The following is a 57,671-nucleotide window of genomic DNA, read 5'->3' as shown; positions in this document are numbered from 1 at the left end:
CTTTTCTCCCTCTTTCGCAAACAGCTTAATGGTCTGCCCGGATACTAATGGATTAGTATCAAAGGAGAACGAGCCATCATTCTGTACTTGCGCTGAACCATAGACTTCGTTGTTCTCATTCACAAGAAAAACTGTTGTAGGAACATAATTACTCACTACTACCCCGGAGTAAGTACCTTGAATTTTCGTGGCTCCTGCACTAACAATGCTGGTAACTACAGGCATATCTGCTCTGGGGACTGCTTGAATAGTAATATATAATGGATCACTTGGTAGCTTGCCTGCTTCATCAGCAACGATATAGATTCGGTCTCCACCGTGCAACATGGTAAACCATATTCCCATCTGCCATTGTCCGGTATTCATATCTGCGGATACACCTGTTAAGATTTGACGGCCATCTTCATGAAATAATCTGACAACCGCGCTTTTAGCAGCCGTGCCACTTAACATTCTAGTATTTCCATACACCTGGTTATTGGTGAGCACTGGTGGGCTGGACTTACCATCGGGAGCTAATGCCGTGAGCACAAAAGCATCACTTATAAGCTTACCTCTTGAGTCGGCTCTAATGATCAGTTTCTCTCCAGGTGCAACTGGTCTTGGATAGGAGGGCATGGATAAGGAAAACTCTCCCAGATCATTCGCTTCATTGTTGGAGATGAGGGTGCCGTCTCCATAATAAAGGTACACCGTGGCATGTGGCTCCGCGATCCCATAGAATATGGAATCAATATCTGCATATACCGCTGTAGTAACCTGTGGGATAGAAGTCGCAACGGTAGGCTCCATTACTGTAAATATTAAAGGCTTACTTTCCTTCAATCCTGAAGCGACTGCCGTTAATTGGTATTGCCCATTTGGTGCGAGCTTCAAATCTCGGAAAGTAACCTTCCCATTAAAAGTAGGGAATTCTGCAATAATGTTGCCGTTTATGTCTTTTAGATATAACCATGACGATTGAGAATACGGGAACTGGAGATACGCATCAATAAAAGTATAATCACTGTAAACTTCCCCAACGACCGTCGGTGTCATGGTAACGGGTCTATTGGCTACGAGAACTGAAATGGGCTTACTGATAAGCCTTTCGTACCCCTTAGCCGTTAGATATAAAGTCTCTCCGGCAACAGGACGAGGGGCTAACTGAATATCAAATTTACCCCCATACTCCTGACCACTCGTTTTTCCCTGGCCAATTACTGTTCCATCGGACCGTTTGACAACAATAATAGAATTCCCTTCAGCCTTGCCGACTACATGCCAGTCATCCTCATAGACTGTTCCTTCTACCTCAGGCTGCGTAGTTACAGCAGTGGGAGCTACGACTTGAATATAGGTAGGATCGCTTTTTCTCTTACCCATAGCTTGCGCATAGACTAATAGTTTCTCACCTGCAGTGAAAGTGAGTTTATCCGATAAATAAATCTCAAAAAGATAGCCAGAATTGCTATACGATGCTCCAACGAAGGTTCCATCCGCCCGGGTTATTGTAATATCATTTGAGTACTCCTGCTCAATTGAACCTCTGATAATCTTAGTATCTTCATATACAACACTGGTTACGACAGGTGCCTTGGTCTTCGGTCTTTCCACCACATTAACCTCAAACCGTTCGGTAGTCCATCCGCTGTCAGTATACAGAGTAACAAACAATTTGTCTTTGTCTTTCAGGATTAATCCCGGATTATAATCATACAGGTTAATACTGAAAAAAGTACCATACTTGCCATTGGAACTCTTCAGTTCCGTTCCGTTCTCAAGCTCTATCTTAACTCTGAACGGCTCCTTTAAATTCATAACACTGCCATTAAGATAAGCATTATCGGTGTAGGTTGTTTTATCAACCTTTGCCTCAGGCGCTTTATCTTTAATAATTATATCCGGAAGGATCAGATCTTTGCCTGCTTCTACCGTGAATTCATCTGTAGAATATCTATATGGGTAAATATAAATGTTAACAATATAAGTTCCGGGAATCACATTATTAAAAGCAAACTCACCACTTTTATTTGTTGTGCCGGTGTAGCTTCCTTTAGTCTCATTCACTCCCGTTAAGTAAACAGGCATGTCGGAGATAGGAAGCGTTGTGGTCCCGTCATAGTTCTGATGAAATAACACTCCTGTTACATTGATGCTAGATTTCGATACTGTGATAGCTTCAGATAACACAGCGTTTGCATTCTTAAATGACAGAGAATATACGGCTACTTGATCCACCTTATCGCTGCCAATAGAGGGGATGGTCAATCTCACTGTTGTTTTATTTTCCAGCAAGTTAACTTGTGAAACAGCCACCTTTTTGAAGTCTTCATTATTAATTTTTGCAAGAACCGTGAAATCTGCAGCTTCCGGCATAGTGGTCAGGCTTTGGTTAAACAAAACATCAATTGTTCCGTTGGCCGCCGTAATTCGGGTTACTGCCAAGGCCGGATTCACAGGGACGGTTCCGCCTCCTGTTCCAGGGCCAGAAGTGCCTCCACCTCCAGTAACACCGCCTCCTCCGCCCGAAGGAACAACCAGTTGCTCTCCCTTTGGCAATACGGAGTCTTTTGCCTCTTCGGACAGTATGATCCCCTTAACTTTACCTTCACCCGAAACAGCCAACTTGCTCTTTAATTCCAGCTTCTGTATGATTACATCCTTATTTAAAATAAAGTTTGGAATCACTAAGTTTTCTTTTATGAATAGGCTGGTTACCTTGCCTGAACGAACATTGAATTCGTTGACACTGGCATTAACCGATACATTATTAAAGTCACCGGAGATTAATATCTTTCTCTCTTTGGTAGCTTTAGTTTCGGGAAGCACCGTTAAATTCACAAAGCCGTCTCCAGAAATACCATTTTCCTCAATAATGGCACTGGATAAAATTTGTGTATCTTGGATAACGGTTGTACCCTCTGTAACAATTCGGACAGCCTGGTTCAGTCTATTTACAGACACTATTCCAAGTTGACTATTTTTAATATGAATACTGTTCGTACCGCCACCTTCAATCCTGGTTACACCATCTACCTGGATCTGTTCAAGGAAGGCATCCCCGTCTGCAACCTCTTTAGAAATAATTAAATCGCCCAAGATATGCATATTCTTAAGGGTGATATTTGAAGATTGAATAATTACATCACCATGTACTGTACTCGCCTTAGACTCCCCAAAGATACCAGCTTTGTCATAAATGACAGTGCTCAAAGCCAACGCTTTCTTAATCACAACTACAGATTCAGCACGGGTCAGTTCACGCTGAGGCTGAAACGTTCCATCTGGACTATTACTCATAATGCCTTTATCCAGAAGGTAGCTGATTGCCGACTTGCTCCAGGCAGGTATGAGATTTGAATCTTTTGCAGAAATCGGAGAGGATGTCCCTTTATTATCGAGCTTTAACAATCTCGATATAATAACCGCTGTTTCTTGTCTTGTTATTTGTTTTTCAGGACGAAAGGTATTATCATCGAAGCCGCTAATATAACCTTGGGCTATAGCTTTCTGTACTTCTATGTAAGCCCAGTTCGTTTGCTTGAGATCTTTAAAACGGATATCACTCGTATCAGAGTACTTGAATACCCTGTTCACAAGAGCTACAAACTCACTTCTTGAAATCACAGCCTCAGGCCGGAAGGTATGATCGGGATATCCAGTAATTAATCCTTTATCCAGCCATTCCTGAATATCTGTCTCAGCCCAATTTCCCTTGATATCTGTCATTTGCTCTGTACCAGCATAAATTCGGGAGAAAGGCAAGAGGACAAATAGCATTACAATAAAACAAGCATTTCTTAAAAACCGATTGTTAACCAATAGATTAGGTCACTCCCCATTAGAAATTAGTAAAAGTATTAGGACTAAAGCCGTGACTTCATGCAAAAATCCAATACTTAAGTTTAATTCTATAGAAGTCGTATTTTTCCTTTTTCCCTCCAAAATTTTCACAAACGCACAGGCCTCACGCCATTCCCTGAGTAATATGTAGTAAATATAACTACGAGGTGAATGACATATGGGACAGCCAACCAAGATCCGCAAGCGGGCAAAGGAGCTGAAGGGCCGGCCAGTCTGCATTACGCTTCATGACGGACGTTCGTATGTAGGATATATAACCGGACTCCAGAGGGATGTACTGATCCTCTCCAGGCCAAATACAGGTAAAATATTGAACAAAAAATCATCCTCCCGCTCGCGCAAAGCCCAAGTTTCCGCATTCATGCCGCTTCTGGGATCGTTCTTTGGAGGAGCAGGTGCAGGTGCTGCCGGGGGAGGACTAGCGGCAGGCCTCAGCAGCGGCTTACGCTTCATAGGATTTATGCAAAAGGCGATGCCAGTGATGAAGATGGGCTACGGTATGATCAAAACCATCCGGCCTTTCTTTAACGGACTTAAGGGGTTAATGGGCAACAGCAGCGAATAGGCTTGTCATGCAGATAAGCAAAACAGGAAAGACACCCCTCAAGGTGTCTTTTTGTATGTGGCCTATATTTTCGTCTGCACGAACTCCTTAATTTTCTGGAGCGTGACCTCAGGGTCCATACTCTGCAGTAAAAACTCCGATTCTCTTTTATAGGCCACTTGCTCTGTATAATTTCCCAGGTATTCATCTATGATGGCGAAGGGTACGCCTTCCCGCTCCAGCCGAAGCTGGATGTCATTCTTCGTCACGTATATAAACACTCGCACGGCATCCTCGCCGTATTTCTCCCGGAATGCCCTCGCTCCTTCATGATTCACCACAACAATGACAGCTTTGTGCTGCTCAAGGCCTTGTTCAAGCTCCTGCACTGCAATTCCGTAACGTCCCCGCTCCAAATGGACCGTCTGGAAAAATGCATTCTTCTCCGCCATCGCCTGAAACTCCCCGTCAGAGATAAAATGATAATTCTCCCCATCCTGCTCCTGCGGGCGAATCGCACGTGTCGTATAAGGGATCACATTGGGAATTCCAAGTGAAGCACTAAGCTGCCTGGCAATGCTTTTCCGCCCCGAACCGCTTGTTCCGGTGATGATAATGATCTTGGGACTAGGAGATTCTATTGCCGTCTCAGCAGGTTGGTTCTCAGTCTCCTGATTGGTCGCCGATGCTTTGGATGTTTTCAGCCAGTTCCACATTGCTTCTCCCGTGTGCCTGTGCAAGCTTACGCAGACAGCACCGGGATTCACCTCCTTCACATGCAAGCTATACTTATACTAATTCGACAGAAATCTCCAAATCCCTCTAGGACCAATTAGCTTGTTTTTCTCACAACTTCAGCTCGTCATATTGAGTTCTTTACTTGTGATTTCGACATTACTATGGATAATTTTACTTATATGTTTACTAAGAGGAGTTATTAAATCAAAGAAATGGGAGCGGTATATAAATGGTATACGAACAAGGTGCCTCAGTCGTTGAAAGACACGCTATTGTCATATCAGGAGCAAGCAAAAGTCTGAATGGCACAGAGATTATAAGAGATGTTTCATTCCACGTGCCTTATAACAGCATTTATGCCATCATTGGACCAAATGGTGCAGGCAAAACAACACTCCTTCGCTTAATGATGGGTTTGCTCACTTTGGATGAAGGAATGATCCGGTATGCTGCTAGCGAACAGGAGGTATCTGTGCTTCTTGAGAATGATTACTTATTCGAAGCCAAAACCGGGTGGGAGAATCTACGTGATTTTGGTATTTACCTTGAGATAGATTCCTCGCAGGTCTCAGCTGCCACAATGAAGTATGCCAATTTACTGCAATTAAACTCCGCTCTTGATAAAAAAGTCGCCACCTATTCTAAAGGCATGAAACGGAAACTCTCTTTACTGATTACTTTACTCAAAAATACTCCAATCTTAATGCTGGATGAATTAACCTCCGGGGTGGACCCCGAATCCAGAAAAGTCATGCGGAGCTTGTTACATCTCCTTAAGGAAGAAGGAAAGACAGTTATTATCACTTCGCATGATCTGGCAGAGGTCCAGAAAGTCAGTGACTGGATCGCCATTCTGGCAAATGGGACGATTGCAGAGATCATTAATAATCAGGATTTTAAAGGAGATTTAGAGAAAAGATTCTTTGATGTATTGGAGGAAGTAAGGTAATGCGCATTTATCCAATCAATAAACTTAATTTTAGAGATGTTCTAAAAAGCTCCTCCTATCTATGTATGGTTATTATCATATTAATCGTGCCGCTTAATTCCGTTATCCAAATTGTAAAAACGAGAGTGGGTCCAACCGAATATCTTGTAGCATATGTTCTGATGATTTTGAACGTATCTATCTTTTTCTTTCTGAATATGTTAACCATTAGTTTAATTGTCATCTCGGAAAAAACTACGGGGCGCTGCGAATATTATCTCGCTAACAAGTTAGAAATTCATAAACTCACGAAAATATATGGCTGGTCTTCCCATTTACTATGTATTGGACCCATCCTTATTTTTGATATTATGATTTTCAGTTATGCTCTTTTTACTAATCAGAAGGTATTAATAGAGTTGTATCTGAGTGCATCGTTTGGTTGGTTTGCGGTATCTTTCCTACTGTTCACCTATTGCGTGACAAGCACGCTGACTTTGCTCTCTATGTTGTCGAAATCACCGGAAAGAATTCGCACCTATCTGTCAGTCAGCTCTGTTTTATTCATTTTTGCCGCAATGCTTCCCGGTATGTTCATAAATAAGCTGGGATTCACTCCCGATAGCCGCTCCATTGTTTGGATAACTGGCTCAACCTTGCTTGTTCTCGCTTTTGTTTGTGCTCTTGTACGGTATGTACTGAAGAAAAAATTAAGTAATGAAGTTGTTATTCTATCTTTCAAACAATAATGGCAGTTCGGAACAACTCACAGCAAAAGAGGCAAGGAGAGGTCTTCTGTTCCCGGAAAAAGAAAAAGAGAGCATCCCGTAAGATACTCTCTTGTCCTGCTTGCTTACACCTGTTTGAATTCGATCCAGTCAATCTGCAGACCCGGCTTCACGAAATCCAGCTTCAGCTCATACAGACCCGCTTCCAGTTCGATCTTCACAAGCTTCTGTCTGATCCATCTGCCATCGGTGCCGTTCGTCTGAATGGTTGCCATCATCTGGCCGTTCAGGGTCACATTGCATGCGCTTTGGGCCAATTCCGTTTCCGTGGACATGATACCCACAATAATCCGGTACTCACCCGCTTGTTCCACTTTCACGAAGGTTGATCCGGCAATATCAGGCTTCACCTGTGCATTCACGGCCAAAGATTGCGCCAGCTCTGCCGAAAGGGCAGGATTCGCCTTGAAGCTCTCTACCGTCTCCTCACTTACATGCGGTCTGGAGAATACCGGCGCGTTCATAATGAACCGGCAAATGTTCATGGCAGAGCGCTGCAGCTCTCCGCGGGTAAGCGTGCCATTTTCCAAGGATTCCAGGATATTATCATCATATGCGTTGACTTCTGCACCGTAGTTGCTGACAACCATATAGAGGTCATTCTGCGCACGGACCATCCAGTTCATGTACTTGCGGTCCGCCGGTCCTCCCTCGACAACATCGTTCATAATGGCCCACCAGTCCGTCATTACGATGCCTTGGAAGCCCCATTCTCCGCGCAAAATCGTGGTGTTCAGGTCGTAGTTCGAAGCTGCCCAATGCCCGTTAACCGGGTTATACGAGGTCATAATCGAGTTGGCGCCGCCCTCTTTGACTGCAATTTCAAAGCCCTTCAGATAGATCTCCCGCAGAGCGCGTTCTGACAGGATGGCATCCACCTTGCTGCGGTGCTTCTCCTGGTTGTTGCAGGCAAAGTGCTTCAGGGTAGCGTTAGAGCCGCCTTTCATAATCCCCCGCGTACACGCTGCAGCAAAAACTCCGGAAATCAGCGGGTCCTCGGAAAAATACTCAAAGTTACGTCCATTCAGCGGACTCCGGCGGATATTCAGTCCTGGTCCAAGCAACGTGTCCACGCTGTTTCCGACCAGCTCCCGGCCTTCCATCACATACAGCTCTTCTACCAGCTCCGCATTCCAGGTCGCCGCAAGCAGGGTTCCAATCGGAACCTGAGTCGCCTTGTGCCCGCTGTCCATCCGAATCCCGGAAGGGCCGTCTGCCGTACATGCTACCGGAATACCGTAGCTGAACAGCTGGTCGCTTACTCCGCCAAAAGCCGAAGCTGTACCCGGCGTAACGAGCGGGCTGCTCATGCCTTCACCTCTGACGATGACTGCCAGATCCTGATCGCTGAGCTGGGCGATGAAGGTCTTCATCTCCACTTTTCCATCATATACATCTCTCAAGGCATGGCCTTGATTGCCGGTCTGCGTAAGCGTTTCGGGCAGATTGTTCTCAATCCGTTCTTTCATGGAAACCTTGCGTGTCGGCGCTTCGATATAGAGCAGTTCATACGAACCGTCTTCCTTGCGGGCACCCGGCTTCATTCTTGTGAAGCTCTCGGTTGGCGCCAGCGCTTCCTGAAGCTGCTCCACCACCTCAAGAGCCTCCAGCACATAACCGCTGCGGCCTTCTACCGCGATTTCCGCCACCTGCTTGATGCTGCTTCCCACATACAGACGGTAGGTTCCGGCTTCCAGCACATAAGCGGATGGATGCCCGGTCACACCGGCGTCGTCATAGGAGGCCATCGAATGAATCGGGAAGCTCAGGGTGAGCTGCTGCGACTCTCCCGGCTGAAGGACACGGGTCTTCACAAAGGCGGCAAGCGCTTTGGCCGGTTGTCCGAGCTTACCTTGCGGCGCTTCATAATAGACCTGTACGACCTCTTTTCCGGCAAAAGCATTTCCCGTATTCGTTACGGCTACAGCGATCTCGGCAAAGGTTTGTCCATCCCGGCTGACCAGCTTGGCTTCTTCCGGCTCGATAGTGAATGTGGTATAGGATATCCCGTAACCGAATTCGAAATGAACCTTATCCGGGCAAAATGTCTCAAAATACCGGTAGCCCACATAAATATCTTCCTGATATATATTTTTGAATTCATTACCATAATTGCGGGTTGAAGGGTAATCCTCAATAGAATAAGCAATCGTATCGGTCAATTTACCGCTTGGTGTCACTTCTCCGGCCAGTACGTCGGCAATGGCATTGCCGCCCTCCATACCGCCATGCCAAGAATAGATCACGCAAGGGATAGGGTGCGCATAGCTGTTATCGTCCAGCCAGCTCATATCAATAATATTGGACACATTCAGCACGACGATGGTTTGCTCAAAATAAGCCGTTACCTGCTTCAGCATCATTTGCTCATCCACTGTTAATCGGTAGCTGCCCGGCGCGTCAGCATTATCCTGATCTTCTCCCGCCGTCCGTCCGATCACGATGATCGCCTTGTCCGACCTGGCTCTCGCCTGCGACACCAGCTCATCTGTTAAAGGCATTTCCTTCTGGTGCCACGGCTCTGCCGCCCAAGCCCCGCCGCCATTGTCAAATGGATTATGTTCTATCCACTTCTCATACACTGCCGCCAGCTCTTCATTGACTGCAAGATTCTTCTTGCTGCGCAGCCCGTCCAATAAATTGGTCGTATACGAGACATGCACGCTGCCGCCCGAACCTGTGCCGCTGCGGTAGTAATTCACCTGGGTCCGGCCAAAAATCGAAACGGTTTCACCGCCACGCAGCGGCAGAACCTGTCCGTCATTTTTTAACAACACCGCACCTTCTGCGCCTACGGTCCGGCTAAACTCTGCAAATCCTTCGAGTGGAATTCCAAGACTCTGTGTACTCAACTTTGATTTCCTCCTGAATGTCATTTCCTTATCCATATCCTACTATAAAGAATCCACTTTCAAGAATCAAAGGTATTGTGGTCTATACAAACTGAACTTGAGATTTTAACAAACCGGGATTTGGCCGTGACTGCGGGGAATGTTTGGACTTCCGGCCGCTGTTATGTTTGGATTTCCTGATTTTATTCCGCTGGCCGCAGTAGAAATCCAAACATAAAGGCGGACGCTACCGCTCCTCCAGTTCCAAACTTCCCCTCCGTCACTTATCCCTTTTGTTGATTTTCAAGTTCAATTTGTATAGGAGTGGCGGGACCAGCAGTGCAGACCTGTGATTTCCTCATATATACCCGCCTCCTCTTGCCCTGGCAAATAAAGCGATATGCGGTCTTCGCTGAGCCGTACCCGGAGCAGTTGTTCCAGGTGGTAGATTCCCGGTGTGCCATTGCTGTACACAGTTCCGGCGGCAATTGCAGCTACTTGAGCTGTAATCGTAGACTCCTTAAGGCCTTGGATCACATATTCCGAGGTGACAGCAGTCCCATTCTTCAGGCCCGTCGCCTCTACCTTAATGGCATAACGTTCAGTGCCCAAGCGGATTTTGCCAAAAGAACGCACAGTAGCCTTGCGGAAACGCCTGTGCCCAAGCCATTTAAGCAGCCCCAGCTTTTGAAGCGCTGCTATGCCGGCTGTCGCGGCCCTGGAGTCGAAGCATAAGCGGGTCGAGACCGAAGGAATACCCAGCGTCTGCGGCAGGATCTGCTGGTCGGAGAACGGAAAGCGGTAGGTCCGGCGTGTCCCGAGGCCTGCGCCCCAATCCGTTCTTTTGGCATCCGTGAAGCTGTCTGCTCTGATAACCTCGCCGTTCTGCATCACCTCAAACTGCGCGGCGAGGTTATCAACGGTCCATTCGATAGCCGCCTGGCCGTGACTGTCTCCCAGCCCAAGCAGAACGGCAATGTCAAGCTGCTGTACCTTATCCATCGACAGCCTGGCTTCACCCGCAAGCAAATTGGTCAGCCCCGGCGCCAGCCCGACACTGAGCAGCGCGGTGGCTCCATACTTGTTGCCGGACTGGGCAAGCTGCGCCATTTTACCGAAAAAAACAAGGTTCGCCGTCACATCTATATAATGTATCCCCTCAATCAGGCAAGCCTCTGCGAAAGAGCTATCCCGCTGGTCCAGGCACATGACAACCAGCTTCACATGACGCATTTTGTCCGCAGAGAAGGCTTCGGCAGCATCCATTTGCAGTGGTCTGACCCTCCCTCCGGTGCTCTCGCAGAACTGCTCGGCGCGCTCCAGGCTTCTGCCTGCCGCATAGACGGCGCCCGGAAACTTATCGCTCAGCAGCGTGCAGATTTGCGCTCCCACATGACCATAGCCGCCAATCACAACAATATCTGTCCTCATTCCGCACAGCCTCCTTTAACCGCCATCCATCCGTCAATCAGATAGGAGCCGAAGTATCTGGTCACAGTAGTGAAGCCCGCTTGCCGCAGCAGCATCTCCATCTCTTCAGCCGGAAGCGGATAAGAGGTCACACCAAACGATTGTTCAAATCGTTCCCAGTCCTTCAGCTCAATCCCGTTATTCAGCATATGCAGCTTCCAGCCTGCCATCTGGAGGGACCAAGCCGGGGAAGTAACATCGCCGTTGATGGCAGAAATAAACAATGGGGAGCCAGCCTCCAAATGTCCGGCAATCGTCTGAAGGAATGCAAGCTTCTGCTCCCGCCCTTCCACAAAATGCAGCACCAGCATGCAAGTTGCAGCAGCAAACGGTCTGCTGCCGTTCCATGCAGCAAGCTCACAATGATGGAGCCGAACGCTGTTCTCCACACCTGCTTCGGTGATGCGCCTCTCTGCCGCCAGCAGCATCCGCTTAGAGGTATCTATCCCGCTGAATTTCCAGTCCCGATGTTTCCGGGCCAGCGTCAGAATCTCCTGCCCTCCCCCTGCGCCAACCACCAGCACCTCCGGGCCAATCCGCTCCTTGAATAACGCTGTCAGCAGCGTATCCATCAGATCGTACTGGAGCTGATAGCCTGGTATTTTGAGAGCTATATTATAGGAATATTGTTCAGCCGCCGCCTGCTCCCAGAGACTGTCCGTGTTATCCGTGTAATCTTTCATAGATTTCCCTCCGTTGTGATGATCGGATGCCATCATATATAATAAGAACTATTCTCAATTATCATGATTGGGCAGCAAATACACCATCCCACATTTATGGGATTTTAGAAGGGGCCGTATCATGAAAGAAGCATCTATTACGATTACTAGACTTCTTCAGGAGCTGGATCAGGAGCTATCATCCCTGATGTACAGAGAGATCATGTTAACAAGGCTAAGAACTGTTCTGCCTTTTGATGCGGCCTGCTGTACAACCGTCGATCCCTTAACCATGCTCACCACGGGCGCCATGACTGAACAGGGGCTTGAAGCCATTCATGGAAATCTTCTGGATAATGAATATCTGCACGACGATTACAACAAGTTCACAAATCTGGCAGAGGCTCCGGTTCCCGCAGCGTCCTTATGGGAGGCAACCGCCGGACAGCCGATGCGCAGTCTTCGTTACCGTGAGGTGCTTCACAAGGCAGGATTTGGTGACGAGCTGAGGGCGGCTCTTAAGGTGGGAGAGGCCTGCTGGGGGTTTCTGACTTTGTTCCGCAACAAGGACAGCGGTCCTTTTCGGCCGGAAGAGATAGCATTGATAAGCGAGATTGGCCCCTTAATAGCCAGCCAGTTAAAAGCAAAAGCTCTAAGCCGGATGCCTGTCCCTGGTTCTGAGCAGCCGCTGGAGGAAGGCATCCTAGTGCTTAACGAGCAGCTCGTTCCAGTAAGCCTTAATGCGGGCGGGAAATATTGGCTGAACAAGCTGCAGCTTATGGAACGCCAGACGCAAGAGGCTCTGCCCGGCCCGATTCGGGCGGTGGGCTTAAGAGCGCTAGCCGAGAGAAAAATTCCAGCCAGCCGTCTTCCGGCAGCCAGGCTGATCTTCCGTGCCGAGGATGGACAATTCCTGACCCTTACAGCAAGCAAGCTTGAGGGACCTTCCGGCCTTATTCAGCTTGCGGTTTCTTTTACGAAGGCCAAGCCCTCAGACCTTCTTCCTCTGATCACCGAAGCATATGGACTTACGGAACGCGAGAAAGAAATCGTTGACCATCTGCTAACGGGAAAATCCACCAAGGAGCTTGCCCAAAGCCTCCATATCTCTGCTTATACGGTACAGGATCACCTGAAATCCATCTTCGCCAAAGCCGGCGTCAGCAGCCGCAGGGAGCTTATTTCACAGCTAAACTCACAATACACACTGGCATTGCTTCAAAGCTAAAGAAGTGAACGACTAGCAGGAATCGCCAACAGATTTTTTTAAACCCCTGCGTTCAAAGCTTCAAAAAATAAATGATTTCGTAAGCATTCACCCTACTTACCGGATAACTGAGCGTTATTTCTAACCGAACCACCCTTCCTCCCTTCAACAACGGCATTTCTGCCGTTATTTCTAACCAAACCACCCTTCCTCCCTTCAACAACGGCATTTCTGCCGTTATTTCTAACCAAACCACCCTTCCTCCCGCTAACAACGGCATTTCTGCCGTTATTTCTAGCCGAACCACCTTTCCTCCCGCTAACAACGGCATTTCTGCCGTTATTTCTAACCAAACCACCCTTCCTCCCGCTAACAACGGCATTTCTGCCGTTATTTCTGGCCACCCCCATGGTTCTCCCTGTTCTTGGTTCATTTCGTCAGTGATTATCCTGGGGTACAGGCGTTATAGGGCCTCAAAACTTCTAACCATTTTCATAGTTTCAACAATAAAAACGGCTGCCTCACTAGCAGAAAAATCTGCTTGAGACAGCCGTTTCGTTGGTTTCAGCCTTTCTTATGCTCGACAGGCATACCGGTAATCCGGGTATGTTTGGATGGCTTGGACATGCCGGGTACTGTTACAGTCTCGGCATATCCGACTTCCAGCCCTGGCGAGCCGCTTATTCGGCTTGGCCCAGCAGCCGGTAGATAACAGCAGCTGCCTGCGCCCGGGTGGCTTGTCCTTCAGGGACAAAACGTCCATCCGGCATGCCGTTGATCAGTCCGCCGCTGCGCACCGCTTCTACTGCTTCTGCGGCATCCTGCGGCACTTGCTTCAGGTCGGTGAACGGAGTGGTTGCCGCTCCGGCTCCACTCTTCAATGGAACATTCACGATACCTGCGAGGCGGTAGATCATTACGGCCATTTCCTGGCGGGTAATTTGCTCATTGACCCCGAAGGAGCCGTCGGCTTTTCCTTTCACAATGCCCAGCTTTTGTGCGCTGGCAATCGGGCCGGTGTACCAGGCTCCCGATTTCACATCGCTGAATGCAGGAATGGCCGTCTCATCCAGCAGATCGAACGCATTCATCAAAATCTTGATGAATTCCGCGCGGGTCACGTTAGCCCCCGGCTTAAATGCGCCTGCTTCCGTTCCCTGGATAGCCCCTCTGGCCGCCAATGCTTCAATGCTGTCCGCTGCCCAGCCCACGTTCGCTACATCGGTAAATGCAACGTTCGGGTAGAGAACCGCATAGGTTCCGTTATGCTTCATGTTGAATTCGAGCATTCCGGTAGCGGCATTGTACTTGCCGCCTGCAACGATCTTGGCTGTTCCGGCATCATTCAGCGTGTAGGCGACCACTTGATGGCCCTTCTCGCCAGCCTTCAGCACATAAGGCAAGGCCAGCTTAATGCCCTTCGCTTGCAATGCGGTAGTCGTAAGCGCCGCTCCATCAACGCTCAGCGTAATATCGCTGACCGTGCCCGCTCCCTTGAGGGCGCCCGCTTGCGCCGGCAGGCCCGCACCGTCCACGGCTTTCACTAGCAGCGCAAGGCTGCTGTTACCCGTGTACGATTTCAGGAAGCTCTGCGGCAGAATCACATTCGCCGAGCCGGTCTCAAGCTTCAGCGTGGTCACCGCTTTCGCTGCGGCTAGCGCTTGCAGCGGAAGCTCTACCGCCACTTGCTTCACACCCGCCGCCGCTTTAACGGTGACTATCAACGTGCCGTCTTTGATGTCCTTGGCGGCAGCTTCGATATCACCGGCGGTTACCTGCACCTTAACTGTTCCGTCCGCCAGCACCACCGGCTGCACGGCGATACTGCCTTTGCTTACGGCAGCAGGCGTTGCGGTCGCACTAGGGCTTGGTTGCGGTGTAGTACTGGAACCGGACGATGGAATGTACGGTGTAGCTGTTGGTGCCGGTGATGGCGATGGTGTCGGCGTTGCTGTCGGAAGCAGCTTGAGTCCGGCAATTGCCGACTCCAGCTTGCTTAACGCCGCATCAATGTCCGCCTTCGCAGCGGACCCGCTCTCCAGCAGCAGCGAAGCTTGGCTTATAGCTTCTGCGAGAGCCTTCCAGCTCGCTTCGGTATACAGCGCCTGCTTCAAAGCTTTTGCTTCTTTAAGCTTTTCTTCCAACAGACTGGTATTGACCGGTGGGTTAACAGTTACAAGCGTCAGTGTATAGGTACGCGTTGTAGTCTGGTCTGCAGCCGTTACCTTCACTTTGTAGCCTGTCTTCAAATCCGTTGCCAAAGTGATGGCATCTGTTTCATAGACGGCAAAGGTAACTCCGGCCCGTACAGTTAATCCCTCATTCAACTGCTTCAGGGTCGTAGTCTCAGGTACAATAATCTCCTTAGCTACCTGATCCACCGAACCGCCCGGAATCGTAATGCCGCTGATGGAAGCATTGTGCTCCTCCACCGGCTTGAGTGCTTCGAAAGCGTTCTTCAACGCTTTGTAAGCCGTATCAATATCGCCTTCGGTGGATGAGTCATTCTTGTAGACCTCTGTCGCGGTCAGCAGAGCGGCATGCAACGCTTCCCATTGTTCCGGCGTTCCGCTGTAGTTGTCTTTGTTCACCGCCGGGTCGGCGGCTGTATCAATCGCTGTTTTCAGACGCGTCTTGTCATACTTGACGTAGATGCGGCAGCTTGCCCGCAGCTCGCTTCCTTCCACCTTGCCCAGAATAACAAAGTCGGTGGCAATTGTCAGCTTGTTCGCCGGCACTTCATCCCACACCACGCTTGCCTGGCCTCTTGTTTTATCCGCATAGGTCACGGTCACTTTGGCAGGCAAAACCGGCATCACATTCACGGTTGTATTGACCGAGACCGGCTCAATGGCTGTAATTGCTCCATGATCGGCCGGAATCGGCTCTTCCCCGCCGGCTTTGGACGAAATGGCGCGCCATTCCTTAAGTCCGGTATAGGAGCCGCCTTGCTTCACCATCGTCAGCCGCAGCTTGTCGGTCGTAATCTCATCAAAGGTGACTTCGTTGAAGGTATCCTTCGCCATCTTCTTCTCGCTCAGACCGCTGACCGGTACGAATTTACCGGCAGCGCTGTCCCAATATTCGAAGCTGTAGTCGGAAGGAACGATTACTCCGCCGCCATCATCGAAGAAATACAGTGAGCTTCCGGAGAGAGTCACCGGACGTTTCCACGAGTATTGCACCCAGTGGCTGCTGCCGGGGCCGCCCCAGTTTCCGTATTGGGTTTCAACTTCCTTGTCGCCAATACTATTTGAAATAAGCGGGATATATCCGTCATTCACCGCGTACACGTTCTCCCAAGCTGAAGTATACGAAGCGCTTGGCGTTGCCAGCAGGGCTGCATTTTTGTAGCGCAGATTGTCTATGGCCGACCGCAGCTGGTCCGTTGTGGTCTGTACTTCCTCCAGGGTGTATTTGTCTTTGGCCAGCAGCGCCTTGGCCGCAGTCAGCGCAGTTTGCAGCCCCTGCCACGATTCAGGCGTAAAGTCGGCCTGATTCCGCACAAGTGGTCCCTGCGCCGAATTCCGGTCTGCGAACTTCGCGATCATATCGGACAGCTCGGCGGTCGCTACGAATACGGTAACCGGAACATCGACTTTGGTAACCTGATCTCCGTCGCTGACGCTCAGCTCGAATTTGTATTCACCTACTGTCTTGAACGTCGCTTTCAACACAGCCTGATCCAGCACAGGCGCTTCGACCTGGCCTTCGCCGGAGACGAGCTTCCACTGATAGGTCAGCTTGCCGCTTGGTAGCCCGTCATCCTGAATGGTCGGCACAAGGGTCAGCGGAGCGTCCTGCTCCACCTTCACCGGTGTTTCCAGCATCACCTTCGGCGCACGGTTGGCCGCAGGCGTAACCTTCAGATTATTATTGTAAATCTGAATTTCCTTGATACCGGTTGCAAAACCTGAAGCATGGGTGAAATTGACGCGAATCGCTGCCGTATCCACCGCCTTGAACTCCACATTGTTATAGTTGGAGGTTACATAGTCCGGGTAACGGAATTGTCCCTCTACCGGTTTCCAGGTCGTACCGTCAGCATCCAGATATTCCACGCCGAAGGTCTGCGGAGCGTCATAGCCGTTAGGACGCCGGTCATTGTAGAAGTAGACCTTCACATTATCCACTGTCTGTCTGCTGTCGAACTTGAAGGTCACCGTATCGGACGGATTCGGCGAGCCGCCGAACAAAGCCGTGTTGGACGTATGATTGATGGAGGCAATCGTTGAGCCGTCCGCCAGATTCTTCACATCCGAGCCGCTCTTGATATAGCTGGATTCAATAGTCGTTCCAGCCGCGAGCGCCAGGTTCTCGCCGCTATGCACAACGTCAACGCCGGCCTTGTTGAACATATCAACCGCTTTTGCATTGCCGGCCAGCGAAGTGCCATCGGCTGCAGCCAGTTTGACAGCGCTGCCTTTTTGGAATAATACCTGCGTCTTCGAGTTGTCGCCTACAGCGCCCGGAACATCACCCGCAGGTTTTTCCACTTTGCCTGTAGCTGTATCAAAAATAATATGCGACATTTCATTGGTGGTCATCACACGCTCGCCATTAATGAAGAGTGAATAACCAGCCGGAATGCCTTTGTAGTAAGCATTGCTGTCCGTATATTTTGCCGGGTCCTGCCAGACAATCGACAGGTTGGCATCATGATAACGCACATTGTCCACTGCGAAGTGGTCATATTTGACATTGATCGGCCACAACTCGATTTTATCATCCGTTCTCGGCTGCAATCCGGCCATATCTTCCATGACCGTGTAATTCATCATGCCCAGCGTATCGTGGTGAATCCATGCCCGCACCATTTTGCCGCTTGGGTTCGGCGGGTTGTCCTTGGTCCAAGGCGTGCCGAAGAAATAATCCTCCAGCCAGAAGAACTCGTTGGAATCCAGATAATCCGTATTGCCCGGATTCACTGTGTGCAGCCATGCGCCCCAGTCGAACAACGTTTTATAAGTGTCGCTGTTGATGTTATTCACCGGGTAATAGCGCAGTGAAGCGCGAATGGTATTGATATAATTGCCGAAGTTGCACCAAGCGAACTGGTCGGTGCCGAAGGCATCCGTCTCGCCGTTCTTGAATGCCTCAACCCGCTTCATAATGCTGTTCTGGTCAGCAGTGAAGAACGGGAAGATCGGATAGTAATTCGGATCTGCATAGTCGTACAGTTGGGTCAGGTACTTGGACTGATATCCAGCTTCCCCTGCCTTTGGCACCACGCCAAAATTGAACACGAACATGTTGTTGTCACGCCACGGATCGAATACATCCTTGCTGCCGCTCACTTTTTTATGCAAAAAGCTGCCGTCTCCGTTGGTATCCGCTTTGCCGTCGCCGTCAAAGTCCTTGTTGTCATACCACATATTCGTCAAAATGGCCTGCTGGATTTTACCAGCAATGTCCTTCATCTGTGCGGCTTTTGTCTTATCGCCAAGCTGCTCATACATTTGCTGTGCGGCTACTGCATTGGCATACGCCGTGGACGATCCGTCCAGACGAGCATAGTTACCGCCGCCTTTCCAATGCATCGAGACCGTATCGCCATCGTTGCCGGTAATCGGCCCGTGGTTATAGTAGACCAGATCCGGGTCTGTGCCCTTGAAATGAGCCAGCGTGCCGGTTACATCGTTCGCCGAGAAATCAGCGAATTTCTTCAGCACCTTATCTCCGCCGCCGTAGATTTTGTAGGCTTCCCAGCCTACCTGAGACGAGTTCTGCATCATATCCCAGGTCCAGATGTTAGGCCGTCCGGGGTTGTTCTTATAGTTGGCGTTCTCGGAATATTCACCTTGGGCCAGCCATGTGCCGTAAGCATAGGATGGGTCGCGCAGCCATTTCAAATCCTGCAGCGCCCACGGCACACTGACCGTAATGCCGTTGTTGTAGCCGAGCACACCCTCCATATTCATCGGGAACTGCCAGTCATTGCCGGGAATGTTGGCCTCCAGCAGATTGTAGCGGTTGCTCCACCAGCGATAGTAGAGCACCTTCTTTACATTCTCGTCAGGAACATCGATGTACGGAATGTTTTGCGCCCACCACTCGTTGTACTGCTTAACCTGATCGGAGAAAGCCTTTTCATTATTGGCTGCCTTGAAGTCGGCATACTGTGTCTTCGAGGCCGGAATTTCCTCGGCCAGCCAGCCCATGACGACCTTCTGGTCCACTGATCCGCCAGCTGGAACGGTAATCTCTTTGACGAGATCGTTGCCCGCAGGACTCATGCCGTCCCCGCTTAAGTGAACATCGACATAGGACATCGCTTCCACATATTTTTCACCGGCCCGTCCGACCATAATTGGAGCGGCAACCCGATTGCCAATGAGCTCATCGCCTTCCGCCTTGGAGACAAATGGCGATTTGACCGTCATCGTTACCGTAATCGGCTGACTGCCCTTATTGGTAAGCTTCAGCAGGGTAACGGCGCTGTTGTAGGCGGAAATGAATTTGCGCTGGTTGATTTCCAGCCCGCCGCTGTTATAGGTCTGATCCTCATGGCTGGGATAATTTTTGCGTTTATCCTTATCCTCATCCATCCCGCCAGTCGACAGGGAGATGTTGTACATCGTATCCTTGTTGAGCGTATCCGCATAATGCACTGTACCGACAAAACCAAGCTGTGAATTGTCCTGTGTCTTCATGTACAGGGCGCTGCCGCGGCTGAACAGCATATTGGCGCTGCTGTCGTCACCGACATTATCATCGGGAATGACACCGTTGTTGACCAGCAGTGAATCGAGCCACGGCAGGTCGGCATTGTCTTTGGCGAACTTGGCAAAATCAAAATCCTGAATTTTCTTCATCATCTGGCCGATGGTCTCTTGGCTGAAATCAATCGGCTGCTTGGCGATCTTGTTGCCGTCCTTCCACTTCGCCGGACCGTAATCCGTACCTACACCCTTATGAACAAAATCCGTCGTATAGTTCGCCGATGCCGGCACAATACCGGCATTCAGGGTAACGGCCGTACACAAGGCCGCTACCCAAATCTTTCGAGTCCATTTCTTCGTTGCCATCTTTGCTTTGTCTCCTCTCTAACCTTTAATTCCCGTCAACGTAATACCTTCCACAAAATATTTGTTGCCGATCAGGAAAAACACCAGGCAGGGAGCCGTAACAACCAGTGCAAGCGCCATGACCTGTTCATAGTTCGGAATCCGCATCCCGTTGACGATGTAGAGACCCATCGGCAGGGTGTAGTCGGCTTCCGTCTTCAAATAAATCATCGTGTAGAAAAATTCGTTCCAGCAGTTAATGAAGCTGAACAGTGCAACAACAATCATCGCCGGGCGAATCAGCGGCAGCATAATGCTGGAATAGATGCGGAAATGGCCCGCGCCGTCAATTTTGGCCGCCTCGCTTAATTCGCCGGGAATGGTCATGAAGAATTGCCGCAGCAGAAAGACGAAATACGCATTACCGCCCGCGCAGAAAAAGGCGGGAATGATCAGCGCCGGCTTGCCGGCCAGTCCAAGCGAAGTGTACAGCGAGAATTGCGGCAGCAGGGTTACAGCACTCGGCAGCATCATGCTGCTGATGACAAGCACGAACCACATCCCGCGCAGCGGGAACTTCAGCTTGGCAAAGGCATAACCGGCAAAGCTTGTCGTAAGCACGGTGCCGATCACGTAAGGAACGACAATGGATACCGAGTTCCAGAGCTGCCGCCAGAACTGAATGCGCTCCAGCCCCAGCTTGAAGTTATCGGTACTCAGCTGCTCCGGGAAGAACACGGGCGGACGCGCCAGGATCTCCGAATGGCTGACGAAAGCGCCGCGCAGCAGCCAGTACAGCGGGAAAGCGAAGACGACCGCAAGCAGGCAGGACAGCATAATGAGCGCCGCGTGAATGGCTTTGCTTCTGCTTTTGGCCCGCTTGATGCTGGAATATTTCATAGTTGCCGTTGCTGTCATGATCTCACCTTCTTTCTTTTGCCCATCGAATCGTCCCGCTTAAGCGCACCCTGGAAGTAGAACAATACTACAGTAATAGCCAACGTAATCAGGAAGACAATCCAGGCCTCGGCGGACGCCAGCCCGCGCATGCCCACTTGGACAAAGGAATGGTCATAGATCATAACGTTGATGAAATAGGTCATCCGGTCAGGCGCGCCGTTTCTCGACAGCACCACGCTCTGGGTATAAATCTGGATGGAAGTCATCATGCACATGATCAGCTGGAAGAAAAGCACCGGCTTGATCGTCGGGTAAGTCACCTTCAGGAATTTATGCCACGCATTGCCGCCGTCCATTTCAATGGCCTCCAGCAGTTCGCCGGGAACATCCTGCAATGTGGCGATGAAGACAACAATCGTCCCGCCGCAGGTCCACAAGCTCATGATGAACAGGGTCTCGAAAATCCGGATCGGGTCCGTCAGAAACTCTACGGGCGCTATTCCCATCTGCAGCAAAAGCCAGTTGACAAGTCCGCCTTTGGCCTGATTTTGCAGCAGCATTTGCCACACAATCGTAGTCGCCAGCATCGGCACCACGGACGGCAGAAAGAAGATGGCCCGCAGCATATTTCTGCCGATAAACTTGCGGTTCAACAACAGTGCAACGATCAGGCAAAAGACGATAACAAGCACCACATTGACAAAAGCATAGATCAAAGTTACCGTTATCGATTTTTTGAACTCGGAGCTGGGATTGCTGAAGATATATCTGTAGTTATCCAGCCCGATCCAGTCCATTACCTGACTTCCGCTCAAAATCGTAATTTTATGAAAACTGTAAAATAAGCTGGCCAGCATCGGGTACAGCGTCAGCACCAAAAATCCGATAATGGCGGGCGCTGCAAACAAATATCCGGCAACCGCCTCCTTGGTGGCGCCTTTGGCGTGTTTCTTGACATAGACGGGTGCCACACCGGTTTTGCTCTCTGGGTTCATAAGCACAGCCCTCTTTTCAAATAAAAGCTTTATACTTTTGTAATAGTGATATCTGTTCTAGGATACCTTGCCGCTTTCCCACAGTTTCTTGATCGCAGGCATGATCGAATCGTAAATTTCCTTGACGCTCTTCTTGCCGGACAACGCCTGGTCGATGGATTTCTCATATTCCGTATTCATCTTCAGGTAAGCCGGAACATAATACGCAGGCCATTGCACGATGGCATCCTTGGTGGTGGAGTAGCTGAGAATCGTTTCTTTGGCACTTTCCGGCAGATCGGCGGTCCACTTGTCTACCAGGGCAGGATCGGTATACCAGTCCGCCTGATTCGGCAGCCATGCACCGCTCTTCAGCAGCTCCAGGCTGTTCTCAGGGTTGACCATGTACGCATAGAACTTTTTGGCCTCTTCGATATGTTTGGAGGTGTTGTACACTACCAGCGGAGCGCCAGCGTTCATTGTTACCGCTTTCTCCATTTTCGGCAGCACGCCAACCCCAATGTCCTCATTGCCTTTGATGTTGGCCAAATCCCACGAGCCGCTGATCGCCATCGCATAACCGCCGCTGAGTGCGTCTACAGCGGAGCCGATTCCTGTGCTCCAGGTGTAGGTGAATGGGGAAGCTACCTTATCCTTGTTGACCAGATCGGCCAGCTTTTGGATGCCCTCTACGCTCTTCGGTGAATCCCATTGGAACTCCTTGCCGTCCGGCGATACGATACCGCCTCCGTTCGCATTGGCTGCCCAGAAATGATGGAATTCACGGCCGGCAGTGAAGCCAAGGCCATAATTCTCGGTCAGCGAAGCATCGAACCCGGCATCGGCAGCCGTTTTGCCCTTCGAATCCTTGGTCAGCTTCTTGGCGTTGGCTACAAAAGTATCCCAATCCCAGGCGTCTTCAACTTTTGAGGGAGGATAAGGGATACCGGCTTCGTCAAATTTCGCTTTGCTGTAGAACAGCAGCTCCATCTGGTTGGAGAGGCCCACACCGATTACCTTTTGTTCGGGAGAATGGATGGTAATCGCCGGGAGCTTCTCAGGTATGCTTCCGTCCTTCAGCAGATCGGAGATATCCGCGAGAATCCCCATTTCATTGTACTTTTGAATGTCGCCTTCACCCATGTAGCTGATGTCCGGCAGCTCGCCGGATTGCAGCCGGGTCTGGATAAAGGTGTCGAAGGTACCGTCCGCCGGCAGCACCTGCGCATTGATTTTGACTCCGGTATCAGCCGTATATTTCTCTGCGGCTGCTTCGACCAGCTTCTTCTGCACATCATCCCCCCAATACAGCAGTTCCAGGGTAACATCCTTCCCGGACGCATCCTTGTTGTCCGCCGCCGCTTCCGATGCCTTCGGGGTGTCTGTTGCCGCATTCTTGGCATTGCCCGAGTTGTTCGAGTTGCCCGAACAGCCCGCCAGCGCGGAGAGCGCCATTGTCAGTGCAAGAGACAGAACCAGAGTACGTTTGCCAACCTTCATGTTTGTTTCCTCCCTTTTGTCAAAGCTATTTATTTCAAGTCAAACGAGTTTAATCGTTTAACTTAAAAGCAGCATAAAATTGCATAACCGGACGTTCCCCCGGCATGTACAGTGGTGGCTGGATTCAAGCAGCAGATCAACTTATAGACAGGCGCTAAACCGTCCGTCCTGAAGCCGGACGCGGGGCTGCAGCGTTCCTTGGGGAGCGCGGAATTCCAGCTTGTCCTCAAGCAGCAGAACTCTTGACGGATAGGCCGCATAGCTCGTCACAATCCAGCCGTTCTCGTCTTCGGTAATGAACCCGTTGACACAGCGCAACTGGCCGCTGCCGTCCCGGTACAAATAAGCTGTTGTCCCGAAGCCAAGCAGATAGGCGACCAATTCCTCGCCCATATCCCAATCATCTCCGGACACACCGGAGAACAGCGAGGCGAACAGCGGATCGCTTGCGCCTACAAACACCGATTGTCCGAACCGGTTCCGCGACAGCTCCGGCATATTCAGATTCGGTGCGGCTACACTGTAGGTCGAAGCCGCTTCTCCCGGCGCAAGGCGACGCGGCGTGGAGCGCACGTTCCAGTCATAGCAGTTGAACACCGCCATCGTGGAGCGGTAAGCCGCTTCCAGATATTCAGGATCGCCCAAATGCTCATAAGCAACCAGCGCCGACGCGGCCACAAGTCCGCCCCATAAGGAGTGGATCATGGGAGACAACGCTTCCCACCAGCGGTCCGGATTCTGCAGCCGGTAATCATTGCTGAATCCGATGTTGGCCAGAATAAGCTGGCCGTAACGTGAAGCTTCGCCGGTAATACCTAGATGGCACAAGGTTTCACAGGTCGGGCCGAAGCCGGCGTTATCGTAGAAATGCTCCGTAATTGCCCCGCTGTATTGCTGCACGCCGATCTCCATACTGCGGCCAAACCGCTCCCACAGCTTCAGCAGCCGCCCGTGCCATTCGGACAATCCCGCAGTCTCCAGATCCTTCAGCAGCTCCTGAATGTAGAGAATAAATACGCCGTTCAGGCTTGACTCGTCCTTTTCACGCTGGCCGGGATGGCAATCCGGGTCCAGCCGCATGCACATGACTTCGGCAGCCCACTGCAGGTATACCCGGGGCGGATTCAGCTTCAGCAGCCCGCCATCCATCCGCGACAGCAGGTAGAAGACATGGCCTATGTAATCGAAGTCGTAGATGCGGTAGAAGTCTCCGTATAACGGGCGCGGCCGGGAAAAATCACCGTCTGCGAACCAATGGAGCTTCATATCCAGCACCGCGGCCGCCTCGGCCTTGGCTACCTGCTCCGGCACAGGGGGGGTCATGCTATTGTTCATCAGCAGAAACGCCAGCTTCCCTAGCGATTCCCCCTGGTTGGACAGCGGCCGGAACGCGTGGGGCCGTTCCGCCGCCTCGGCGCCCTCATAGCTGTTCGCGGCCAGCCACTCCGCCCGCTTCTTGAGCAGGGTACCGACCGGCTCCAGCACGTTCCAGACCAGCACATCGCGGCGTCCATCCTCAAGCACCAGCTCCAGCTTGTGCTCACCCGGCTCGCTCCGGTGAAGGGACAGCGTGTACCCGCTGCCTCCGCCATTCTGCCCGGCCCCGCTCAGCGGCAGCGCCTGCGCCGTAACATCCTCCTCGCGGATCGCGTCCGAGCCTCCCGGCGTACTGTACAATCGCAGCTTGCGTAAGGTCTGACCATCCGGCAGGTTGAGCGAAGCCTGGAAGACCCCGCCCTTAGGCAGCACGGGCGTATAGCTCCACCGCGGATGCCCGAGAGCTTCGCCCCGGCGGTAGAAATCGTCCATATCCCGGAACGGAAGAAAGACATATTCCCACACTTTCGTCTGTTCTGGCGCAAGCTTCAATGTCTGGTAAGCGCTACCATAAATCCAATCGGCGGCGGCTGATTCGCTCATTGAAGCCCCATCCTCGACCAGCGACAGCCGATGGTACAGCAGGCCGTCCAGCGAAGGCGAAACCTGCTCAAGAAAGCGGTTGCTATAACGGCAATAGGAGCCTGTCGTTACTGTTCTGCCTTCCATGCCGTATACGCCCAGATGCGGCCCTTCATTACTGCGCCGGACGGCGGCGAACTTGGCGAAATCTCCGCCAGGATGTGTGAACACCGCGCAGGATTCGCGCATATTGCGCAGCACATTTTCGTCACGGTACATTACATAAGCCAGTGAAAACCAGATATGCAGCCCGTTGATCTCGACAGGCTTATCCGAATGATTCGACAATTTAACCGCCCACCGCAGTTGCTCACCTTCCAAAGTATACACTACCGTGAGCACAACCGGGGAGACGTTAAATTCTACAGTTACGTGGCAGGGACCCTCTTGTATAATTTTCGGCGTGAGGTCAACACTGCGCAAGGTTTCCCCGTTCAGCCGCATCGTCCATTCCCCGAACAGCTTATCTTCATCATCTGTATATCCGGCCTGCTGCAAATAACCCGGATCTATCACCCAGTTCATCTCATAGGGATCGTCCCGCATGACGAGAGACTCCATCGCTCCCCGTCCGCTTAGTTCAATTCTGTATCTTTCATTGCTCAGTATAGTCATCAGCCATCACCTCTTTCACATCCTGTCACTTAATTTAAACGTTTAAATTAATGAAAAAATAAATGATGTGAAACATCACTCCTGTTTCTGTTCCACATCGCTGTGCAATGCTCTCACCGAATCGCGCTCAATCAAGCGGCATTCCGGCATTACAAGCGTCTGCACCTTGTTCCCGTTAATTAATTGGTAGAGCGTTTCAATGGCCTGATATCCCATCTCGTGCAGCGGCAATCCCATTGTTGTAATGCGCGGGCGCAGGTAATCGCTGAATTCCCGGTTATCAAAGCCGATTACCGACAAATCCCCCGGGATGCTGACACCACGCTCATCCGCCGCCTGCAATACACCGACAACCATTACATCGTTCATCGACAGAATGGCTGTTGGAGGCTCCGGCAGCGCAAGCAGCTCGCCTGTCAGGCGATATCCGGATTCCCGCTCCCAATCCCCCATCTTGATCAGCGTAGGATCAAAAGGCAGCTCGAAATCGGTAACCGCTCTGTAGTAGCCCTTCAGCCGCTGTCTGGATGGAATGGAATCCATCAGACCGCTGATAATCCCGATTCGGCTGTGTCCCTTACGGACCAGGTACGACATCGCTTCATAGGAAGCCTGCTCATCATTATATTGGATAGATATATCATCCTGTGTATAACCGTAGGTATATACAATAGGTTTGCCTTCGACATCAATAAGGCCTGTTAAATCACGGGTATGTACACCGATATAAATGATTCCATCCACTTGTTTGCTGAGCAGCTCGGACACGGCGTTGGCGGCATATTTGCGGTAGGCCTCCGTATCGCTGAAGTTGCGGCCAATCCGCTTATCCAGGCGAAGGTTGACAAGCAGGATATGCTGGTCGTTCCGGTCCCCGAAGTCATTGATGCCGTCGATAATTTCAGGTGCATTGAACACGGTCACATCTTCTGCGATTACGCCGATCGTATTCGTGCGGTTGCGTTTGAGACTCTTGGCAATATCATTCGGTTTGTAGTTCAGTTCTTCTATGGCTTCTGTCACCCGCTTGTGCGTTTCGGGACGGACATTACGGGTGCCGTTAAGCACATAGGAGACGGTAGCAATTGAAACATTGGCCTTGAGAGCTATGTCTTTAATGCTGGTTTTCCTCATGGGATTCTCCTGTCTAAGCATCCGAACCATAGTCCATTAGCCGCTTAAACGTTTAGATTTAAAAGTGACACCTAAAACTTACCACATAAAATATTATTCTGCAAGCTCTTACATCGCAAAATTACTATTTTCTCAGAAAAAAATGCTGCCAATCCACGGACAGTGTAGATCAGCCTTTAAGAGTACAGGGAAAAACGCCCGCCAATCCCGCTGAAAAGGATGATTTTCGGGATTAATTGGAATTCCCCCCCTGTGTTTGGCAGCCCTCTCTGTCCGGTCCACTCTTACGTTTATTTACGGCGCGGCTTCATCATCCGGTTATACATCACAAGCGCGGCAATAATCATCCCAATCATGGCGACGCTGCTTGCTGAAGCAGGCGACATGCCAAACAAGAGGCATACACTGTTCACTAATGTTCTTGTAACGAGCGCGACCAAAATCAACATTATTGGACGCCAAATATTATATCTCATCTCCGCAACACTCCCGGTCTATTTTTCAATAAAACCAAATCTCTCACAATTAACCAGCTATCAGTTGTTATTATAGCACAAGTAGGAATGCGCATACATTTTCGCTGCTCCAATCCTATTTTTGACAAGAACACATGTTCGGTATATACTTTTCCCTATGAGGAGGCGTTGACCGTGGATGTTATGGAGAAACTTGAAATTTTGACCGCTTCGGCCAAATATGATGTAGCTTGCACCTCAAGCGGTTCCAGCCGCAAGAGCCAGCCCGGAGGCATGGGCAATGCGGTCAGTATGGGCATCTGCCACAGCTTCGCGGCGGACGGCCGCTGCATCTCGCTGCTGAAGGTACTTATGACCAACGGCTGCATATATGACTGCGCTTACTGCATCAACCGCAAATCGAACCCAACACGCCGGGCCGCATTTACGCCGGAGGAGATCGCGGACCTGACCATGCAATTCTACCGCCGCAATTACATAGAAGGCCTGTTTCTCAGCTCCGGTATTATGCGCAACCCCGATTATACAACCGAGCAGTTGATTGCCGCCCTGGAACTGCTGCGGAATGTCTATCACTTCGGAGGTTATATCCATGTAAAAGCCATTCCCGGCGCAGACGATGTACTGCTGTCCAGGCTCGGCCTGCTCGCCGACCGCATGAGCGTCAACATCGAGCTGCCCTCCAGAGAAAGCCTTGGCCTGCTTGCTCCCGATAAGAGCAAGGATTCCATCCTGAAGCCGATGGCCCTGATCAAGAACAAGATAACCGAGAATTCCTCCGATCTGGTCAAATACAACCACGCTCCCCGTTTTGCCCCTGCCGGACAGAGCACGCAAATGATCGTGGGCGCGACGCCCGACACCGACTACCAGATTATGAACCTCACGGAAGGTTTATACCGCAAGTTCGGCTTGAAGCGCATCTTCTTCTCTGCCTATACCCCCGTGGTAGAGCATTCGCTGCTGCCTTCCCTGGATACCAAACCGCCGCTGCTGCGGGAGCACCGACTGTATCAGGCTGACTGGCTGCTGCGCTTCTACGGCTTTCGGGCCAGCGAGTTACTGGATGAAGCGGCTCCCAACTTCAACCCGCTGCTCGATCCGAAATGCAGTTGGGCCATTAACCACCGGGAGCAGTTCCCGGTTGAGATCAACCGTGCGCCGTATGAAATGCTGCTGCGTGTGCCGGGCATCGGGGTAAGGAGCGCCCAGCGGATTGTGAAGGCGCGCCGTGCCGGGACGCTGGACTTTCACGCTTTGAAGAAGCTAGGCGTCGTGCTCAAACGCGCCCAGTTCTTTATCACCTGCAAGGGGAAGACACTCGAAGGCCTCAAAGTAGGCGAGCATACCCTGCTTCGGTCGCTCATGTCCGGGCAGGAGCTTGCACAGTTTCAACAGCCGCAGTACGAACAGCTCTCCCTGTTCGATGATGCCTATCTGGCAGCTTTGCCGGCAGCAGAAGCAGCCTCCTTGGTGAACGGGGGGCAGGCCTGATGTTTGCAGCATCCCCACTGGCATATACCTATGACGGCAGCTTCGAAGGACTGCTGTGCTGCGTGTTCGAGAGTTATACATGGAAGGAAGCCCCGCTTGCCATTCATTCTGACGGGGATGGGCAAGCGCTGCTGCTGGAATCAAAATGGATTGATACCGACATCACCAAGGCAGACCGGGTGCTGCGCTCCATACCGCTGCGTATCTCTCCCGAAGCAGAGGAACTGGTCCGTCTGGGATTCTGGACATGTGCGCCGGACAAGGAATTGCTGCTGCTGAACTTTCTCTATCTCGGCTTCACGCATGGCCGCAAGGTGATGAACATGCTTGCCAATGATACGGTTGACGCCTTGCTCAAGGCGGTTCAGCAGCTTCAGCGGGAAGCCCACCTTTATCTGGGGTTTGTCCGTTTCTCCGTTTACGGTCCTGTCATGGCGGCGGTCATCGAACCCCGCAGCTTCGTGCTTCCCGTCATTCAGGAGCATTTCTGCGACCGGTTCCAGGGCGAGAGCTTCATGATTTACGACAAGACCCACCGGATGGCGCTGATCCACCAGCCCGGACAGCAAACCATCATCCCCCTTGATGAATGGGTGCCACCGGAGCCTAATGCCGCAGAAGAGCATTATCGCCGCCTGTGGGATGGATTCTATAACGCCATAGGGATTAAGGAGCGCCGCAACGACCGCCTGCGCTCCTCGCTGATGCCTAAGCGATACTGGAAGCACCTGCCGGAAATGAACGGCGGCAGAACAACCGTTGCGGGTACAAAAGCTAAGCTTGAGAGCGGCTCATTTCGACTGGAAAATAGGGTGAAATCCAAGACAGATCTTAACTGAAAAGTGATATGCAACCTCATGAACATACAATCCATTGAAGTCTCCAGCATTTTCAGCGGTCCTAAAAAGAGTTGCCTTTTTCAGAATGATGAGTACAACTCCATTCGACATAATAATAATGGCATGTAATTATTATTTGGTTGTGGTATAGTAAAGGCAGAACAAACGTACAATGCAAAGAGAGCCGTGCGACCAACACGACTCTCCGTTTGCAACAGCCGCTTTTAAGGGCGGCGGCATGGTAATAGGTTTAGGCAGAAATAGACCGTCTCCTTTCACCAGGGCGGTCTATTTCTTTTTGAGGTAATTCAGCAGAGCAATAATGAACATGCCGAACATGAACATCAAAGACAACGCTTGATACACCTCCATGGGCCTCACCTCCCTTCCGGGAGATTAGCCGACCGCCCTTTTAAGCCTTCTATTGCTTCTGCGATTATATCATGATAGCTCTCTCTTGGATAGATTACGAAAAGCTGTCTTCTTGATCCACCAGCAACAAGAACTGCCTATTCTTCCAGCCTCGTTAGCCCCATAACAAGAACCTCCCAATCATCCATCAAAGAAATCCCGAATATATGGTGCTATCCTATTATTGCTCAAAAAGGTGCCCCGGCAGCCATTCTCTCATGACCTTCAGGACACCTCTTCAAGAGGATATCTATTAAGTTAAGCGATGCAGCTTACCTATGCTCTATTTCAAAGCCTTCCATACCCAGTTCTCAACCTCTGGCAAATCAATACCTTCTTCACGGATGTAGTGATTGTGTTTCTTCACCATAGCATCCATTTCATCCGCGATAGCCTTGTGCTTGTCGGCATCCGGCAGGCTCAGTACGACTTCCTTCGTCAGGTCGAAACGGTCCATCTGATTCAGTACACGCATATCAAACGGTGTGGTGATGTCGCCGTTCTCACGGTAGCCATGCACATGCAGATTATGATTGTGGCGGTCAAAGAACAGGTCTTTGATCAGACCCTCATAGCCATGGAATGCGAAAATAACTGGTTTATCTTTTGTGAAAAATTGATCAAACTCTTCGTCAGACAATCCGCGAGGGTCCAGCTTCTGGCTTCTCAGCTTCAGGAGATCAACCACGTTGATGTAACGGATCTTCAGGTTAGGCAATTTTTCATGAAGAATAGAGATGGCTGCCAAGCTCTCCATAGTAGGCTCCGTACCGGACGAAGCAATAACTACATCAGGCTCTCCACCCTTATCGGTGCTTGCCCAGTCAATGATCTTCAGACCTTTATCCACCAGCTCTTGCGCTTCATCAGCCGAGAACCATTGCGGACGCGGATGCTTGGACGACACAATCAGGTTGATCTTTTGACGGTCATTCAAGATTTTGTCAAAAACAGCAAGCAGGGAGTTGGCATCAGCCGGCAGGTATTCACGGATAAATTCCGGCTTCTTGTCAGCCAAGTGACCGAGCAAGCCCGGATCTTGGTGAGTGTAGCCATTATGGTCCTGCTGGAACACTGTTGATGTTGCAATGACGTTCAAGGACGGGATATCTGCACGCCAGCTTTGATCTGTTGCTTTGCGCAGCCATTTGAAGTGCTGAGTGATCATCGAATCTACCACCCGCAGGAACGCTTCATAGCTTGCAAAGAAACCATGACGGCCTGTTAGTACATAACCTTCCAGGAATCCTTCCGCTTGATGCTCAGATAACTGCGAATCAATAACCCGGCCATAAGGAGCGAGGAATTCATCGTGTGGTTCCTTGATTTCATCCATCCATTGGCGTTTGGTCACTTCAAACACAGGACCCAGGCGGTTCGACATTGTTTCATCCGGTCCAAAAATTCTGAAGTTGCGGTTGTCTTCATTAAGCGTTACAACCTCTTTCAGATATTTGCCCAGTACAGCCATATCTTGTGCAATCACTTGACCTGGAACGGAGTTATCCAGCGTATAGTTGCGGAAATTCGGCTTGTGCAGGTCTTTAATCAGATTGCCGGCGTTGGTCACTGGATTCATGCCCATACGTCTGTCGCCTGTAGGCAGGATTTCAGCCAGATCAGCGTTCAAACGGCCGTTCTCATCGAACAATTCCTCAGGTCTGTAGCTGTTCAGCCATTCAAGCAATGCTGGTGCGTTCTTCATATTTTTCTGATCTACTGGAATCGGAACCTGGTGAGCACGGAATGAGCCTTCGTTCGGCACTTTATCCCATTCTTTAGGACCGGTCCAGCCTTTAGGAGAACGGAAAACAAGCATTGGCCATAATGGACGGGTAGCATCATTATTTTCACGCGCATTCTTCTGAATGGCTGCAATCTTCTCGACGATGGCATCCAGAGCCTTCGCCATTTCCGGATGCATGAAATCAGGGTTTTCGCCTTCAACAAAGAACGGTTCCCAGCCCATGCCTGTAAAGTACGCGGTTAACTCTTCTCTCGACTTACGGGACAGGATTGTTGGGTTGCTGATCTTGAAGCCGTTCAAATGCAGAATTGGCAGTACCGCACCATCCGTAATTGGATTGATGAACCGGTTAGAGAACCAGGAAGCAGCTAGTGGTCCGGTTTCAGCTTCACCATCACCCACGACAACTGCCGAGATCAGATCCGGATTATCCAAAATCGCACCAACGCTGTGTGACAGGGAGTAACCGAGCTCTCCACCTTCATGGATAGATCCTGGAGTTTCAGGAGCAGCATGGGACGCTACACCGCCAGGGAAGGAGAATTGCTTGAACAATTTTTTCAGACCAGGGATATCCTGAGTGATTTCCGGGTAAATCTCAGTGTAGCTTCCATCAAGATACGAGTTCGATACCATAACCTGACCACCGTGGCCTGGACCTTCAATATAGAACATATTCAAATCATATTTGGTAATGACGCGGTTCAGATGCGCATAAATAAAGTTCTGGCCGGGAATCGTGCCCCAGTGTCCAATCGGTTTTACTTTAACATCTGCATCCTTCAAAGGTTCACGTAACAACGGGTTATCCTTCAAATAAAGCTGTCCCACGGATATGTAGTTCGTTGCGCGCCAATATGCGTCGAGCTTTGCTAGGTACGTTTTAGATGAGTAATCCACCGGTGCAGTTGACAATCCCATTTCAATCCACTCCCTGATCATTTTCTTTAATTTCTGAACCTAATTAATTCTACAAGTACATCATACCTCTGTGCGTACAAAATTCAATCTTTTTGACAATTGATACGGTCCAATTTTGTGAAATTTTGAACATAGTATGAAAATCACTGCATATCCTCTGTAAAAAAGATTCTTTTTTTATAAAAATGTAAATATATACTATATCATTTCAAGGTTAGCGTGAGCATTTTCAGCGAGTCATTATCCTCTCAAAAACAAAAAAAGACCGGGGAAAAATCCCCAGCCTTATCGTTAGATCATCAATGCACAGAAACAAATGTATTAAATTTGAGATACTTGTAGTGGAACCGCATATGCGAGAATTCGAAAGGCGTACCATTATCCAAAAAGAAAATCCCTTCCATTATACCAACAGGCTCATTCTCCTGCAGATGCAGCAGCTCCTGATCATTGGCCCCCGAAGGCTCGGCAAAAATAGATAAAAAGGACTTGGTCACCGCCAGATTACGCGACTCCTCCAAATAATGAAAGATCGAACCTTCGATAATCGTCTGGTCCAGATTTTGCACGATTTTAATCGGAATATAGCCGGTCTCAATCATAAAGGGCTCATCATCGAACAAGCGCAGGCGCACGATTTTGTATACAAAGTCATGGGGCTGTAAGAACAAATCCCGCTGCAGCTCTTCCGTAGGCCGGATGACCTCGAAATTCAGCACTTTGACCTTGGGCTTTTTGCCATCCATCTGGAAATTGTCGGTAACCCCCAGATTAGAACCTTCGTAGTTGAAGATGGATTCATTCTTTATGTATAACGGGTTTATAAAGGTTCCCGAACCGCGTTTCTTGAAGATAATTCCGTAGTTCTCCATCTTGGTCAGCGCCCGCTTGATCGTACTGCGGCTAACTTCATAGGTTTCACTAAGACTGCGCTCATCCGGCAATCTCATATCCGCGAACCGCCCCGCAAAAATCTTCATTTTGAGGTCATCAATAATTTGCTTATAGACAAACTGTGTCATGGGGTACTCCTTTATCAGGTCGGGCTTTAAATTTCAATATTAAATATATCATATTCGTGAGAGGGATTACACAGGGATGCTCATTTTAACAAAGAAGCGGTAATGAAGCATGCCGTTATGGACGGAGAGCCTGGAAAGCAGGCAAACTAGGGAATGTAGGACGACCATCACTTTCCCATAGGGAGTTCAGTCCCTTTTTTCCAAATTAAAATCGGATTGTCCAGAGGACCGTAATAAATGGCCGTAATCTCCACGTCTTTGCCTTGCGTCCTTTGATTGGCCCTTACATTAACAGGATCAACATATACCTCTCCATTCGCAAGACTGATCTCTGCATATTTCTTCGATTTGATGAGGGGACGGACGGGGGTCATATAAAAGCTTCCATCATCATGAACTGTGTGAATCACCCGATTGACTCTGTAGCCATCGTTGATTTGAACACGAAATGCGATTTCGCCGTTTGCTCTAGTTCTTATATCAGTGATTTTTATATGATCGGCAGGAACAGGGATGATGTCCCAGCGGAAAAGGCCCAAATAACCAAGCACCAATATCCCAGATACAGAAACAGCCACAATTAATCCTTTCACAAACGCTGCCGATTGGGCACGGTTCCATATCACTTTAATCCTTTGCAGTCCGCTTCCCTCCAGTTTATTCTGCTCCATAGCTTGAACGGGCAAGCTGAGGCTTGATTTGATCTGGTCCAGAGAAAATCGGCAGTGTTCACACTCCATGAGATGCTCCTCCACCAGTTCCTTAGTGGCCGCGCTGCATACACCGTCGTAGTACAGAGGCAGTAAGTCTTGAATGACATCGCATGAAATTCGGGTCATTATTCATCCTCCAGTAAAAGATTCTGTAGTTTCAGCCTGGCCCGGTGATAGGTCACCCTTGCCCAGCTTTCGGTTCGGCCAAAAATCTGGCTGATGTGATCAAAAGACAGCTCCCCAAATACCCTGAGCATAAATACTTCCTTATATGGCTCGTCCAATGCGTGCAGAACCTTATGAACATTCAGAGCTTCGGTCTTGTCGATGAGTTTTTGCTCCAGATTATATCCATTGGCCTCCTCCCGTTCATGGACCGAAACGAACCGCTGCCGCTTGTTAATATAGGAGAAGTAGGTATTCTTCGCAATCTGACATAGCCAGACGCTGATTTTACTGTCTCCCCTGAACTGTTCAATTTGCTGCAGCGCCTTAAAGAAGGTTTCCTGCGTAATTTCCTCAGCAATCTGCTCATCCCGGCTTAACGACAGCACAAATACATAAACATCACGGAAATAGTGATCGTAAACTTCCTTTAATTCGTCTGATCCCCCCAAAGATTCACCACCTTACATCTATAAGACTAGCTAAATGAAGAAACGTTACAGCTAAATTCAAAAAAGGAGCCTAATCCCTCTCTAGGCTTATCCATATTTTAACTTTATTGGACTAACAAACAATCAAATATACAAATTATTAATATGATACATGGAGGTTCCAGCAACCCCGTCCCTATTTTAGTTCTAGTATTCTATGACTTTAGTAAAGGAGGCATTAACTTAATGGCAGTATTATCAACCGGACCTATTGAGAATAGCCCTGTTGGCGGGATCAGATTGATCCAGCAGGTTACCGTTAAAGTCATTAATCGGGATCCAGTTAATTCTTCAATTATTTTAATTCAAGGCTACTTTTTAAACGCTTCAAGAAACTTGTATGTATTGGAGGAATTTACTGTAGCCCCTAGTGCAGTTATTACAAAAAATTATGGAACAGATTTCAATGCATATGAATTTGTTTTTACCACAAGCGGTCCTGCTGAAGAAAATACTGATATTTCGGTTTGGGGAAAAAACGGGAGCGGGGCAATCCTTAGCGTCCAGCGTATTGTTGCAAATGAGCAGCTAGAGTCTTAAAACTCAACATATGTGCAGAGACAAATCCATAATCTTCTCACATGGTTGAGACATAGACTAAAGGGGACTGAATCTTGAGAAAAAGGAGGGAATATCTTAATGGCAGTATTATCAACCGGACCAATTGCAAATGATCCTGTTAGTGGAGTCAGACCCACCCAAACGGTCACCATCAAAATTGATAACCGCGATTCTGTAAATTCTTCTACTGTTCTGATCGAGGGTTACAATTTAACCAGCAACAGGGCTTTATATGTACAAGAATTAGTAATGGTTGGAGCAAATGCGGTTTTGACCAGGAACTATTTTGCAAATTTAAATGCATTTGAATTTGTGTTCACCACAAGCGGACCAGCAGAGGATCAAACTCAAATTTCTGTTTGGGGTAAAGATGCATTGGGGCAATTGGTGCCTGCTCATCGATTAGTATCTGAAGAACTTTTAGGAGCATATTATGGAGGCATTCAAGGACCTCAAGGACCTCAGGGTCAAGGACCTCAGGGCATTCAAGGACCTCAAGGTGTTCAGGGACCTCAAGGCGTTCTAGGACCTCAAGGCATTCTAGGACCCCAGGGTCAAGGACCTCAGGGCGTTCAAGGACCTCAAGGCGTTCAAGGGCCTCTGGGCGTTCAAGGACCTCAGGGTCAAGGACCTCAAGGCGTTCAAGGACCTCAAGGCGTTCAAGGGCCTCTGGGCGTTCAAGGACCTCAGGGTCAAGGACCTCAAGGCGTTCAAGGACCTCAAGGCGTTCAAGGACCTCAAGGCGTTCAAGGGCCTCAAGGCGTTCAAGGACCTCAAGGCGAACAAGGATCTCAGGGCGTTCAAGGACCTCTGGGCGTTCAAGGACCTCAAGGCGTTCAAGGACCTCAGGGCGTTCAAGGACCTCAAGGCGAACAAGGACCTCAGGGCGTTCAAGGACCCCAAGGGGTTCAAGGACCTCAAGGCGACCAAGGACCTCTGGGCGTTCAAGGACCTCAAGGTGTTCAAGGACCTCAGGGTGACCAAGGACCTCTGGGCGTTCAAGGACCTCAAGGCGACCAAGGACCTCTGGGCGTTCAAGGACCTCAAGGCGACCAAGGACCTCAAGGCGTTCAAGGACCTCAAGGCGACCAAGGACCTCAAGGTGTTCAAGGACCTCAAGGCGTTCAGGGACCTCAAGGCGACCAAGGACCTCAAGGCGTTCAAGGACCTCAGGGCGTTCAAGGACCTCAAGGCGTTCAAGGACCTCAAGGCGACCAAGGACCTCAGGGCGTTCAAGGACCTCAAGGCGACCAAGGACCTCAGGGCGTTCAAGGACCTCAAGGCGACCAAGGACCTCAAGGCGTTCAAGGACCTCAGGGTGACCAAGGACCTCAGGGCGTTCAAGGACCTCAAGGTGTTCAAGGGCCTCAGGGCGACCAAGGGCCTCAGGGTGACCAAGGACCTCAAGGCGTTCAAGGGCCTCAAGGCGTTCAAGGACCTCAGGGTGACCAAGGACCTCAAGGTGTTCAAGGACCTCAAGGCGACCAAGGACCTCAAGGCGACCAAGGACCTCAAGGCGTTCAAGGACCTCAGGGCGTTCAAGGACCTCAGGGCGTTCAAGGACCTCAAGGTGTTCAAGGACCTCAAGGCGTTCAAGGACCTCAAGGTGTTCAAGGACCTCAAGGTGTTCAAGGACCTCAGGGCGACCAAGGGCCTCAGGGCGACCAAGGACCTGAAGGCACTGTACAACCTTAAGATTAAGGCATATATATGTTCAAATGACTCAAAGGTTATTTATAACCTTTGGGTCTTTTTTTGTCGCATGAACGCTCTGAAAATAAAAAACCTGTGTCGAAGCCCCTTAGAAATAACCCAGGAGCTTCCACACAGGTACTTAGAAATCCGATTTACGGCATTACAACCACCTTTTCTTTACAGGATGCAATAAATTTTGCATATTCAATACAGGTTTCTAATGAATCATTGGGCTCCATTGGCCACCATCGTATTGCGCCCATAGGAGCCACGGAGGCGTAAGCTTCAATTACTGCGGGAATACGGCCTACGACCACAATTTCCATGTCACTAAAGTTATTTTCAATTCCCTTTTGCAGACTCTTTAATAATTGGGTATTCTCTTGTTCAGGACAGGAGTAGGAGATGGGGAACAATATCGACACTCTGGAAGCATCCTCTTGAATAACGTGAGCAGATTTCCGGGCAGGATCATTTACAGGAGTCTCCCATATACGGCTATAAGGCAATTGCTCCGGTAAACCAAGCTCCTTCAATCTCAAATAAATTCTTTGATGATAGCATCTGTTTAGTTCTCTTACAAGAATCTGAATCTGCTTGTTTCTTAGGAATGTGGTATTGTTTCCATTTTCATTACGGTATTGGATATATAGCAAATCAGGAATAGCTGCAATTTTAGTACAAAGAAATGTCCGAACCAGCATATCATAATCATCTGCTACCAGCAGTTCATCACGATGGCCGCCTATCAGATGATAACAGTCCCTCGTCCACGCACGCGGATGATTGGGCAATCCGACCAAATGACGAATGGTTTTCTCATTAATAGTTGTATGTTTTTGTGCATTTTGCCATCTGTTCATTTGATGCAGCCATACCCGGTAATGAATGCTGTAACCAAAACCACAATCCCAACCATACCAGTGAGCATTATTGCTTCCCACATACACCTCAGTACAGTCCCCATAAACAAAGCCACAGTCCGGGTTTTGCTGAAATGCCTTGACGATTTTCTCCAGGCAGTCAGGAGTTAACTCATCATCGTGATCGACCTCTACTAGAATTTCCCCAGTACATAGCCCTGCTGCATACCTTTTAATTGCCCCTATATAACCATTGCGGGAATCCTGGCGATATCTCCGTACACGGTGGTCATCCAGCGGGAGTAAATATTGCTTGTATGTCTCATCTTCATCACCAGAATCATCAACAATTACCCATTCCCAATTCTTGTAGGTCTGCCTCAATAAGGATTGATAAGGCCGCTGTATTTTTTCTGCTGATCTGTAACTGGCAGTGAACACCGATATTAAAGGAGTGTTTGAAGAAAACTGAGTTGGAGGAACAGGCCTGTTCTCCGGAAGCGGGTCCGTTGCTTTGAGCCAGCAGAACAATAAATTAATAGGCTGGATTTCATTTGGTGATTGAAAGTGTACCCAGCGCTTTTTTTCGTGAGCAGGCAGCGATATAAGGGTTGGAAATTCTTCCCACTCCTCTCCCAAAGAAACATAAACCCGAGGCTCCGGGCGGCTATTGTCTGGTATTGGATTACCCGGTTCATACAGCTTCACTGTGATGTGGCTTTCTTCCAACCGGTCTATCAATTCTTTTAAATCTTCCTTTAAAATATTGCCCGATACAAATAGATGAGTGGTCAGTAATGGAATGAAATTTGGCGACATGATCATTCTCCTTTACTTGTTCCGTAATAAATTTTCTCCATTTTCTTATCAACATTTTATTTCCCAGTAGTATATATATGTATGTGTTGTATGTATTCGCGTGATTAGAAAGGTGGAGTAACTTGGATTACCCATTAGTAAGCATAGTTATACCTGCATATAACCGCCCTCATACACTAAAAATCGCCATCGACAGCGCATTGGAGCAAACGTACCCGAATATTGAAATCATCATCTGTGATGACAGCACAACTAATGAAGTACAGGAAATGATTGATCCTTATTTACATTCGTTTCCCCACATCCAATATCATAAAAATGAGAAGAATCTTTTTCTTGAAAATTGGCACAAATGTTTCGACTTAGCCTCAGGGGAATTTATCAATTACTTGATGGATGATGACATATTTCACAAAGAAAAAATAGAAAAGATGATCTACTTTTTTCAAAATTTCGAGAACATCACACTTGTTACCTCTTATCGCCAAACCATAAATGAAGCAGGGGCTTTCATCCCACCGTTCTATGCAACGAAAAAGCTGTACGAAGAAACAAGAATCATGGACGGAAAAGCGCTTGCAAACATTGCATTAACCCGGTGTTTAAATGTGATTGGTGAACCGACGACAGTGTTGTTTAAAAAAACAGATCTTACGGATCGGTTTGGCATATATAAAGGGAAACAATACTCTCTTCTTAATGATTTAGCTGCCTGGCTGACTTTGCTATCCAAAGGAAAAGCCGTTTATATTCCTGAAGCACTAAGCTATTTCCGAATCCATCCTAATCAAAATAATCAAACACTTGGGCAAAATGCTTTCACTCAATGGTTAGATATTATGATTGACTCAAGAGATGACGGATTTCTTGAATCCGATGATTTGTTTAAAAACGCAATCCATTCCTATCACGAACGCATAAAGGGACATGAGCATTTTGCTGCAGATATCAAGCGAATTGAAATGATGCTAAGAACGTTAGACTGAACATCCGAGCCTTATTAATCACATGTGGAGAAGGAGGCTAGATCGTGTTTGACATTCCCTTCTTGCGACCTCATTTGGTGAGAAAAGAACACTTTATCTCCTATTTCGAGAAAATAGAAGCGACCCGGATTTACTCCAATTATGGTCCCCTAAATAACCTGTTCGAAGAGCGCGTCATTAACCAAATATTTGATGGAACCGGCTCAGCAGTAACCGTTCATAACGCTACCGTCGGTCTCATGCTGGCGATTTCTCAAAGCAAGCGTCCCAAAGGCAAATATGCGGTTATGCCAAGCTTTACTTTTGCGGCCACCCCGCTTGCTGCTGAGTGGTGCGGACTGGAGCCGTACTTCCTTGACATTGAACCAGAGACCTGGCAAATGAATCGTGAGCAATTGGAACATACAGTAAAGCTGCTGGGGGATGATATTGCGGTAATCGTTCCTTATGCCACCTTCGGCACCGCAATTGATTTATCCATATACAATTCACTGCTGCAGCAAGGAATTCCGGTAGTCATCGACGCCGCTGCCAGTTTTGGAACGATAACCGCGGAAGCAGCCACACATTTTGGCAAAGGCTTTGGAGGAGCCGTAGTGTTCAGCTTTCATGCCACCAAATCTTTTGGTATTGGAGAGGGCGGACTGGTCTATAGTGCGGATCAGGAGCTCATCAAGCGAATTCGTCAGGCAGGGAATTTTGGTTTCTCAAGCAGCAGGGAGTCTGTCCTGCAAGGTCTGAACAGTAAGATCCCCGAATATACCGCCGCTATCGCCTTAGCCACTCTTGATCAATTCAAGGCTGTACAGGAGAACAGAAAGACTATCTACGAATACTATCTTACAGCACTGCTCCAAGCAGGTTTATTAAAACAAGGATGGTCGACACAAAAACTGCAAGGATCGGTTGTTCATCAATTTATATCTATCCTCAGTTCAGCTTCTCACAGCAATCGGGAAGTTATTGAGTTATTAGCCTCTAATTCCATTGAAGCCAGAACCTACTTTTCCCCGGCATGCCATCAGCAGAAGCAGTTTCAGCGTTATCCCCATGCTACTCTTCATGTTACCGAATATATTGCAGAGCATATTGTCAGCTTACCCTTGTGGGAGGAGCTCGATGAGCTTACCGTTGAGCGGATTGTGAAGGTTCTAGGGAGCTTGGGAAGAGAAAAAACCAAATGAGAAAAATCGTTATTTGGGGATCGGGCGGACACGCCAGAGAGATTAACTGGTTATGTGAAGAGCTGGGAGTTCAAGTGGCAGGTTTTTTAGACGAACGGCCGGAGATGAAAGGTCAGGTTGTAGATGGCGTTCCCGTACTGGGAATTTTGACTGATATTGTAGCGTTAAAAAATGAGGTTGAGCTCATATGCTCAGGGGTAGGCGACCCGGCATTAAAGAAGCGATTCACTTATAATGCCATCCAGTCAGGATTTCATATTGCCTCCCCGCTAATACACCCCCATGTTCGTTTCTCGCAAAGAAATGTCATTGGGGAGGGAAGCATGATCTTTGAGGGGGCCATCCTGTCTGACAACATAAAGATCGGAGATCATGTAATCATCAATCGGAGTGTCAGCATCAGTCATGATGCGGTTATTGGTAATTATGTGACCATAGCCCCTGGTGTGAATCTGGCAGGCAATGTAACTATTGATGACGGAGCCTATATTGGCATCGGCGCTTCGGTGCGGGAGAAACGTCACATCGGTTGCTGGTCTATAGTCGGCGGGGGAGCCTTTGTTAAAGAAGATGTACCCGACTTCACCCTGGCTGCCGGTGTTCCTGCAGTCGTTAAAAAACGTTTTTGACGTTCTCTGAACATTTATTGGTATTTCCCCTTCCTGCTCATCCTCAGAATTACACTGGACACTCCCTCCAAGCCTAATTCGAGCCATATAGGGCATCTGACTAGACCAGGCTAAAGTCCCTGAATATATTGTTATTATTTATCCGCTTCAAGGGCTTTCACAAAATGGTGGGGGGAGATCACACTGGGTATCCGTTACAGCATCATCATTCCAACCTATAATCGACACCAGCAGCTGTTGCTCACACTCGCTTCATTTGAAACACAGACCTATCCGAAGCAGCATTTTGAAGTGATTGTGGCTGATGATGGCTCTACAGATGGAACGAAGGAAATGGTCGGAGGCTTCCAAGCTTCCTATCAGCTTAATTATGTATCCCATCCGGAACAACGCGGCCGATCTGCTATTAGAAATTTGGGGCTGCAGCATGCGAAAGGGCTATATATCATTTTCTGCGATGCTGACTTTTTGGTGTTGCCTGAATTCATCAGCACTGTGCGCCGCTATCACCGTAAATATCCCAAAGCCGTACTTTCTGGTATCCCCCATTCGTGGGACGATGCTTATACCCATTACTACCCTGACTTTTCTCCGGAAGAAAAGGAACAGTTTCGCAATACAGTCTCACCATCCAGCCTGTGGAATCCCGAATTTGAGATAGCAGCTGACATTATCCCGCTAATCACACCGGAAGATATCCTTCATCACACGGAGGCTTTGTCAAAAGTTGTTTTCACCACAAAGGTTCCACCCGATACGAGAAAGCAATTTGCCAAAACGGATATAGCTCCCTGGATGTTGCTCGTCACTCGTTGCGTAGCCATACGGCGCAGCCAGTTGACCCGTATCGGAGGTTTTAATGAACAGTTTGTGCTCTATGGGCTTGAAGACTGGGACCTTGGCTATAGGCTGCATCGGTTGAAAATCCGTTTTCACAGCATCAAGGAGGTTATCGGGTATCACCAGGAGCATCCAACCCACTTGCGGGGAAATGTTTTTAATACTGACAATCTGAGGATCATGTATAAACAATACGGCTTCAATGACTCCTCTTTAAATTTATTCGCCCTCGTACCTCCATCTGAGGATTTAGAGAAATACAAAGAGACGTTGCGCATCTTACGCAGGGGATTCCGCTCTAAGCTAACACGCTCCTCAGCAGTCATGTTGAGAAGAACACTACGGATTGCAGCAAAGAAGTTCTATTATCAAAACAATCCCCTAAAGCGCCAAAAGTCATTACGCAGGATAGAAAAGAAAGCAAGAGGCCGAAAAAGCCAAGTCGCCCATGTTGTACGGGAAATGCTGGTGAAAACTGAACAGCTGGGACAGTGACATTGGCTCTTGTTCAAGGTGCCAGGGAGAATCTTCAAAGCCCTCTTTGTTTGGTTGAACAAAAGAGACACCTTGCGGGGTGTCTTCATTTATTGTCGGAAGGCGAGGCATAACCAGGTTGGGATAGGTCTGGTATTCATAAGTCGCCTTCGCCATCTTGCGATAAGGATTCGCTCGATGTATACCCGCGACCAAACCAGCCTAAAACACAAATGACCCACAAGAGGGTCACTTTTTTCTGCAAAGTGTCCATCTTATGGGTCACAGTTCACGTTTGTGTGGGACAACCCCTATCTCTGAACAAAAAATCAGGTTTGGGTACTTAAGCCTTTAGTCACTGAAGATTGAAGTAAAAGAATGAATTGTCGTAATTATCATTATAACTATCTCTGAGCTGAACGGTCAGATAGTTCGTCAACCCCTTAGTTACAGGCACAATTACAAGACCCTCTGCAGTGTAGCTGTAACTTTCACCCAGCTTAAGCTTTTTTAAATCAGTTGCGTCATCAATAGCATCATCCAAGGAGCCAGTGAAACCAGAATCTGTTACACCGATAATACTGTTTCCGTCTGAAGTTTTAGAACCCCACAGGCTTGGTACAAAATCAACCCCAACCCAAGAGCCTTCTTTTTTATCATCAGAGATAAGCTTTCCGTTATTCAAAACGATCTTCACCTTAGCCAATTTGTACTCAATCAAAGCATTTGCTTCTGGTTCTTTGAAACCAAGAGCTGCAATTTCACTTCTTGAGATTGACTTTACTGAGCTTACGGAGACAGTATAGTTTGCGGTGAAAGAATGACCATCATAACTATAAGGGTCATTAAATGTAACCGACTTACCAATTGGAATTGCAGAACTAAAGGTTTTACCATTATTAGTCGAAGCAGTCGTCGTCGTTGCTGGAGGTGGCGTGATTGCCGGAGTCGGGTTAACAGGTTGCTTAGCAGGTTCTTGTGGAGCCGATGCAGTACTGGCATCATTATAAGGAATACCACTACCACCTGAACCATCTATGGAAATAGTTAAAGAGGATGCATCAAAATCAACTTCTGCTCCAAGAGCTTCTGAAACAGATCTCAAGGGAACGTATGTAGAACCGTTATACACCAAAGCGGATAAGTTATTACCCGATTGATCTTTTGGAGTCCACTTGGAACCGTTAAGAACAAACTTGATATCGTGGTTCAATTTTGCCTTGATCGCTTCAACACCATTTCCTGCAAATACCCCTACTGCGCCAAACAGTAGACTTGAAACCACAATAGATGAAACAAAAACCGATTTCCTCATTTTAACTAACTTCATTCTTAAAAGCCCCCACAATTTATTTGATGTTGCATGTACTACCGTACCCTTAAGGTACCTGCTATGTATGCTTCTATACTTTTGGATTATTTCCGAAATATCATCCTCCAGTATAAATACGTTTCTCTTTATCTATCGGAAGAATAGGGGTTAATTGTTAATTAGTAACTCTAAATTTTCATATTTTTGAAGTTCACTTTCAAAACGAACCCTAACATTTCGGACTTACTCTGCTTATCATGCTTAAAATGCCCATGCTCAGCACACGCATACAGCAAAGAAAAGCGACCTACATAGGGGTCGCTTTTCTGCAAGATTATTAAAATCACTTAATCCACCTGCATATAATACAGATTGATGACACTATCTTTGGTAATGGTATGTGCACCTGCCGCAAGAGATACGCTGACAATGCCATCTGTCATGGGGTAACTTGTTCCATCCACCTTGATTTTGGTTCCGTCTGCCGTATTAAGCACTAATGTTAAGGTTGAAGCAGTAGTAGTGGTGAACCCAATGCTGGTTGAATTCTCGATTTTCAAGCTTTGAGTTAGCGTCAACCCATTATATTTCACAGTTCCTTTAGTTGTTGAAAGGTTCCCGTGAATATTGAAGAAGTCGCTTGTTGTACCATCTGTAGTAAAGTTATGAACATAGGCTCCAGTTGTCGGCACAGGAGTTGCCGTTGGCGCCGGAGTCGCCGTCGGTGTCGGCTCTGTTGGGTTGGAGTTTCCCCCTACGGATACAAGCCCAGTGGTGTAGCTTCTTATTTTGGACATCAGCGCTGTATTAATTGCATACGATGTGTCGTCCACTGAATTATTAAATTGCCATGTGAAGTCTCCGCCATCCAGACGACCAGCCTCTGCCGTAACAATCTGTTCTACAGCGTCTACGCTATCAATGTCAGTTACGTTCACTCCTGTATCAACACTCGTATCGAAGTTGTTATAAGCAGTACCGCCTTTTAGTGTTTTGTATGAGCTTGGGACGGTCTCATTTCTCGACGATGCTAAGTATGCATCAAATGAGGTTGCCTTTGCCGGAGCCGTTCCAGCATTGGAGTTCGCATAGATCAGACTCGAAGCATCGACAACGCTGTTGTTGTATGCCTTGATCATACCTCCGGTTTCCCCCGAGAATGTACCTTCTCCCAGAGCGTCAGTACCTTGCAGCGAGCTCATCATCGGATATTTCGCATGTCTGAACACATTGGATTCTACAAAAGCTGAACTTCCTGTGGTAACACCGACACCATATTTTGAGACGCCATCATAGAAATTATTATAGACATGAACAGAGGCCACTCTGATACGCGGATGACGGGAATCCGAATGATCGAACCAGTTATGGTGAAAGGTAGCAAAGAATTCAGACGACTCGCTCAGACCAACTAGAGCTGCTTTTCCAGAATCCCAGTAATGATTGTACGAGATTGTAATATAAGTTGATCCCTTCTTAAGGTCCGTGGAACCATCACCTTTGACTTGGTCCGCATCGCTTCCTGCAGATCCGTAGAAAATATCATTATTATGCACCCACACATTCGCATTGCCGGTATCCATTGAAATGCCATCGTCAGGGAATAACATCACCCCCAGATTTCTTACTTCCACATTACCGGCATATCTAAGAAGCAGTCCCCAACCATAGGCATATGCATCTTTCCCGATACCTTCAATCGTAATATTCATTTCCGAATAATTGTTTTTACCTTTGACTTCAAGATATCCGCTGCTGTTAAGCTGTCCACTCAGGTCAGCGGCTGTAACTTTTCCAATAATTCGAATGGCTAGTGGTGTTTTATCATAGCCTTTTTGTCTCAGTGTCAAAATCTCGCCAAGACCAACGCCTGTTTGTTTAGCACCTGAGCTGTTGATTTTCACACCAAGCGTTACGGTTTGGGCATTCTGAGAGGTTATATACAGAACTTGCGCACCATTCTTGAGCGTTCCATCCTCATTATAAGCGCCCGAACCCGTTCCATATTGCGAATTGGCCGAAAAAGCAAATCCAGACCGGTCAAATGACGCTACAGATAGCGTATTAGAAACCGCACTTACCGCCTCTCCATCTGACAGCTTGGCTTCAACCTTCATTACATAATCTCCCGCGGCAAGCCCCACAGCATCCGCTCTCCAATAGGAAGCGTATTTACGGATCAATTCATTATTAATTTGTTGATACCCAGAATCTGCTGTATTTGCCGGTTTTACATATACATTATATCCCGTTGCATTACTTACTGGTGACCATTCCACATATGCAGCTTCATTCCAGCCCCCACTACCCGTAATTGAAAGACCGGCAGCGTGTACTATCGTATTTCCCCACCCACTTGCTATTAAAGACAGTGCAAGCGAAAACAACAAAACTATACTAGATACCTTTACAACTCTTTTCTTCATTTTTTTCCTCCAGATTTTAATTTGTCTCTGATACTGATTCATTTATAAAAAGCTGCGAAGTGAAGTTTCTCTAATCACCTCCTCATATATACTTTTCAGTCCTCTTACCCCATGAAATTCATGTTGATTACTTGTGGCTCACAATGTACCTTTGAGTAATCTTATATCACTGCCTTATTATTCTATCGGAAATTTTTGTAATTTATTTAATATAGTGTAATAAGCTTGTCATATATTTTTTATTTGGAAAATTAAAGAAATATATAATTGGATTTGGTTAGTTTCCTATACAACAACGAAAAAAGACATCCCTAATCAAGATATCTTCACTAATCTTCTTTATGAAACTGAGCCTTGGACGCTGATCGGCGGCGGCAAAAACAAAAGAACCGGTATCATCGATATTGCCGTCATTCAGAGCCTCAACTATAAGGGATTGTTAAACCTTTTGTAAGTGAATACGGTCAAGTCATTGTAGATGAATGCAATCACGTATCAGCCTACAGCTTTGAACAGGTTCTTCTTGAAGTCAAAGCTAAGTATGTATATGGCTTAACTGCCACTCCCAAACGTCAGGACGGGCAAGAAGCAATTGTGCAATTCCAGCTTGGGCCGGTGCTTATGAAGATAGACGCCAAAACCTTAAGCAGCTCCAGAGGATTTTCATTAAGAGTTATTCCCTGGTATCCAGGACATCTACCAGCAGCTTGTAGATAACGAGGAACGCAACACACTTATTTTTGACGATTTGCTTACCTGCTTAGATGAAGGGCGATCTCCGCTGTTGCTGGTTGAGCGAACCGCTCATGCCGAATATTTTGCAGAGAGATTACAGTCTTTTGCCAAAAACGTGATTGTGCTCATCGGCAGAATGGGGAAAAAGCAGAGAGAGGCTATCCGCGCACAAATATCTTCAATCCCTGATGATCAAGAAAGGGTAGTTATCGCGACCGGTAAAATGATTGGAGAGGGCTTTGATGATGCCAGACTGGACACCTTGTTCCTTGTCCATCCCATGTCTTGGTCAGGCACCTTGCAGCAATACGCAGGCCGCTTGCATCGAAGCCATGCAAATAAAGAAGAAGTGAAAATTTATGATTATATCGACCTTCAGGTCCCTATGCTAATGGCGATGTTTAAGAAAAGAGTGAGGGGTTATAGAAAGATGGGTTATAAGGGCGCGGAATTGTAAGGAATTTTCAAAAAAAATGATTCTAGCGTTTTAAGCCCCTTTTTTCCTAAAAAGCATTGAAAAGGGGCTCCTAAAATCTAATAGCTCGTAGTTATATATCTTCAAACAAATAAATACTCATATTTGCGTATTTGCGATTTGAGAATTCTCGAAACCCTCCCAAGTTCTTCATCATGCTGCTCTATAAATTGCAGAACTGCGGAACGGTCAAATTGGAGGGTTGTGTCGAGAGCACGTGCTTGCTTGGAAAAATCCTTGCTAAATGTTTTGGATTTTACATTTCGTAAAGCCACATCTGTCGGCATACTGAATGGATAATCTGTTGTATCTGACAGCAGACTCAAGCCATGATCAAAATAGGGGCAAAGTCTATATCCCGTGGGCCCATGAATAAAAGCGATATTATTCAAGTGACGGTCTTCATTCAACAAAAAAGCATCCAGTGGGAGCATAATTGAAAAGTACTCTAAGGTGTCCAAACCTATCACTTTACGAAGAAATTCCACAATGAAAAGTATCGAATCACGTGTGCTCTGATCGCGGAGTACATCATCGAACTTAACACCGTAGCTTTCCAGAAGCCGATGCAAAGAGATCAGACTCTCCCCTGGCTGAAGGAAGTCTTCAGAATAACACCCCGGATAATCACTACTGTCATTTTCTCTCAAAATACACTGGCTATAAGGAACTATTAATTCTGGATGAACATTTGAACGTTTGATCATTTCGTATGCTACCCATTCCGCCAAGCCTTCATAACCGAATTTATTAGCTTTCCCCCATAAGTTGCCCATTTTCCATTTCAACTGATCACCTTTACTACTACTGACAAAGGTCCGACGAAAGTCCTTGCTCACTTGCAAAACGGGGATGGACATCGGCGCACGTCAACTCCTCACCAGAGAATCTGATCCACACGTAATCATCATACAGCACACCATGTGTTTGTTTTATTATATCGGTTGGTACATAATCGCGAAGTCCTAACGATTGCAGCACTTTTTCGATATGATGCCGAGTACGTGGTAAACATCGAGACTCGAAATAGTCCAGCACATCGCCAACAAGCACCTTCTGCTTACCTGGAAAAGGCAAAAAAACAGGTGACACCTCGCTATCTTGCCAAACCTCAACGCTTTGATTTGTATAGTCCAGTTTAACTTTAGCAATGACCTGATCATGCTCTAGCACCTCAAACTGGAGAGGAGGAGAGATGAGCATACTAAGACTTTTCATGTGCTGCCTCCTGCAAATAGAATAAATCAATGATTGCAATCTATGAAATTATTCGACATTATTATATCATTTTCTAGCCTGCTTTATTCTTTTGGTATTCCCAAATTTTCTTGCAACACAAAACAGCCGTAATTCTCTGCACGAAGAATTACGGCTTCTTTTGATTTTTTTAATAATTAATCGTTTATATAAGCTTGCAAATCTGCTCTCAAATTTAAGATCAGAATATTGTAGTCATTTAATATCCCTTGCATCTTAGCGCGTTCCTCTATATCCTCAGGAGGACCTAATCTCTTAATAATATCATTCGCATTTTTGATTTCATTAACATATGCCTTTATTTTACTTTTACCTCTATATCTCTTACTAAACCCATCTATTTCGAGTAATGCTTCAGACAATTTCATGTTAGGTTCCATCAAGAATTTCTCCACTTGCTCATTGCTAGCTCTGTGAATAAATGTATCATTTTTTAGATCCAGTATTCCCACCAATCCCTTTTCGATCTTCGATAACATCGTTGTTCTTATCAACTCCAAATTATAATGTTCTACTATTTCTGGTTTTATTCTAGCCAGATCATTCAACCATTTGATTAGATATGATAGAATCGAAATGGAGTATTTATTATTTTTCAGGTTTTCTTCAATCTCCAAATGCGGGTAATAACTGAATATCTGCACTCTTAAAGAGACGAAAGCGCAACTTTTATTCATTTTACGGGCAAGCTCGCTAAACGAGCACTTCCCCCAATATATCCACATATCATAAGTATGTTTTGCCCATTCATATACACTCCAATCTGTTTTCCCCCCTTGCACAGATCCAAGTCTTTCTTGCTCTTCTTCTTTAGTTTTTGGAGCTTCCACCAGATATATTGGTATCTTCCTATGTGATAACTTTTTAGCTGCATACCATCTTCGATGACCTGATAAAATGATGTATTGGCCGTTTTTTTGATAGCAAGTTATAGGTACTTCCCACCCTTTTTCTTTGATTACCCGCTGTATTTCATCCGTCTTGATGGAGTTATTCATCCGTGGATTCAACGGATTAGGGACAACATCTTTTATATCTGCCATTATAAAATTTGAGGAGAACTCCATATCATAATCCCCCTTCTAATTCGTGGCTCTTTACATTAATTTCTTCCAACATCTTGTCTAGCACACCTATTAATTGCTGTGCTTCTTTCCGATCATTCCATTCAATCTTTTTTATAGCTTCTATTGACTCATTCAATAGCTGATAAATTTTGCTGCTATTACATTCCGTTTTTGCTTGTGTAATCGTTAACTCAATTTCTGACTGACGCAAAGTTTTAGTTGTGTCTGAAAGGAATAAGAATATCTCTTCAGGAGTAGCATTGCATACAAAAAATCTATCATTGGCGATTCGGCTATTAAAACACTTATTTTCGTATTTCGTTAACATCTGTTTTCTGATGAAATCCTCAGTAATGGATTCCACAAAATCCGGATGATATTGACCTAACCGCTTGATCCACGTAAGAATATAATCCAGCATAGTAATTGAATACATCCCATTCGTTAACTTGTCCTCTATTTCAACGCGTAGATAATATTTATAAACACGTATTTTGGCTGCGATTTTTGATTTTGGAACGCCAATTTTTTTAGCAAGTTCTGTATATGCTATTCCACCAGCGTATATCCATCTATCGTAGATGTTTTTTGCTGTTTCATAGGGCGTCCAATCCACCTGAACACTTTGCAAAGACCCTAGTCGATCTTTCTCTTCAGCAGTACTTGCTGGAGGGTCTACAATAAATACAGGTAGCTTTTTATATCCCAATTGTTTTGCGGCATGCCATCTGCGATGACCGGCCAATAAGATATAATACTGCCCTTTTTTATAACAGGTCACAGGTTCCTCCCAACCTTTTGATGCTAAAGTTTCTTGTAATTGTTCTATATTTACTGATAAATCCTTCCTTGGATTACTTGGGCTGGCACTGATTAATTCTACTTTTATCCATTCAAAGTTCTGCTTCTCACCATCCTGCAACATTTGTCCGTTCTCCTCCAACGTTGAAATTTGCATAAGCAATTCCTCGTTTCTATCGAAGATTTTTTGGTTATCAAATCCGCATTTTTTTAGTATTTCATCAATGTTCTCCTTTAATTGAATCGCAGGAATATCATAATACTCGATTATATTTTCTCTGCTATATCCGTTAATTAGCATAAAAGAAATCTTTTGTTCCATCTCAGAAAATCCGCTTTGACTTTCGATTTGAAATAGCTCATCCTGATTTTTTTCAGTCGCCACTATATCAATGATTTGTTGTTCTTCGTGGTTTTCATGGTATGTATATACAGGTTCATACAAATAAACCGTACGCCTTATTAGTAAAAAATATCTCGCTTCGACGGCCATGCTATAGGAACAACCTAGCTCTTGTGATATCTGAAAAGGCGACAGTCCTCTTAAATCCCTTCTTTTCATTTCTAGGATTATACTATTTATTTTTTTACTTGGACGTATATAGTTAAAGTGTTGTACTGTGAAGTCTATCATTCTACCCTTTACAAACTTATAAGCGTACCGCCAAAAAAGGTCTTTACCTTTACTAAAATCATATTTTGGATACGCCTCAATAAGCCCTAAATACCCTTGTTGAATTAGGTCTTCAAAAAGCCATTTATCATACAGCATTCTAACATTCACAAATTTTCTTACAGTTCTTTTTACGTTTTTAGCATATCTCTCTACGACCTCTTCAATTGTTGTTTCTATGGATTGAGGCTGATTCAAACGCCGTCCTCCTCTCATGTAAGCATCTTTTTTACAATTATAATTTATAAATCGTCGGAAATCTTACATTCGTCAAAGGTTCCAACCATTCAACAATAATGCAATTGTTCTGACAAAATACTCATTTTCGACCGATGTGAGGATCTACCATTTCTTACTCAGTACACAGATACCTCTGGGAAGGAAGTAGACACTATGACACAATAAATACCATGCTGAACGCACCAAAAAAGGCTGCCTTTAAGGGCAGCCTTTGCTAGATCTAACGTTATTTTTGAACCGAGAGAAGGAATTTCTCCAGTGATGCTGTATCGGTAATGCTCTGATTGCAGTCATGGCTCTGCAGACATACGTATTGACCGGTAGAATGATAATCACCCGGCGAAGAGTGTGCAGGCTTGCTCTTAACCACGAAGTATGCCAGTTCTTGCTGGCGGTTGCAGAATAAGCAGTACCCCTTCTTGTGTGTCGGCGTCAGTCTTCCCTCGATACCGATGAATCGTCCTTCGAATGGATATACAATGAATAATCTGTTCGTGGTAATATCTACCCAGCTCAGATATGTTATATATCTAAAGTCGATGGATGATAGATCAGGGATTTTCAGCTTCTTATTCTTAGGGAAAAGCTTCTGAATCTGTTTGATTGTAATGGGCGGAAAGGAATCCAGATACGGCTCCAATTCGCTGATATATTTCTCGAATTCATCTGCCTTCTCGAAGACCGATACTTGCTCCAGCATCTGCTGCTCATTCTCTGTAAGAGAAGGGAAGGCTTCAATAATGTTCCGTGCAGCACGATATCTGACGGTCTCCAAGACTCTACGATCCGCAACGGTCCGCAGTGTATGCAGAACAAATTTCGTCTGCTTCTTAATAAAGTTATACTGATGGTTTCTAATAAATGGTATACTCATGCTTTTCAGCTCCTTATTTATCATAAAAGATCATAAGGTGCAAAGCCCATTATTAGAAACGATAAATTCAGTTCGGGCGATCACATATCCATCCTATCGCACCTCACGCAAAGTATCGCCCCAGGTTAGGCTTTGCATGAGGACCCCCTAGCTAATGAACAATTGCGAATTGCCATCTGCATCACCCCCATATTTCCAAACAGTATATCAGAAAATCATGCAGGCGGGCAATCACCCTAAAATTTAAAAGTCCATCCAGAAAAATTGAGAGACCGCTAGAACAAGCCCAACCACATTTACAACGATAAAAAACCACTTTTTAGCCTTTCGGCTGATAGGCTCTAACCCTGTAAACAAAGTCCAAGCCGTAATTCCGTTTAACACAACCATAATAACAAGCGCCAACCACCAATTAGCTGCCAATTCAATCCTCTCCCGACCCCAGTATCCATTCCTTGGAATTCTCTTTAAAATTAAATTAACCTCCTCTTTTTTGTCAAGTTCAAACGTTTACAGACCATAAAAATTTCTGAATTAAAATTTTATATATTCTGCAAATAAGGAAAGTATAATAATAGAGAAATGCATGAAGTCAAAACACATAGGAGGATATTATGGGCCGATTAGTTCATTTCGAAATTCATGTGGATGACATGGAACGTGCTAAGAAGTTTTATGGTGAAGTATTTGGATGGACCTTTGAGGATTGGAGCGAATATGCAGGAATGCCCTATTTCGGAGCAACTACGGGAGACGCGGGTGAACTCGGTATCAATGGAGCTTTGATGCAACGTCAAAGTACTTCTCCGGAGCCCGGACAAGCTTTGAATGGTTATGCTTGTACTATGGGAGTGGCGGATTACGACTCTACTGAAGCAATAATTTTGAAGCTTGGGGGCAAGCTCGCAATGCCAAAGTATGCGCTGCCTGGAATGGCATGGCAGGGCTATTACATGGACACAGAAGGAAATATTTTCGGCATTCATCAACCGGATGAGCATGCCAAATAGAGTGATGTAATCGCATAGACCAAAGCCCAGCTCGAGCTGGGCTTTTCGGTGTATTGATTAATATTTGAAAAAGTCCTTCCGAGAGGTCACGGCTTCAAATCCTGTATTTACAGTTTTGATGTCACCCGACTCGAATCGGCCTGGAGAAGAGGCTCATCCCTCCGTTTTCGAAAAAGCAGTTGCTTTGTTTGAATCATTAGGTAATTTCACAACGCAAATAAACGCACTGCTTTTACAGCACCTATTATTTTCTTAAGGTTTAATTCCTTATCCTTTGAGATGGAGACAAAGGAAGCTGAAGATTTTACAGTAGATATAGTTAACCATAAATTTGAGCATAAGGAATTAGCAAATATTATTGAAGCTCATTGCATCCCCATTAGACCATAAGAAAGTCATAACCACCGGTCGCTTTAGCTTCCCATAAATGATTTATCATCTGTACTTTGGGGCGAATACGATATGGTATTTGCAGTTCCATTTCGTGTGTGCTAGTCTGCTCTTGTCCATCCTTTGTTCTTCTTTGATTTCATGAGTGCTATTTAGAAAGGGCATGAATAGTTAGGTTAAAGTTAACTCATCAAGTCTGTAAAATAATCCATTGCTTACTACTTGTTAGCCCCTAACCTCTCACATATGGACGATGCAGGGAGAAGCACGCGGCACAGCTTATTAAACTGCGAAAGCAACCTCGAAATAACACAGAATATCTTTGATAAAAAAGAAGCACCCGCTCAACTGGATGCCAAATTATTTACTTCCTCAAACTATTAATTTCCTGTTCCGTTAATCCAGTGGCCTTTGCAATAGTTGTTATGTCCAGATTCAAGACAAGCATATTCTTGTCCACTTTCTTTATACCTGCCATTTCTGCACTTCCCAGCATAGAAGCTTCATCATGCAAGTACTTCTGTCTGGCCTCATACAACCGTCTTGCCTCTGAATCCTGGCTCAAATATTGCAAGGTATCCATCGCCTTTTTCAAACCCGGTTCATTCATCTTCAGCACCTCCCATTGTGATGTATCGGCACCTTTTAGAAACAACAGCCAATTGATTAGTCCACCCTCAGACGGAACGCAACGTTCATCCAGTTTTGGTAACTCCAAGAAATGTCATCAATCAAGGATATCCCTGTCCGGTCTTCCCTTAGATGAAACACGTTATGGTACTGAGTGGATCGTAAATGATCGAATGTTTCTTTAACAATAATTTTAACCGCCTTATCTTCTTACTTGCAATGTTCGAATTAGTACTGTATAGTTCTAGTCATGACAAAGGTAAAATTAATGAATCAAAAACGTGTGATTGAAGTAGCGGCAACATTATTTTTAGAAAAGGGATTTGCTTATACAAGCATGGATGAATTAGTACGTGTAAGCAAAGTATCAAAATCTAATGTGTATTATCACTTCTCTGATAAGGAAGAATTGTTAGCAGGGGTCGTTGATTATTGGATTGAAACGTATCAGCGTGCAATTGATCAAATGCTTTCTCAGAACCAATTATCAGTTGAAGATCGTGTCCAGATGTTTTTAAAGCATTTATCGCAGGGAGTTCAGTCAAGAGAGTATAAGGGCAGTTGTCCATTTATTACTCTTTATATTCAAAGTCCTACAAATGCTACACACATAAAAGAAAAAATAGGTCTCTTTTTTACAGGATTACAAATGAAAGTCTCCCTATTACTAAAACAAGGAGTAGAAAAAGGCGAGTTTAGAAATACGATTCATATTGACGAGGTAGCGGCACTTTTTATAACGAATCTTGAAGGAGCGCTGTTTCTTTCAGAAACATTGAAGGATGCAACTGTTATCATGAAAACAGCCAACCAATTTTTCAACTTGCTTCGATAAGAGAAGCATTTTTTTTACATTAAATTAGTACTACACAGTACTAAAAAGGAGAGCGGATGATGTGAGGACAATATTTTTAACAGGTGGAACAGGCTTTATTGGGAGGCAATTAGTGGAGGAGCTTCTTAAAGAGGATGTTATGATTTTTCTTTTAGTGAGGTCAAAAAGTAAAGCAACACGTGCTTTTCAAGAAAAAGGTATTTTAAACGAAGAGGCCCTGCACTTTATTGAAGGTGATTTGACAAAAACAGATTTAGGTTTAAGTGATGAAGATAAGGATAGGGTATCGAACACGGATGTTATTATTCACGCAGGTGGACAAATGGATATTCAAGCGACAAAGCAAGAGGCAGCATCTGTATTTTTAAACGGTGCCAAGCATATCAGTGAATTCGCTAAAAGTATCCATCAATTGAAGGGTTTGCAGCAATTTATTCATGTAGTAGGATATATGACCCCCTTTGATGATAATAATAGCAAGGTTGCGATTGATGTGTTTACAGAAGGGCACGACTATTTGAAAATAAAAAATCCTTATGAAAGAACAAAATTTTTAGCAGATCTTTATATTCGCCAGCAGGCATCCGCAATAGGCTATCCGCTTTCTGTGATTAATCCACCAACTGTAGTCGGCAGTAGTAAAACAGGGAGTACGGAGCAATTAGCAGGCTTAGGCTTGCTTGTGGCGAGTATGCGAAGAGGGCTGATGCCAGTTATTCCTGGAGGCAAGGGGTATAAATTACCGCTTATTTCAAACGATGAGCTAGCGAAGTTTATTGTTCAGGTTTTTAAGCTGGAGCAATCGTCTATTCAAACATATACACTTGTTCAAGACAAACAGCTTGATCCGGATATATCTGAATTATTAGAAGTTATGTCAGAAAGTATGAATATGGCAGCACCTAAAATCTCTGTGCCCATTCGCTTCATGAAGGCACTTATGAAAAGTGGGATAAGTAAACTAACACAAATTCCATCTGATGGACTGAACTTTATTACAAATAGAAAGTTTCCAAATGATTCATCGAAAAAAATCATGGGAGAAGATTGGTTTACTAAGACGAGTGTTATGAATTTTTTCCCGGCCGTAGTAGCGGATTTGGATTATCGCTTGATGTATCAAAATGACCGGCATAATCATGCATTTGAACGAACATTAATCGGAAACACTGTGATTTATCAAATACAAGGAGAGGGTAAGCCATTTATTTTATTCCACGGTTTGTTGAGTGATGGGGAGGATTTATTTCCTTTAGGACTAGAGCTTCATGAAAAAACTGGTCAACCTGTATGGATTCCAGACCTTCCAGGTTTAGGACGTTCCCCTTTTAAACGGGAGAAAAATCTTCTGGATCTCTATTTGAATGTAGTGAATGGGTTATTAGGAAAAGCTACTAATGGCGCACATTGGATTGCTCATTCCTTCGGAGCGGTCATTCTGCTGGAAGCGTTAGTGCGAGAGTATATAGATACGAAGAATACTATTACTTTACTTCAACCACCTGTTGCGAAA

At 46.9% G+C, this 57,671-nt stretch carries 44 protein-coding genes and 2 pseudogenes (2 of these 46 running past the window's edge); 17 read left to right on the top strand and 29 right to left on the bottom strand.

The features are described 5' to 3' along the window. A protein-coding gene (locus AC0LWN_RS23785) for an S-layer homology domain-containing protein (protein ID WP_474669732.1) crosses the window boundary here: on the bottom strand, positions 1–3,804 show its 5' portion. Its footprint begins 36 nt before the window's first position; the window shows 3,804 of its 3,840 coding nt (coding positions 1–3,804); its start codon is at positions 3,802–3,804; its stop codon lies beyond the left edge, outside the window. Between the two features lie 199 nt (positions 3,805–4,003). Here AC0LWN_RS23785 and AC0LWN_RS23780 point away from each other — a divergent pair, with 199 nt between their 5' ends. Continuing rightward, positions 4,004–4,411 carry a hypothetical protein gene (locus AC0LWN_RS23780; protein ID WP_474669730.1) on the top strand — a complete coding sequence of 136 codons (408 nt, stop codon included), beginning with the start codon at positions 4,004–4,006 and terminating at the stop codon, positions 4,409–4,411. Between the two features lie 62 nt (positions 4,412–4,473). On the opposite strand, the gene AC0LWN_RS23775 is transcribed toward AC0LWN_RS23780, so the two are convergent. Then, a complete protein-coding gene (locus tag AC0LWN_RS23775; RefSeq protein WP_474669729.1) occupies positions 4,474–5,106 on the bottom strand; it encodes a guanylate kinase in 633 nt (210 codons plus the stop codon). 251 nt (positions 5,107–5,357) lie between these two features. Here AC0LWN_RS23775 and AC0LWN_RS23770 point away from each other — a divergent pair, with 251 nt between their 5' ends. Together AC0LWN_RS23770 and AC0LWN_RS23765 are read left to right on the top strand one after the other, a co-directional pair. Further along, entirely contained in the window at positions 5,358–6,077 is a 720-nt protein-coding gene (locus AC0LWN_RS23770; protein WP_474669727.1) for an ABC transporter ATP-binding protein, read from the top strand. Further along, positions 6,077–6,805: a hypothetical protein gene (locus tag AC0LWN_RS23765; RefSeq protein ID WP_474669725.1), complete on the top strand. Its 729-nt coding sequence runs from the start codon at positions 6,077–6,079 to the stop codon at positions 6,803–6,805. The genes AC0LWN_RS23770 and AC0LWN_RS23765 overlap by 1 nt, the downstream gene beginning before the upstream one ends. 104 nt (positions 6,806–6,909) lie before the next feature. Here AC0LWN_RS23765 and AC0LWN_RS23760 read toward each other — a convergent pair whose 3' ends face one another. The 3 genes from AC0LWN_RS23760 to AC0LWN_RS23750 form a co-directional block, all read right to left on the bottom strand. Beyond that, entirely contained in the window at positions 6,910–9,696 is a 2,787-nt protein-coding gene (locus AC0LWN_RS23760; protein WP_474669723.1) for a glycoside hydrolase family 3 C-terminal domain-containing protein, read from the bottom strand. 288 nt (positions 9,697–9,984) lie between these two features. Further along, entirely contained in the window at positions 9,985–11,106 is a 1,122-nt protein-coding gene (locus AC0LWN_RS23755; RefSeq protein ID WP_474669721.1) for a saccharopine dehydrogenase family protein, read from the bottom strand. Beyond that, a complete protein-coding gene (locus tag AC0LWN_RS23750) occupies positions 11,103–11,828 on the bottom strand; it encodes an SAM-dependent methyltransferase (RefSeq protein WP_474669719.1) in 726 nt (241 codons plus the stop codon). The genes AC0LWN_RS23755 and AC0LWN_RS23750 overlap by 4 nt, the downstream gene beginning before the upstream one ends. A gap of 121 nt (positions 11,829–11,949) precedes the next feature. On the opposite strand from AC0LWN_RS23750, the gene AC0LWN_RS23745 reads away from it, so the two are divergent. Continuing rightward, positions 11,950–13,035 (top strand): helix-turn-helix transcriptional regulator, encoded by a 1,086-nt coding sequence (locus AC0LWN_RS23745; protein ID WP_474669717.1) that lies wholly within the window; start codon positions 11,950–11,952, stop codon positions 13,033–13,035. Between the two features lie 52 nt (positions 13,036–13,087). On the opposite strand, the gene AC0LWN_RS23740 is transcribed toward AC0LWN_RS23745, so the two are convergent. The 8 genes from AC0LWN_RS23740 to AC0LWN_RS23705 all read right to left on the bottom strand — a co-directional run bounded on the left by AC0LWN_RS23740 (position 13,088) and on the right by AC0LWN_RS23705 (position 27,579). Then, the gene (locus AC0LWN_RS23740) at positions 13,088–13,447 is read right to left on the bottom strand and encodes a hypothetical protein (RefSeq protein WP_474669715.1); all 360 of its coding nucleotides are present in this window, start codon (positions 13,445–13,447) and stop codon (positions 13,088–13,090) included. A gap of 247 nt (positions 13,448–13,694) precedes the next feature. After that, positions 13,695–20,042, bottom strand: a complete 6,348-nt coding sequence (locus AC0LWN_RS23735) for an S-layer homology domain-containing protein (protein ID WP_474669713.1) — start codon at positions 20,040–20,042, stop codon at positions 13,695–13,697. Positions 20,043–20,060: 18 nt separating this feature from the next. Continuing rightward, positions 20,061–20,939 carry a carbohydrate ABC transporter permease gene (locus AC0LWN_RS23730; RefSeq protein WP_474669711.1) on the bottom strand — a complete coding sequence of 293 codons (879 nt, stop codon included), beginning with the start codon at positions 20,937–20,939 and terminating at the stop codon, positions 20,061–20,063. Continuing rightward, positions 20,936–21,916, bottom strand: coding sequence for a carbohydrate ABC transporter permease (locus AC0LWN_RS23725; protein WP_474669709.1), 981 nt, complete (start codon positions 21,914–21,916; stop codon positions 20,936–20,938). Before AC0LWN_RS23725 ends, AC0LWN_RS23730 begins: the two co-directional genes overlap by 4 nt. A 57-nt stretch (positions 21,917–21,973) precedes the next feature. Next, positions 21,974–23,395, bottom strand: a complete 1,422-nt coding sequence (locus AC0LWN_RS23720) for an ABC transporter substrate-binding protein (RefSeq protein WP_474669707.1) — start codon at positions 23,393–23,395, stop codon at positions 21,974–21,976. A gap of 141 nt (positions 23,396–23,536) precedes the next feature. After that, the gene (locus AC0LWN_RS23715; RefSeq protein ID WP_474669705.1) at positions 23,537–25,969 is read right to left on the bottom strand and encodes a hypothetical protein; all 2,433 of its coding nucleotides are present in this window, start codon (positions 25,967–25,969) and stop codon (positions 23,537–23,539) included. Positions 25,970–26,044: 75 nt separating this feature from the next. After that, the gene (locus AC0LWN_RS23710) at positions 26,045–27,103 is read right to left on the bottom strand and encodes a LacI family DNA-binding transcriptional regulator (protein ID WP_474669703.1); all 1,059 of its coding nucleotides are present in this window, start codon (positions 27,101–27,103) and stop codon (positions 26,045–26,047) included. A gap of 290 nt (positions 27,104–27,393) precedes the next feature. After that, positions 27,394–27,579, bottom strand: a complete 186-nt coding sequence (locus tag AC0LWN_RS23705; RefSeq protein ID WP_474669702.1) for a hypothetical protein — start codon at positions 27,577–27,579, stop codon at positions 27,394–27,396. Between the two features lie 183 nt (positions 27,580–27,762). Between AC0LWN_RS23705 and AC0LWN_RS23700 the strand changes: the two genes are divergently transcribed. Continuing rightward, on the top strand, positions 27,763–29,073 hold the full coding sequence (locus tag AC0LWN_RS23700; RefSeq protein WP_474669831.1) for a putative DNA modification/repair radical SAM protein: 1,311 nt from the start codon (positions 27,763–27,765) through the stop codon (positions 29,071–29,073). Continuing rightward, positions 29,073–29,912 (top strand): TIGR03915 family putative DNA repair protein, encoded by an 840-nt coding sequence (locus AC0LWN_RS23695; protein ID WP_474669700.1) that lies wholly within the window; start codon positions 29,073–29,075, stop codon positions 29,910–29,912. The genes AC0LWN_RS23700 and AC0LWN_RS23695 overlap by 1 nt, the downstream gene beginning before the upstream one ends. A 288-nt stretch (positions 29,913–30,200) precedes the next feature. On the opposite strand, the gene AC0LWN_RS23690 is transcribed toward AC0LWN_RS23695, so the two are convergent. The 5 genes from AC0LWN_RS23690 to AC0LWN_RS23670 form a co-directional block, all read right to left on the bottom strand. Continuing rightward, the gene (locus AC0LWN_RS23690; protein ID WP_229521449.1) at positions 30,201–30,251 is read right to left on the bottom strand and encodes a hypothetical protein; all 51 of its coding nucleotides are present in this window, start codon (positions 30,249–30,251) and stop codon (positions 30,201–30,203) included. A 355-nt stretch (positions 30,252–30,606) separates the two neighbouring features. Continuing rightward, the gene (locus AC0LWN_RS23685) at positions 30,607–32,991 is read right to left on the bottom strand and encodes a phosphoketolase family protein (RefSeq protein WP_474669698.1); all 2,385 of its coding nucleotides are present in this window, start codon (positions 32,989–32,991) and stop codon (positions 30,607–30,609) included. A gap of 299 nt (positions 32,992–33,290) precedes the next feature. Continuing rightward, positions 33,291–34,013, bottom strand: a complete 723-nt coding sequence (locus AC0LWN_RS23680) for a GntR family transcriptional regulator (protein ID WP_474669696.1) — start codon at positions 34,011–34,013, stop codon at positions 33,291–33,293. Between the two features lie 167 nt (positions 34,014–34,180). Next, positions 34,181–34,852 carry a zf-HC2 domain-containing protein gene (locus AC0LWN_RS23675; RefSeq protein WP_474669694.1) on the bottom strand — a complete coding sequence of 224 codons (672 nt, stop codon included), beginning with the start codon at positions 34,850–34,852 and terminating at the stop codon, positions 34,181–34,183. Beyond that, positions 34,852–35,343, bottom strand: a complete 492-nt coding sequence (locus AC0LWN_RS23670; RefSeq protein WP_474669692.1) for an RNA polymerase sigma factor — start codon at positions 35,341–35,343, stop codon at positions 34,852–34,854. The genes AC0LWN_RS23675 and AC0LWN_RS23670 overlap by 1 nt, the downstream gene beginning before the upstream one ends. A 225-nt stretch (positions 35,344–35,568) precedes the next feature. Here AC0LWN_RS23670 and AC0LWN_RS23665 point away from each other — a divergent pair, with 225 nt between their 5' ends. Beyond that, positions 35,569–35,922, top strand: a complete 354-nt coding sequence (locus AC0LWN_RS23665; protein WP_474669690.1) for a hypothetical protein — start codon at positions 35,569–35,571, stop codon at positions 35,920–35,922. A 979-nt stretch (positions 35,923–36,901) separates the two neighbouring features. Beyond that, positions 36,902–37,831 (top strand): hypothetical protein, encoded by a 930-nt coding sequence (locus AC0LWN_RS23660; protein WP_474669688.1) that lies wholly within the window; start codon positions 36,902–36,904, stop codon positions 37,829–37,831. Here AC0LWN_RS23660 and AC0LWN_RS23655 read toward each other — a convergent pair. Further along, complete coding sequence (locus AC0LWN_RS23655; protein ID WP_474669686.1) at positions 37,791–39,320, bottom strand: glycosyltransferase; 1,530 nt, start codon at positions 39,318–39,320, stop codon at positions 37,791–37,793. The genes AC0LWN_RS23660 and AC0LWN_RS23655 overlap by 41 nt on opposite strands. Positions 39,321–39,442: 122 nt before the next feature. Here AC0LWN_RS23655 and AC0LWN_RS23650 point away from each other — a divergent pair, with 122 nt between their 5' ends. The 4 genes from AC0LWN_RS23650 (at position 39,443) to AC0LWN_RS23635 (ending at position 43,454) form a co-directional block, all read left to right on the top strand. After that, complete coding sequence (locus AC0LWN_RS23650; RefSeq protein ID WP_474669684.1) at positions 39,443–40,306, top strand: glycosyltransferase family 2 protein; 864 nt, start codon at positions 39,443–39,445, stop codon at positions 40,304–40,306. 44 nt (positions 40,307–40,350) lie between these two features. Further along, positions 40,351–41,490, top strand: a complete 1,140-nt coding sequence (locus AC0LWN_RS23645; RefSeq protein WP_474669682.1) for a DegT/DnrJ/EryC1/StrS family aminotransferase — start codon at positions 40,351–40,353, stop codon at positions 41,488–41,490. Further along, positions 41,487–42,119 carry an acetyltransferase gene (locus AC0LWN_RS23640; protein WP_474669680.1) on the top strand — a complete coding sequence of 211 codons (633 nt, stop codon included), beginning with the start codon at positions 41,487–41,489 and terminating at the stop codon, positions 42,117–42,119. The genes AC0LWN_RS23645 and AC0LWN_RS23640 overlap by 4 nt, the downstream gene beginning before the upstream one ends. A 183-nt stretch (positions 42,120–42,302) precedes the next feature. Beyond that, entirely contained in the window at positions 42,303–43,454 is a 1,152-nt protein-coding gene (locus tag AC0LWN_RS23635; protein ID WP_474669829.1) for a glycosyltransferase family 2 protein, read from the top strand. Between the two features lie 334 nt (positions 43,455–43,788). Here the strand turns inward: AC0LWN_RS23635 and AC0LWN_RS23630 are convergent, their stop codons facing one another. Together AC0LWN_RS23630 and AC0LWN_RS23625 are read right to left on the bottom strand one after the other, a co-directional pair. Then, positions 43,789–44,763, bottom strand: coding sequence for a stalk domain-containing protein (locus AC0LWN_RS23630; RefSeq protein ID WP_474669678.1), 975 nt, complete (start codon positions 44,761–44,763; stop codon positions 43,789–43,791). 329 nt (positions 44,764–45,092) lie between these two features. Beyond that, positions 45,093–47,171 carry a pectate lyase family protein gene (locus AC0LWN_RS23625; RefSeq protein WP_474669676.1) on the bottom strand — a complete coding sequence of 693 codons (2,079 nt, stop codon included), beginning with the start codon at positions 47,169–47,171 and terminating at the stop codon, positions 45,093–45,095. A 435-nt stretch (positions 47,172–47,606) separates the two neighbouring features. Here AC0LWN_RS23625 and AC0LWN_RS23620 point away from each other — a divergent pair, with 435 nt between their 5' ends. Next, positions 47,607–47,888 (top strand): DEAD/DEAH box helicase family protein, encoded by a 282-nt coding sequence (locus AC0LWN_RS23620; RefSeq protein ID WP_474669827.1) that lies wholly within the window; start codon positions 47,607–47,609, stop codon positions 47,886–47,888. Positions 47,889–47,919: 31 nt separating this feature from the next. Then, complete coding sequence (locus AC0LWN_RS23615) at positions 47,920–48,363, top strand: DEAD/DEAH box helicase (RefSeq protein WP_474669674.1); 444 nt, start codon at positions 47,920–47,922, stop codon at positions 48,361–48,363. 101 nt (positions 48,364–48,464) lie between these two features. Here AC0LWN_RS23615 and AC0LWN_RS23610 read toward each other — a convergent pair whose 3' ends face one another. The 6 genes from AC0LWN_RS23610 to AC0LWN_RS23585 all read right to left on the bottom strand — a co-directional run bounded on the left by AC0LWN_RS23610 (position 48,465) and on the right by AC0LWN_RS23585 (position 53,716). Further along, positions 48,465–49,241 (bottom strand): HipA domain-containing protein, encoded by a 777-nt coding sequence (locus AC0LWN_RS23610; RefSeq protein WP_474669672.1) that lies wholly within the window; start codon positions 49,239–49,241, stop codon positions 48,465–48,467. Next, positions 49,186–49,599 (bottom strand): hypothetical protein, encoded by a 414-nt coding sequence (locus tag AC0LWN_RS23605; RefSeq protein WP_474669670.1) that lies wholly within the window; start codon positions 49,597–49,599, stop codon positions 49,186–49,188. The genes AC0LWN_RS23610 and AC0LWN_RS23605 overlap by 56 nt, the downstream gene beginning before the upstream one ends. Positions 49,600–49,775: 176 nt before the next feature. Next, positions 49,776–50,705 (bottom strand): ParB/RepB/Spo0J family partition protein, encoded by a 930-nt coding sequence (locus tag AC0LWN_RS23600; RefSeq protein WP_474669668.1) that lies wholly within the window; start codon positions 50,703–50,705, stop codon positions 49,776–49,778. A gap of 1 nt (position 50,706) precedes the next feature. Beyond that, on the bottom strand, positions 50,707–52,377 hold the full coding sequence (locus AC0LWN_RS23595) for a ParB/RepB/Spo0J family partition protein (RefSeq protein WP_474669666.1): 1,671 nt from the start codon (positions 52,375–52,377) through the stop codon (positions 50,707–50,709). A 268-nt stretch (positions 52,378–52,645) separates the two neighbouring features. Then, the gene (locus AC0LWN_RS23590) at positions 52,646–53,293 is read right to left on the bottom strand and encodes a FusB/FusC family EF-G-binding protein (protein ID WP_474669664.1); all 648 of its coding nucleotides are present in this window, start codon (positions 53,291–53,293) and stop codon (positions 52,646–52,648) included. A 243-nt stretch (positions 53,294–53,536) separates the two neighbouring features. Beyond that, positions 53,537–53,716 (bottom strand): hypothetical protein, encoded by a 180-nt coding sequence (locus AC0LWN_RS23585; RefSeq protein WP_474669662.1) that lies wholly within the window; start codon positions 53,714–53,716, stop codon positions 53,537–53,539. A gap of 191 nt (positions 53,717–53,907) precedes the next feature. Here AC0LWN_RS23585 and AC0LWN_RS23580 point away from each other — a divergent pair, with 191 nt between their 5' ends. Further along, complete coding sequence (locus tag AC0LWN_RS23580; protein WP_474669660.1) at positions 53,908–54,303, top strand: VOC family protein; 396 nt, start codon at positions 53,908–53,910, stop codon at positions 54,301–54,303. Positions 54,304–54,741: 438 nt separating this feature from the next. Here AC0LWN_RS23580 and AC0LWN_RS23575 read toward each other — a convergent pair. Together AC0LWN_RS23575 and AC0LWN_RS23570 are read right to left on the bottom strand one after the other, a co-directional pair. Continuing rightward, a pseudogene (locus AC0LWN_RS23575) lies at positions 54,742–54,813 on the bottom strand (IS200/IS605 family transposase); the annotation flags it as partial. A 244-nt stretch (positions 54,814–55,057) separates the two neighbouring features. Beyond that, positions 55,058–55,497 (bottom strand): annotated as a pseudogene (locus AC0LWN_RS23570) (Rpn family recombination-promoting nuclease/putative transposase); the annotation flags it as partial. Between the two features lie 94 nt (positions 55,498–55,591). Between AC0LWN_RS23570 and AC0LWN_RS23565 the strand changes: the two are divergent. Together AC0LWN_RS23565 and AC0LWN_RS23560 are read left to right on the top strand one after the other, a co-directional pair. Next, positions 55,592–56,158 (top strand): TetR/AcrR family transcriptional regulator, encoded by a 567-nt coding sequence (locus tag AC0LWN_RS23565; RefSeq protein WP_474669658.1) that lies wholly within the window; start codon positions 55,592–55,594, stop codon positions 56,156–56,158. Between the two features lie 61 nt (positions 56,159–56,219). Beyond that, positions 56,220–57,671, top strand: partial view of an alpha/beta fold hydrolase gene (locus tag AC0LWN_RS23560; protein WP_474669656.1) — the 5' portion only. The gene runs 384 nt beyond the window's last position; only the first 1,452 of its 1,836 coding nucleotides appear in the window; its start codon is at positions 56,220–56,222; its stop codon lies beyond the right edge, outside the window.

The sequence above is a fragment of the Paenibacillus sp. sgz302115 genome, from assembly GCF_056120445.1.
The sequence above is the reverse complement of the archived record's forward strand: the minus strand, read 5'-3'. Positions and strand labels throughout refer to the sequence as shown.

Bases quoted from the DNA above. Each gene is read 5' to 3' on its own strand.
- AC0LWN_RS23730 (WP_474669711.1), bottom strand. From the start codon at position 20,939: ATGACAGCAACGGCAACTATGAAATATTCCAGCATCAAGCGGGCCAAA.
- AC0LWN_RS23775 (WP_474669729.1), bottom strand. From the start codon at position 5,106: ATGTGGAACTGGCTGAAAACATCCAAAGCATCGGCGACCAATCAGGAG.
- AC0LWN_RS23765 (WP_474669725.1), top strand. From the start codon at position 6,077: ATGCGCATTTATCCAATCAATAAACTTAATTTTAGAGATGTTCTAAAA.
- AC0LWN_RS23720 (WP_474669707.1), bottom strand. From the start codon at position 23,395: ATGAAGGTTGGCAAACGTACTCTGGTTCTGTCTCTTGCACTGACAATG.
- AC0LWN_RS23710 (WP_474669703.1), bottom strand. From the start codon at position 27,103: ATGAGGAAAACCAGCATTAAAGACATAGCTCTCAAGGCCAATGTTTCA.
- AC0LWN_RS23665 (WP_474669690.1), top strand. From the start codon at position 35,569: ATGGCAGTATTATCAACCGGACCTATTGAGAATAGCCCTGTTGGCGGG.
- AC0LWN_RS23640 (WP_474669680.1), top strand. From the start codon at position 41,487: ATGAGAAAAATCGTTATTTGGGGATCGGGCGGACACGCCAGAGAGATT.
- AC0LWN_RS23695 (WP_474669700.1), top strand. From the start codon at position 29,073: ATGTTTGCAGCATCCCCACTGGCATATACCTATGACGGCAGCTTCGAA.
- AC0LWN_RS23715 (WP_474669705.1), bottom strand. From the start codon at position 25,969: ATGACTATACTGAGCAATGAAAGATACAGAATTGAACTAAGCGGACGG.
- AC0LWN_RS23655 (WP_474669686.1), bottom strand. From the start codon at position 39,320: ATGTCGCCAAATTTCATTCCATTACTGACCACTCATCTATTTGTATCG.
- AC0LWN_RS23610 (WP_474669672.1), bottom strand. From the start codon at position 49,241: ATGTCCATCCCCGTTTTGCAAGTGAGCAAGGACTTTCGTCGGACCTTT.
- AC0LWN_RS23745 (WP_474669717.1), top strand. From the start codon at position 11,950: ATGAAAGAAGCATCTATTACGATTACTAGACTTCTTCAGGAGCTGGAT.
- AC0LWN_RS23705 (WP_474669702.1), bottom strand. From the start codon at position 27,579: ATGAGATATAATATTTGGCGTCCAATAATGTTGATTTTGGTCGCGCTC.
- AC0LWN_RS23750 (WP_474669719.1), bottom strand. From the start codon at position 11,828: ATGAAAGATTACACGGATAACACGGACAGTCTCTGGGAGCAGGCGGCG.
- AC0LWN_RS23700 (WP_474669831.1), top strand. From the start codon at position 27,763: ATGGAGAAACTTGAAATTTTGACCGCTTCGGCCAAATATGATGTAGCT.
- AC0LWN_RS23565 (WP_474669658.1), top strand. From the start codon at position 55,592: ATGAATCAAAAACGTGTGATTGAAGTAGCGGCAACATTATTTTTAGAA.
- AC0LWN_RS23685 (WP_474669698.1), bottom strand. From the start codon at position 32,991: ATGGGATTGTCAACTGCACCGGTGGATTACTCATCTAAAACGTACCTA.
- AC0LWN_RS23725 (WP_474669709.1), bottom strand. From the start codon at position 21,916: ATGAACCCAGAGAGCAAAACCGGTGTGGCACCCGTCTATGTCAAGAAA.
- AC0LWN_RS23630 (WP_474669678.1), bottom strand. From the start codon at position 44,763: ATGAAGTTAGTTAAAATGAGGAAATCGGTTTTTGTTTCATCTATTGTG.
- AC0LWN_RS23780 (WP_474669730.1), top strand. From the start codon at position 4,004: ATGGGACAGCCAACCAAGATCCGCAAGCGGGCAAAGGAGCTGAAGGGC.
- AC0LWN_RS23625 (WP_474669676.1), bottom strand. From the start codon at position 47,171: ATGAAGAAAAGAGTTGTAAAGGTATCTAGTATAGTTTTGTTGTTTTCG.
- AC0LWN_RS23590 (WP_474669664.1), bottom strand. From the start codon at position 53,293: ATGAGTATACCATTTATTAGAAACCATCAGTATAACTTTATTAAGAAG.
- AC0LWN_RS23605 (WP_474669670.1), bottom strand. From the start codon at position 49,599: ATGAAAAGTCTTAGTATGCTCATCTCTCCTCCTCTCCAGTTTGAGGTG.
- AC0LWN_RS23600 (WP_474669668.1), bottom strand. From the start codon at position 50,705: ATGGAGTTCTCCTCAAATTTTATAATGGCAGATATAAAAGATGTTGTC.
- AC0LWN_RS23770 (WP_474669727.1), top strand. From the start codon at position 5,358: ATGGTATACGAACAAGGTGCCTCAGTCGTTGAAAGACACGCTATTGTC.
- AC0LWN_RS23580 (WP_474669660.1), top strand. From the start codon at position 53,908: ATGGGCCGATTAGTTCATTTCGAAATTCATGTGGATGACATGGAACGT.
- AC0LWN_RS23680 (WP_474669696.1), bottom strand. From the start codon at position 34,013: ATGACACAGTTTGTCTATAAGCAAATTATTGATGACCTCAAAATGAAG.
- AC0LWN_RS23740 (WP_474669715.1), bottom strand. From the start codon at position 13,447: ATGAACCAAGAACAGGGAGAACCATGGGGGTGGCCAGAAATAACGGCA.
- AC0LWN_RS23755 (WP_474669721.1), bottom strand. From the start codon at position 11,106: ATGAGGACAGATATTGTTGTGATTGGCGGCTATGGTCATGTGGGAGCG.
- AC0LWN_RS23675 (WP_474669694.1), bottom strand. From the start codon at position 34,852: ATGACCCGAATTTCATGCGATGTCATTCAAGACTTACTGCCTCTGTAC.
- AC0LWN_RS23735 (WP_474669713.1), bottom strand. From the start codon at position 20,042: ATGGCAACGAAGAAATGGACTCGAAAGATTTGGGTAGCGGCCTTGTGT.